Genomic DNA, 57,671 nt, shown 5'->3' with positions numbered 1-57,671 from the left:
AGAACGGCTGGATTTCCTGATGCAGAGTCTGGTGAAGCTTTCGCGCCTGGAAACCGGAATCATAGAAATATGTGAAAAGGACACAAAGATTTTTGAAGTGTTAGGACTAGCGGTTGCGGCAGTGGTACCGGGAGCGGAAGCAAAAGAGATTTCTGTCCATGTGGACTGCCCGGAGACATTGAAACTGTTTTGCGATGCCAAGTGGACACAGGAAGCAATTTTTAATCTTTTAGAGAATGCAGTGAAATATACTCCAAAAGGGGGAAGCATCTATATTTCAGTAATGGAACAGGAGGTTTTTGGAAAAATCAGCATCCGGGATACCGGAAGGGGAATCCCTGCGGAACATCAGGCACAGATTTTTCAAAGGTTTTACCGGGAACCGGAAGTCCATGATGAGGATGGAATCGGGATTGGTCTGTATCTGGCACGAAAGATTGTGACGATGCAGGACGGCTATATGGAAGTGCATTCAGAAAGTGGAAAGGGGGCAGAATTTTGCATTTATCTGCCAATGAAATAAAAGAAGTAGTACGGACAGAGGAGTTAAAGAAATATTATCCGTTGGGAACCCATACGGTAAAGGCCTTAGATGGAGTGAACCTTACCGTAAAAGAGGGAGAATTTGTGGCAATCACCGGAAAGTCCGGAAGCGGGAAAAGTACGCTGCTGCATATGTTAGGAGCATTGGATGTGCCAACATCCGGAGAAGTCTATATTGATGGGAAAAGCCTTGCATCAATGACGAGGGAAGAGCAGGCAGTCTTTCGAAGAAGGAAGGTTGGTGTAGTATTTCAAAGCTATAACCTGATTCCTGATTTGAGTGTGTATGAGAATATTGTGCTGCCCATCGAGCTGGATGGAGGTTATGTGGACAAGGCATATATAGAAGAATTGTTAAGGCAACTGAAAATAGAAGATAAGCGGGATGCACTGCCGGATACGTTATCCGGCGGTCAGCAGCAGAGAACAGCAATTGCCCGGGCATTATCCTATAAGCCGGCTATTCTCTTAGCGGATGAACCCACGGGAAATCTTGATACACAGACCAGCCATGATGTTATGGGATTGTTAAAAACAGTGGCACGAAAATATCAGCAGACTACAATTCTGATTACCCATGACATGGACGTGGCGCAGTTGTCAGACCGGATTGTATACATGGAAGATGGGAAAATCAGGAAGGAACGAAAGCTCTATGCTTAAAAATAATAATCAGGCTGTCATCCGTAAGATGGCAGTCCGTTCCATAAGGAGCAACAGAAAGAAAAACAGCCTGTATCTTGTGGCAATTGTATTGGCGGTGCTGATGCTGTTTACGGTTATGCAGACAGGGGCTTCCTACATGCATATGCAGTATGTCTGGCGGCTGCATTCTGTGGGGGAACTCTATGATGGAATTCTGATGGGTGGAGTTACAAAGGAGCAGGAAGAAACAGTAAAAGCAGATCCTGGTATTGAGGTAGTTGGAATTACAGAATTTATGCTGGGAAACATCGGTGAAAAGAATATTTCTATCATATATGAGGATAAAAATTACCGGGAGAAAATGCATCAGCCCGGCATTCTGCATCAGGAGGGAAGGTATCCTGAGACAGCCGATGAGGTGATGGTTACAAAGACGCTGTTGGAAAAGCGGAAGTTGGAAAATCTTACAATTGGAGATACGCTGCTTTTAAGCTATCAGAAGAAAGATGGAACCCAGGTAGAAAAGCCCATGAAAATTACGGGCATCATAGATGACTATGAAGAAACTGCCAACTGTTTCGTGACGGAAGAGGTGTTTGAACAGGCAGGCTACAGCCAGGCAGACTATGGCTGTGGCATTCTCTACTATCAATATCGCTTCTGGTTTGCATCAGACCGGATAGAGAACCGGCTGAAAGAAGAATTAAATCTGGAACGGAAGCAGAACATTCAGACAACGTGGGACTGTGATAAGGTAAAGGGAATTTTTCTTGGAATGATAGGAATCATTATGTTAACCTGCCTCAGTGCCTATTTACTGATTTACAATATCATGTATTTATCCATAGAAGATAATATCCGCTATTATGGATTGCTTCGTGCTGTTGGAATGACAGAAAGCCAGATGCACCGGCTGTTGTGGCAGAAACAGATTATTCTAAGTGGAATCGGAATTTTAATGGGAATAGTTTTAGGATTTCTGACGTCCTATCTTGTGATTCCCGGAACAATCCGGGTACTGGGACTTCGCTCAGAAAAGATGGCTGTAACGATAAAACCGGAATTTCTGGTGCTGACGATTGCTATTATGGCAGTAACCGTCTATATTGCCAGCCGTAAGCCGGTAAGAGTAGCAGAGCGCATTTCTGTCATGGAGGCACTGGGATATCAGACTTCGAAGGTAGTCTATACCGGAAAGAAAAAACGAACCGGGAAAAATATTATTTACCGTCTGGCATGGCAGCAGCTGTGCCGTATGAAGAAGAAAACAATCCTTGTCATCCTTTCGCTATCAACCAGTCTGACTGTATTTCTATGTGTGGTAACGCTGGCGGGAAGTCAGAGCAAACGGACGGCAGAGTTACAATATATGGATGCTGATATGGAACTGACCAATAAGAGTATGGTGGCTGATACATCAGACTGGAAACAGTCTTTCGATGACACATTTTGTGATAAACTTTCCAAAATAGATGGAGTAAAGGAAATCCACAAATTAGATTACAGTACAATCGTCGTACCCTGGGAGCCGGATTTTTCGGATCAGTGGATGCGTGATTTCTATGACCAGTGGATGTATATAAAATATGACGATGTAAGAGAAGAATATCAGCAGAATCCGGAAGATTTTATGGCGCTGGTGGTTGGAATCGATGAAAAAACATTTCATTATATCAATCAGCAGAACGAAACGGCAATTGATGAAAAATCATTTTTGGAAGGGGAAAGCTGCCTTTTATGCCAGCAATATATGGGATATACCAATGCGGATGTCAAAAATAAGAAAATAAGCTTTTATTTTCCGGGGCAGGAAACAAAGAAATACAGCACATCTGTTGCAGGGCTGCAGAAGGATGACAGCCCATATCGTGGACCCAGCGAGGTAAGTTTATCTGTTGCGGGAATACAGGAGGATGACAGTCCGTATCTTGGCCCGAATGCTATGGGACCGACGATTATAATTTTAGTCAGTGACTCTTTTTTAGAGGATAAGGCAGAGAGCCTGTGGACATACAAGGTATCGGTGATTTATGACGAGGAATACGATAAGGAAACAGAAAAGAAAGTCAAAGAGCTGATACAGGAATCTAAGGATGCAAAAAATATTACCTGGAGCAGCAAGTTAAAGGGTATCAAAGAGCAGAAGCCGGCAGAACAGAAGATGTGGCAGCTAGGAATGGGAATCGCTATAGTTTTGGGATTTATCGGTGTGATGAATTATATTAATACAGAGCTTGGCAGTATATCCGGCAGAAGGCGGGAAATTGCAATATTAGAAAGCATTGGCATGACCGGAAAACAACAGCGCAGGCTGCTTTTGACAGAAGGGATGTATTATGCGGGAATTTCGCTTTTCCTGACGGCAACGGTGGGACTTGGCATTGATGTGCTGTTGTTTCAGCGGATGAATTATCATAAGGTAGCATTTTCCATTCCTGTCATTCCGGTGGTTGTCATGATAGTGACACTGTTTGCACTGTGCATTTTCGTACCGTTGGCAGCAGGCAGATTTATGGAAGGAGATGGCACTCTGGTAGAGCGGATTCGTCATGTGGGAGAATAAAAAATAACTTTCACTGCAACCGTTTCTTCTGTTATTACAATATATAGGTGTAAGGGAAACATCCCAAAACAAATGACGGCGCGGTCTGGGAGAATGGAAACATGAACAAACAATTACTGGAACATTACATTGAGGCATACGGAACGGACATCTATTCTTTTTGTATCCGGATGACACAGAACCGGGAACAGGCAGAAGAACTCTATCAGGATACCTTTCTTGCAATGTGTGAGAAGGAGGACTGGAAGGAAGAGGGAAATGTCAAAAGCTATCTGCTTGGAATTACCATAAAGCTCTGGCAGAACCGGAAGCGGAAATTTGCCTGGCGAAAGCGAATCGCAGCGGAGATTCCCATATCGAAGGAGCAGGGACTGGAAGCATTTTCGGCAGATGAAAATTTAGAGCAGCATATGGTAAGCAAAGAAGAGCAGGAAGCCGTGTGGAAGGCTGTATACAAATTGCCGGAGCAGCTTCGCATCGTGATTCTTCTATATTATATGGAAGATTTCAAGGTGGCTGAGATTGCAGAAAAGCTGTCCCTCTCTATCAGTAATGTGAAAAGTAAACTGATGCGTGCACGTAGATATCTGAAGCAGGAATTGGAGGATTTTATCATATGAAACCAACCTTAGATGATTTATTACACAACTCCCTTATAGCAACTGATATTCCCTCGGAAGAACTCAACGAGAGGATTTTAAACCAGTCAACCCAAAAGGAGGTTGTACCTATGCGGAAGAAAGAAACGAAGAAACCATGGAAAATGGCACAGACAGCAGCGGCTGTGGCACTTCTTGTTTTAGTCACCGGCTGTGGTGTATATGCGGCAGAGCGGATCCTTGCACAAAAACAGATTGCTATTATTGATAATGAAACGGAATTTATGGAAAATGTCACAGAGACAACGATTCATTATGAAGAATTTTCAGGAGAAAATCTTGATTTTGCAGACAGCAAGGTGACCGACCGGACAGAGGAATTTATTCAAACTTCTGATTTCGTTGGAACCGTTACCGAAGGAACCAAGGATGATCTATGGAGCTTGAAGGCAGAAGAAAAGATTGATGGCAAAATAGAGGTGGGTTATGTCTATCCGAAATTAAGCGATGCTTTTAAAGACCAGAATATTGGCATTGACCTTTCTTATATAGAAGCAAATTATCCAACACTCTGGAGTGAAAAAGCCTGTCAGCTTTGCTATGATTCCAGGGATGCAGACACTTTTTCCCGGGGAGCATTCTTTGCCAGTTACCGGAAGGGAGACAGTCAGGCGGTGTCTATCCAGTATGAAGTATCGGATATAACAAATGAGGATGATTATATTTTTAAAGAAGCTTATGACAGCACCGGTACTTATACCACAGCAGATGGTGTGACACTGACCATTACCAGTCAAACAGCAGACAGCGGCTATACGATTACCTATGCCCACATGATTACGGAATATAGTGATTTCGTTCTGACATTGCGGGGAGATTTTTCAGAAGAAGAAAGCCATGTGATTTATGACAGCTTAAATCTTTCTTCTATCTGTGAGACTGGGAAGCAGTAGTGGAAATACCTGTGAAGGCATAATAAAAAACGGTTCAGGATAATTCCTGAACCGTTTTTGTGGTTGGACTGCGGGCAACAGGACTTGAACCTGCACGGTCTCCCACTAGAACCTAAATCTAGCGCGTCTGCCAATTCCGCCATGCCCGCAAGACAAGAACTATAATAATATAAAAATGCAGTTCATGTCAAGTGTAGATTAACCCTGAAGCCCCCGTGCCTGACGGTCCATATCTTCTACTACAATGTCATAGATTTCACCAAGACCTGCGCAGTATTCTAAGACCTTCCAAGGCTCGTTGGTGTGATAATGAATCTTAATCAGTTCTTCATCACCAACTGCCAGAAGGCAGTCTCCTTTGAAATTTTCAGTAAAGTAATCATTAATTGCATCCTCGTTTAGATTTTCCCCTTCAATTAAGAGCTGAGTGTCATATCTGAATTCTAACATCATCGAATCCTCTCTTTCTGTCTATTTCCCTTTTATCAGGAATAAATTTCAAACACAGTATAGCATAACGTGGTAAGAGAAGAAAGTATTTCATAAAGCAGCAGGACTTTGTTGAGACAGATTAACCAAGTAGAAAGTTTTAGATTTCTTTAAGAACTGCCTAAGCAAAGATTAATGTTCTTTAAGAATTCGTAACTGTGATATTCTTGTGATTTTATTGTGCTATAGTTGTCCCTAGAAAAAAGAAAAGAGGGATGATATGGATATTTTAAAGAACATCAGAGAAACTGCCCTGACACATCCGAAGCGGTGTGCAGTGCAAAGCAGAGAACAAAAGCTGACTTATGAGGAGTTAGAAGAATATTCCAACCGGCTTGCAGTATGGATTGCGAAGAACAGCCAGAACCGTAAGCGGCCGGTTATTGTATATGGACATAAGAACCCGTATATGGTGGTATGCTTCCTTGCCTGTGCCAAGGCAGGTAGAAGCTATGTGCCGCAGGATATCTGCATTCCGGTAAGCCGGGTGGATGAGACGGTATTAAGCGTAGAACCGGAACTGACCTTTGTGGTAGAAGGTGTTTATCAGACAGAAATCGGAATGGTAATCGGAAAAGAGAAGATAGAAGAAATCGTAAAACAGGAGACAAACGAGACCGATGTGCTACAGCCTCTGGCCAAAGATGAAGTATGGTATATCATATTTACTTCCGGAAGCACCGGAAAGCCTAAGGGCGTAGAGATTACAAGAGACTGCCTCAGCCATTATCTTGACTGGTCGGTGCAGTTAGGCAGCACCATGGAAGAAAAGGGCGGTGCCCATTTTATGAATCAGGCACCATTTTCTTTTGATTTATCGGTAATGGATTTATATACTTCCCTGGTCTGTGGCGGAACGCTTTATACCATGGATAAGAAGATGCAGAGTGACTATAGTGAGATGTTGGGCTTCTTAGAACAGTCAGAAATAGAAATCTGGGTATCGACACCGTCCTTTGCGGATATGTGTCTGGCAGACCGGAATTTCTGTGGGGAAAAGATCAAAGCCTTAAAACTTTTCTTATTCTGTGGGGAAGTGCTTACTACAGCTACGGTGGAGAAGTTAAAGGAACGTTTCCCGGAGGCAGTCATTATCAATACCTATGGCCCGACAGAATCTACGGTGGCAGTCACAGATGTGACCATAACAGAGAAATTATTGCAGGAGACCATTGCCCGGGGCAAATCCCTTCCGGTAGGCCATGAAAAGCCAGGAACTTATATCGAAATCTGGGATAAAGCCGGAAAAGTGTTGCCGGAAGGAGAACAGGGCGAGATTGTTATTATCGGAGATACGGTAAGCTGTGGTTATTATATGAGAGCAGATTTGACAAAGAAGGCATTTTTCCATTGTATCCTTGATGGAAAAGCTTACCGGGGTTATAAGACCGGAGATGCCGGATATTTAAAAGGCGGGCAGCTTTATTATAATGGAAGAATTGATTTGCAGGTGAAGCTGCATGGATACCGCATTGAAATTGAAGATATTGAGAATAACATGGTAAGACTTCCTCAGATTGACCATGCAGTCGTAGTGCCGAATCTGGAAGAAGGAAAGGTAAAGAGCCTGACGGCATTTGTGACAGGAGCACAGATGGCAGGAAAGAAAGCATCTGAGATTTCAAGACAGGTAAAAAACGGTCTGAAGGAATTCCTTCCGGGTTATATGATCCCAAAGAAAATAAAATATATCGAAACCATGCCAATGAATAACCATGGCAAGGCAGACCGAAAATATCTTGGAGGTCTGGCAGAATGAGTTTTTACAGCGGAGCACCATTCTTTGGCACATTGATTCTGTTATTGCTTTTCGCATTGATTCTTGGCTGTATGGAAAGGAGCCTGCGCTGGTATAACCTTATCGTATCCGGTGTAATGGTTGTCTGCGTGTTAGGCGGAAATCTGACGGCGCTTGCGTATTTTGCAGGATATTTTCTGATTGAGTGGATGCTGGTCAGAGGATATGAATACATAAGAAAGAAATATGGAAGAAAGGCAGCATTTTATCGCAGTTTTGTGCTGCTTTCCATTCTGCCACTTGCATTATGTAAATTATGTGATCTTCCATGGTTAAAGGAGATGAATCTTTTTCAGTTTACCGGAATTTCCTATCTTACGTTCCGGGTGGTGCAGATTATCATTGAACTTTATGATGGCACCATAGAAGAGGTGAAAATCCTTGATTTTTCAGCATTTTTAATCTTTTTTCCAACCTTTAGCTGTGGACCCATTGACCGGAGCAGAAGATTCTTGGAGGATTATCATAATGTGCCGGGAAGAAGAGAATATCTTGAGCGGTTTGGAATTGGTTTACAGAAGCTTGTTTTAGGAGCAGCATATAAATTCGTATTTGCGGATTTCTTCTATCAGATTATGAACCAGTTCATGAACCAGACAGCAGGGAATATGGTTTGTTATGCATACAGCTATGGTTTTTATATGTTTTTTGATTTTGCGGGATACAGTCTGATGGCAGTGGGAACCGGCTATATGCTTGGCATCTGCGTACCGGATAACTTTAAGAAACCGTTTATCAGCCGGGATATGAAAGAATTCTGGGCAAGATGGCATATTTCCCTGTCCGAGTGGTTCCGGGATTTCGTCTTTTCCAGATTTATGATGTTATCCATGCACAAAAAATGGTTTAAAAGCAGATTAAACGGTGCAGCAGCAGGCTTTCTTATCAATATGCTGGTGATGGGTGTGTGGCATGGTCTGACGGTGCATTATATTTTGTACGGACTCTATCATGGCATATTGCTGGCAGTTACGGAAATCTATCAGAAGAAGTCGAAGTTCTATAAGAAATATAAGAAGAAAACCTGGTATGCACTGGCATCATGGGGAATCACATTAAATCTGGTGATGTTTGGTTTCCTGATTTTCTCAGGACATTTTATTACAATTTAGGTTATCCCAACTTATATATAGAAGAAAAATTTTAGATGCAGAATCATTTGCAAAGAAAAATAGAAAGAGAAAAAGGAGATTATAAGATGAAAGAAAAGATTTTGGATATTATTGAAAAAGTATGTGAGGATGACAGCATCCGGGAAGACCTTACGATGAATCTTTTTGAAGAGGATTTACTGGATTCCTTAAGCTTTGTAGCACTTCTGGTGGAACTTGAGGATAACCTTGGTGTTGTAATTTCACCATCGGAAGTAATAAGAGAGGATATGGATACACCGGAGAAAATTATTGCGCTGGTAGAAGCGAAAGCACAGGAGAAGTAAGCATGAAAACGATAAAAGCATTTGCAGTTTCGCTGCTGTTATGCGCACTTACGATAGTGGGACTGCATTTATACAGCGGCAGAGGTTTTTCGGCAGAGGGAAAAGCAGGCACCTGGGTCAGTGATGCAAAATCCCAAAGCGGCAGTACATTAAAGAAGATGGCAGCCGATGAAAATGCATTGCTGATATTCGGCTCTTCGGAGCTGCGGCATGGACAGGGCAGTGGATTCCATGGAGATACGATTTTTGATGGTGCGGATATGGATCCCATTTATGTAGGAAAAGCAGGGTATCAGAGCCTGACCCATGCCATTACGCTGGGCGCGGTGGGCAGTCAGGCAGCCAATAAGAAGGCAGTATTAATCGTTTCGCCCCAGTGGTTTAAAGAAAATGGAGTAAAATCCACGGCGTTTGAAGCTGCTTTTTCAGAAGAAGAATATATTGCATTGCTGGAAAATCCGGATATCAGTCAGGAAACCAAAGATTATATCAATGGCAGACTGCAAAATATCATGGCAGATAATGAAAACATGTCAGAAAGAGTAAAAAAAGCCAGGGAATGGTATCAGCCGAAGGATGATAATACAGCAGAACAACCAGGCTGGCTGGAGCAGAAAAAAGCAGATTTTCATAAGGTACTGTTGGAAGAAAAGAATAATTATAAAGTGATGGCAGAGGCACTGATGGATGGAATCAGCAATCATAGGAGCAGGGAAAGTGGTGCAAAGCTGTCACAGGCTACCTGGGAGCAGCTTCGAAAGGAAGCTGAAACAGAAGGACATAAGCTTTCGGATGGCAACGACTATGGCATGTTTGACAGCGTATATAAAGGAACGTACCAGACGCTGATTGCCAATGGAAAACATAAGAATCCGAAGTACACCTTAGATTCCATGGAATTTTCGGATTTGGAATGTTTTTTGTCAATTTGCAGGGAGGAGGGAATAGAGCCTTTGGTAGTAATCCTTCCCTTTAATGGATACTGGTATGATTATACGGAACTGACGGCAGAAGAGCGGAGTGCATTTTATGAAAAGATAAGATGCATAGCAGAAGATTATGGTGTGCAGTGTGCCGATTTGAGTGGAAATGAATATACAGAGTATTACTTTGAGGATAATTCCCATCCAGCATTGAAAGGACTGGTAGATTTAAATGAAGCGATTTATGAATTTTATCGGAAAGATAAGACAGAATGAGAAGGCAGTATTTCTTGGTAAAGTGATTTTCTTTTACCTGCTGCTGATGATTCTATGGATGCATTTTATGCTGGCAAAGGATTCTGCAGCACCGGCGTTTATTTATGAGCAGTTTTAAACTATACCGGTTTGGAATGCGATATATAACCTGCGGTTATATATTAAAATAAATCAACCTAGTAAAATCAATACGTCTTTAGTACTTTAACGCGGTGAAGGGCATGAAAAACCTAGAAAAATCAAGGAGTAGCAGGGAAAATGAGTATTGCTTTTCAAATTTTCATGTAGTAAGATAAGGCACATGAAACCTAGGAGTTAAAGGAGGAACTATTATGAAGAAAAAAATAGTCAGTGTAATACTGGTCGCAGCGATGGCAGTTGGATGCCTTGCAGGTTGTGGCTCAAAAGAAGCAAAAAATGAAGATGCATTCTATATCGGAGGAATTGGACCGGTTACCGGTGATGCAGCAATTTACGGAACAGCCGTTCAGAACGGTGCACAGATTGCTGTCGATGAGATTAATGAAGCCGGTGGAATTAACGGTCATCAGATTGAATATAATTTCCAGGATGATCAGGGAGACCCTGAAAAAGCAGCAAACGCATACAACACCTTAAAAGACTGGGGTATGCAGGTATTAATGGGAACTGTTACAACAGGTCCTTGTGTATCTGTGGCAGATTTAACTGCAGCAGATAATATGTTCCAGATTACACCATCTGCATCATCTACAGATGTAATCAAGAACGACAATGTATTCCAGGTATGCTTTACAGACCCTGCACAGGGAACAAAATCCGCACAGTATATCGGTGAGAATAACCTTGCCAAGAAAGTGGCAATTATTTACAACAGTTCAGATATCTATTCATCAGGTATCGAAGCAAAATTCGTAGAAGAAGCAGCAAACCAGAACTTTGAGGTAGTTGCAGAAGAAGCATTTACTGCAGATTCCAAGACAGATTTTTCTACACAGTTACAGAAAGCAAAAGATGCAGAAGCAGATTTGGTATTCCTTCCAATCTACTATACAGAAGCATCTATTATCTTAACCCAGGCAGATTCTATGGGATATGCACCGACATTCTTCGGATGCGACGGTATGGACGGAATCTTAGGTGTTAAGAACTTTGATACTTCTTTAGCAGAAGGACTTATGTTATTAACACCGTTTGCAGCAGATTCGAAAGATGAAAAAACTGCAAACTTCGTTTCTAAATATGAAGAGAAATATAAAGATACACCAAACCAGTTTGCAGCTGATGCTTATGATGCAATTTATGCAATCAAAGCAGCATTGGAAGAAGCAAATGCAACACCGGATATGAGTGCTTCTGATATTTGTGATTTATTGAAAGACGCAATTACAAAAGTCAACATTGATGGTGCAACAGGTAGCGGAATGACATGGTCAGCAACTGGTGAAGTAAACAAAGATCCTAAAGCGGTTGTAATTCAGAATGGTGAATACGTAGGAATGTAATGTATTTTATCAGATAAGCCAAAGAGGGGTTGCCAATGGCAGCCCCTTTTATGTATTATAGAGGTATATATTCTAAGAGAAAGCAAGAGGTGTTGTTATGAGATTCATAACGTATTTAATCAACGGTATCAGCCTTGGCAGCATCTATGCAATCATTGCACTGGGTTACACCATGGTGTATGGAATTGCTAAGATGCTGAATTTTGCCCATGGTGATGTTATCATGATTGGCTGCTATGTCGTATTTATGACAATGAGCGGCATGAACATGAACCCGCTTTTGAGCGTAATCCTTGCAGTTGTAGTCTGCACTGTGCTTGGCGTGATAATTGAAAAAGTGGCATATAAGCCTTTGCGTAAGGCATCTCCACTGGCAGTATTGATTACCGCAATTGGTGTCAGCTATTTGTTGCAGAATATTGCATTACTGATATTTGGTGCAGATACCAAATCCTTTAGTTCTGTGGTTCCACTGCAGAATATTAAGATTGGCGGAATTACCATAACCGGTGTTACGGTAGTGGCAGTCCTGGCATGTATTGTTATCATGATTGGTCTGATGATTTTTATTAAAAAGACAAAAGCAGGACAGGCAATGCTGGCAGTATCCGAGGATAAGGATGCAGCACAGCTTATGGGGGTAAATGTTAACGGGACAATTTCACTTACTTTCGCAATTGGTTCCGGACTTGCGGCAATTGCAGGTGTGTTACTGTGTTCAGCATATCCGACACTGACTCCATATACCGGCGCTATGCCTGGTATCAAAGCATTTACTGCAGCTGTATTTGGTGGAATCGGTTCCATTCCGGGAGCATTTATCGGAGGAATCCTTCTTGGTATTATCGAAATCTTAGGAAAAGCTTATATTTCTTCACAGCTTTCCGATGCTATCGTTTTTGCCGTGTTGATTATTGTGTTATTGGTTAAGCCTACCGGTATTCTTGGTAAGCCAATTCATGAGAAAGTGTAGGTGGCAGGAATGAGTAAAATGAATTTAAAAACAATGAAGAAGACAACAAAGAGTAATCTGATTACATATGCTATGGTAATCGTCATTTTTGCCGTAGTACAGATTCTGGTAGCAACCGGAAGCATGTCCAGTCTGATGCAGGGACTTTTGGTACCCCTTTGTACTTATTCTATCGTTGCAATCGGATTGAACCTCTGTGTAGGCTATCTGGGTGAATTAAGTCTTGGTCATGCAGGCTTTATGTGTGTCGGCGCATTTTCCAGTGCTTTCTTTACCAGATGTATGGAAAATTCACCGATGAATCCAACCCTGCGTTTTATCATCGCTTTATTAATCGGAACTGCTGTTGCAGCATTCTTTGGATTCTTAATCGGAATTCCGGTACTTCGTTTAAGAGGTGATTACCTTGCAATCGTAACACTGGCATTTGGAGAGATTATCAAGAATGTCATCAATGTTCTTTATGTAGGCAAAGATGAAAACGGTCTGCATTTTGCAATCAATGACAACAAGGCTCTTAATATGTCGGGAACCGGAGAAATGATTATCGATGGTGCAAAGGGAATCACCGGAACACCAAGACAGTCTACTTTCTTAATCGGTGTTATTTTAATTCTGGTTGCATTGTTTGTAGTATTTAATCTGGTTAATTCCAGAAGCGGCCGTGCTATCATGGCAATCCGTGATAACCGTATTGCAGCAGAATCCGTTGGCATTAATATTACAAAGTTTAAACTGATGGCATTTACTATTTCAGCAGCAATCGCAGGAGCAGGTGGAGTGCTTTATGCACATAACCTTTCCAGCCTGATTGCCCAGCCGGCAAACTTTGGATACAATATGTCCATCATGATTCTGGTATTTGTCGTACTCGGTGGAATGGGAAGCTTCCGTGGTTCCATTATTGCAGCCGTAGTACTGACCATGCTTCCGGAAGTATTGCGTGGACTGCGTGATTACCGTATGCTGATTTACGCAATTGTTCTGATTGCAATGATGCTCTTTAACTGGGCACCGGCAGCAATTACCTGGAGACAGACACATTCTTTGAAGAATTTATTTGCAAAGAAAACGAAGGAGGTACAATAAGATGGCAATGTTAGAAGTAAAGAATCTTGGAATTTCCTTCGGTGGACTCCGGGCGGTAGATGGATTTGAAATGCAGATTGAAAAAGGTCAGTTATACGGACTGATTGGACCGAACGGTGCAGGTAAAACAACCGTATTTAATATGCTTACCGGTGTATACAAACCGGATGATGGAAGCATTGTACTGGATGGAAAAGATATTACCGGAAAGAAAACCATAGATATTAATAAAGCCGGAATTGCAAGAACCTTCCAGAATATCCGCCTTTTTAAAGACCAGTCCGTGCTGGATAATGTAAAAGTCGGACTGCATAATCATCATACTTATTCTACTTTAACCGGAATTCTAAGACTTCCGAAGTATTTTAAAGTAGAAGCAGAGATGAATGAAAAGGCAATGGAGCTGTTAAAGGTATTTGGTCTTGAGGATGAAGCAGATTATCTGGCATCCAATCTTCCGTATGGTAAACAGCGTAAACTGGAGATTGCAAGAGCACTGGCAACTGAACCAAAACTTCTGCTTTTAGATGAGCCGGCAGCCGGCATGAACCCAAATGAAACCAAAGAATTAATGGATACCATCCGCTTTGTAAGGGATGAATTTGATATGACCATTCTTCTGATTGAACATGATATGAAACTGGTATCCGGTATCTGTGAGAAACTGACTGTATTGAACTTCGGCCAGGTACTGGCAAGCGGAAATACCAGTGACGTATTGAATAATCCACAGGTTATCAGGGCATATCTGGGCGAATAGGAGGGATGATAAAATGGCAATGCTTGAAATAAAAGATTTGGAAGTATATTACGGCGTGATTCAGGCAATTAAAGGGATTTCCTTTGATGTCAATGAAGGAGAAGTCATTGCATTAATCGGAGCCAATGGTGCAGGTAAGACAACTACACTGCAGACCATCACCGGAATGCTCAGTGCCAAAAAGGGAAGCATTCTTTTTGAAGGAACAGATATCACCAAGGTTCCGGGACACAAGATTGTATCCATGGGAATGGCACATGTTCCGGAAGGAAGACGTGTATTTGCAGAGCTTTCAGTATATGAAAACTTAAAGCTGGGTGCATATACCAGAAAAGATAAGCAGGAAATTGCAGAGTCTTTAGAGCGTGTATACAAGAGCTTTCCAAGATTAAAGGAACGTAAGAATCAGCTGGCTGGAACCTTAAGTGGTGGCGAACAGCAGATGCTTGCCATGGGCCGGGCGTTGATGAGTAAGCCGAGGATCATCCTTATGGATGAGCCGTCCATGGGATTGTCTCCAATCTTTGTAGAAGAGATTTTTAACATTATCAAAGAAATATCTGCATCCGGTACAACTGTTCTATTGGTAGAACAGAATGCAAAGAAAGCATTATCGATTGCAGACCGTGCATATGTACTGGAAACAGGTAAAATTGTATTGAGCGGTGATGCCAAAGAGCTTATGAATAATGAGTCTATTAAAAAGGCATATTTAGGAGAGTAGGTGTTAAATATGAAACATACGGTAATAACCATTGCAAGAAGTTATGGAAGCGGCGGAAGAACGCTGGGTAAGAAGCTGGCAGAAGAACTTGGAATTCATTGCTATGACCGTGAGTTAATAAGAATGGCTTCTGATGAAAGCGGAATCAATGAGGCATTGTTTGGAGAGGCAGATGAGAAACTGCGTAAGATGCCACTGTTTCGTATTGCGAAGAAAGCATATCATGGGGAAGTGCTTCCACCGGATAGTGATGAGTTTGTATCCAACGACAATCTCTTTAACTATCAGGCGAAAATTATCCGTGAGGTAGCCAAAGAAGAGTCCTGTATTATTATCGGACGTTGTGCGGATTATGTTTTAAAAGATTGTGATTATGTAAAGAGTCTGTTTTTCTACGCACCGCGTAAGGACTGCATTGAACGTGTCATGCAGCAGAATGGTGGAACTAAGAAGGATATTGAAAAGAAGATAGACACCATTGATAAGTATCGCGCAGATTATTACAAATACTATACCGGCAGGGAGTGGAACGATGCCAGAAATTACGATTTCTGTCTGGACACTACATCCTTAAGTTATGAGAAGCTGGTACAGGTTGTAAAAGCATATTTAGAAATCAGTGAGGCAGAGGAGCCTTAGGAACAATATTGTAGCAGAATATGAGAAAGAAGAGGTATCTGATGATTCGGGCATCGGATACCTCTTCTTTCAATGCTTATGCGGGTAGTGGGAAAACGCTGGACTTGTAAAGCATGTTTTCTGTAGTTTTACAGTTTCTTTAAAATTTTATCGATGTCATTTCTGTGGCCTAATATCATCAGATGGTCCGTGTCTTTAAAAATATAATTGGCATCCGGCAGCAGGCTCATGACACCATCTGTTTTAATACCGATGATATTGGCATGATAGCAGGCACGGAAATTTAGATCCTTAATACTCTTTCCAATCCATTCCGGTAATGGCGGAATCTCATAAATGGAGAAGCCACCGCCTAATTCAAAGTAGTCAAAGACCTGGTCGGCAGAGAAACGGACTGCAGTTTTTTCAGCGATATCCCGGTCAGGGTAGATAACTTCGTCAGCACCGTTCCGCAGCAGAAATTTGGCATGAATATCACGGTTTGCTTTGCTGACGACATATCTGGCACCCATTTCCTTAAGCAGGCTTGTAATCTCTAAGCTGCTCTGGAAATTACTTCCGATACAGACAAAGCAGACGTCAAAATTGCCAACACCTAAAGTGGCAAGTACTTTTTCATTGGTGCAGTCGCCAATTTTTGCACTGGTGACAAAAGAGAGAACATCTTCCATTACGGCTTCATTCTCGTCCACAACCATAATCTCATTATCCAGTTTGGATAAGTCTTTGCAAAGGTGAGTGCCAAATCGGCCCAGTCCAATAATTAAAAATGATTTCATAGAATCCTCCTAGTATAATCAAGATATTTGATATTAACCGACATTGATTTTTTCTACCGGCTGCATCACATGCGCAATCCTTTTCTTATCCGTAAATGATAAGGCAAAGGAAAGGCTTCCCAGTCGTCCTAAATACATTAACAGAATTAGAATGATATGACAGCTGGTACTAAGGCTGCTTGTAATACCGGTTGACATTCCGACAGTGTCAAGAGCTGAAAATGCTTCAAAAGCCACATCAATGACTGGATAACCGGAAATAGCAGTAATTGCCAGTGTGGCGCTGAGTGCCAGCGTCAACTGGAACATAAGGACGACGACTGATTTGGTGATAACAGATTCTTCCAGTCTGCGTCCGAAAATATTTGTTCCGGTAGTACGGGTTAAGGTGGAACGTACGGATAACAATAGAACAAATATGGTTGTAACCTTTACACCGCCGGCGGTAGAACCCGGGGCACCACCGATAAACATAAATACAATAGAAAGAAATTTACTGCTTTCGCTTAACGCACCATTATCAACAGCGTTAAAACCGGCAGTTCGTGGGGTAACAGTACAGAAGAAAGAATTCAAAAGCTGTTCTCCGAAACTCATACCGGCAAATAAGCGGTTATGCTCAAAAAGATAAAAGAGCAGCGTGCCGCCAAAGAGGCAGACTGCAGTAGCACTTAAAACCATTTTGGTCTGCAGGGCATAGTGGCGGCAATGCAGCCCGTGTTCCCTAAGGTCATTCCATACAAAGAAACCAATACCACCAATCAGGATCAGGGCACTGATGGTAAGAATTACTACAGGATCATTGTAGAATCTGGTAATGGATGAAAATGGACTGTAACGCCCCATTAAATCGAATCCTGCATTACAAAAAGCTGAAATAGAATGGAAGATACCATAATAGATGGCATGTAAAACATCCATGTCTTTCAGAAAACGCAGTGTAAGAATGAATGCACCTGACATTTCAAAAAGAAATGTGCCTCCGATGACACGGCGGACAAGCCGCACGACACCGCCGATTTCAAGGGTGTTTAAACTTTCTTTAATAAGACCACGCTGCTTCAGCCCGATTTTCTTACGTAACATCAAAGAAACAGTAATGCCAATGGTGATAAAACCAAGACCACCAATCTGAATCAGAACTAATAAAACAAGCTGTCCGAAAATGCTCCAGTGGGTAAAGGTGTCGACCAGAACCAGACCGGTTACACAGGTAGCACTGGTTGAGGTGAAAAGGGCAGTTATAAATGGAGTCCATTCACCATTCCGGCTGGAAACCGGAAGCATCAGAAGTATGGTTCCGATAAAGATGAGCAATAGAAAACCAAGAGCTATCATCTGTGTACCGGACATACGTTTTTCAAATTTCCCAAACATAATAAAATTCCTATTCCTGATTTAAATAATTTTCGATAAATCTTATTTATCTATTATAGTAATTCTACTCCGCTTTGTCCAGAAAAGACAGTCTGACAGCAAGAAAAAATTATAGAATGAGTTGTTGTCTTAGCTGGTTTGTTTGAGTATAATAAAATAATAGGGTAAACTTGAAAAGAAAAAACTTGAAAAGGATAGAAAAAGGTAGGTTTTTATATGGGACTTTTTATTGTATTTATCATTATTATCATATATGTTGCTTTGTCCCAGAGTGTAAAGCAAAGCAATAATCAAAACAGGCGTGGAAATAATCCGGCTATGGGGCGGCCGCCACAGCAGATATATCGTCCACAGATGAACCAGCCGCAGCGTACATATCAGCAGGTGCCAAACCAGCAGCATACATATCAGCAGACCATGAACCAGCCACAACGGGCATATCAGCAGGCACCAGTCCAGCCGCATCCCATGTATCAGCAGGCACCTGATCCGCAGATGAACAGACAGCAGGCACAGCAGCAGTTAAAGAACCGGCTGGCGGAAAAATATCAGTCTGCAGCGGCAGAGGAAATGTCTGCCATGGAAGTAATAGAACCGATGGAATTTACTTATGATATTCCACAAAGTGATAATATGAAGAAAGTGCAGGAGCTGATGGTAACTGGCTTCAGCGGCAATCTGAATTTTGAAAGAGATTTTGTGGCAGAAGGAATTGAAATGTTAAACCGTTTTGAATTACAGTAAAGAGCATAGATAAGTGGAGGATGACAGCAATGGAAGGCAGAAGACCGGCAACCGGGGAGATTTACAGACATTTTAAAGGAAAATTATATCAGATTGTAGCCATAGCAACACACAGCGAAACAAGAGAAGAACTGGTGATTTATCAGGCACTTTACGGAGCTTATAAAGTATATGCAAGACCGCTTGCCATGTTTGTAAGCGAAGTTGATCATGAGAAATATCCGGCAGCAGAGCAGAAATACAGATTTGAAAAAGTAAAACTGCAGGAAGAAGCAACTCCACAGGAAGCGGTAAGGGTTAGTCAGGAGACAACACAGCCGCAGGCAACAGCCCAGCCGCAGGAAACTTCAGAATCCGAAGAGCAGGCGAATCCGTTCCTGCTGCGTTTCTTAGATGCAGATACCTATGAGGAGAAATATAAGATTTTAAATGAGATGGAAAATGATATTACAGACCGTCTGATTAATGATTTTTCCGTAGTATTGGATGTGGTAATTCCGGAAGGAGATTTAACCGGCCGTTATATACAGTTAAAGCAGTGCGTGGCAACCATGTGCCGTTATGAGACTACCCGCCTTAGGTAGGCAGTCCCATACGACTTAAAGTGCTGTTGTGATAATCAGAGGAGAAGGTGACATCTTTCCCAAACCACTTCGGTGGAAGGAAGGATTCAGCTTCTTCTTTTGTTTCAAATTCCACTTCGGCTAATTTCAACGGAGCAAGGTCTCCTTCGAAAATATCAAGCTCAATGGTCAGCCTGCCAGTCAATGGAATCAGATAGCGCTTCTTGGAAATGATAATGCCATCGGCTTTTTGAATCAGATGCCGGTAAGCATCTTCGTTCAGAGGAAGATTATATTCTTCCCGTACCATAAGACCGGAGCCTTTGTAAGTAAGAATATATTTGTCATTGGAGCGGCGCACCCGCACTACAGGATCCGTATTGAGATACCCCTGCTCAATGACTTTGCAGGGATAGTCTTTTAAATCAAAAGGAATCTCATCAATTAAATATTTGCATTCAATTTCCATAATAGCCTCCATATAGTCAGGAAAATAATGATACATTTATTGTAAAATATTTTAAAATCCACTGCAACCATGGAATTGAAAAAGCGCAGTAACCATGCTAACATAAGAGACAGCATAGAAAAATTTCGTGTTAGAAAATTTAATATCAGAAAAAGTAATATCAGAAAAAGTAATATCAGAAGAGAGTAGAAAACAGGAGGAAGATAATATGAAGAAAATCGGAATTTTTATGGCGGATGGCTGTGAAGAGATTGAAGGACTTACCGTAGTGGATGTGGTACGCAGAGCAGGAATTGCGATTGATATGATTTCCATTACCGGAAAGAAAGAAGTGGCAGGAGCCCACGGAATTACGTTTGCAGCAGATGTACTGGCAGAGGAAGCTGATTTTGACAGCTATGATGGAATTGTACTGCCGGGCGGAATGCCTGGAACCTTAAATCTCGGAAAGCATGAAATTGTAAAGAAAGTGATTACATCTTATGCAGCAGATGGCAAACTTACCGCAGCAATCTGTGCTGCACCAAGCGTATTGGGTGAGAATGGAATATTAGAGGGCAAACATGCAGTCAGCTATCCGGGCTTTGAAGAAAAGCTTCTTGGAGCCAGGGTCGGAGCAGAAAAAGTTGCAGTAGATGGCAACATCGTTACCAGCCGGGGCATGGGAACAGCCATTGAATTTGCCATGGCTATTGTAAAGTGGCTGGATCCACAGGCAGATATTGATGCGATGGAAGCAAATATCATGTATTTTAAATAAAAATAACCAGAACTTACCAACATAATTTATTCTCTGGAAGCCATACTAAAAACAGGATAAGCAACCAACAAAAGCTTATCTGAAAATAGATAACAAAGAGAAGAAACTATGGAGGTAGAAACAAATGAGTGGAACAAACAGTTCTAATTCAAGTAACCAGATGGCAGTGCCACAGGCAAAAGAGGCAATGCACCGTTTTAAACAGGAGGTTGCATCTGAAATCGGAGTACCTTTAAAAGAGGGCTACAACGGTGACCTGACATCCAGACAGGCTGGCTCTATCGGTGGAGAAATGGTTAAGAAAATGATCATGAGACAGGAAGAGCAGATGTCTAAATAAGAAGAAAGACAAAAAGCCTTCGGGAAAAGCGCGAAAGTGCATTTCCCGGGGGCTTTTTACATGACTGTCACCAATTGAAATCGGGTTAAAATCTTGTACAGAAAAAAAAGCTAGTAATTTTACAAACGGTGTGTTATAATCTCTAAATGACTGTTAGTAGCTCTAAGTATGCCTATTTTTAGGGAACAGTCGTAAGATAAGAAAATATTTGTACATGTATATTTTATATATAGTTATAAGGAGGAAGAAACAAGAATGAGTGTACAGGTTGAAAATTTAGAGAAAAATATGGTAAAGCTTACAATTGAAGTGGCAGAAGATAAAGTGGCAGAGGCTTTGAAAGCTGCATACAATAAGCAGAAAAACAAAATCAGCATCCCTGGATTCCGTAAAGGAAAAGTTCCAATGGCTATGGTAGAGAAAATGTATGGTCCGGAAATCTTCTATGAAGATGCTGCAAATATCATGATGCAGGAAGCTTATCCGGCAGCAATCGATGAGAGCGGTGTAGATATCGTTTCCCAGCCAACTGTTGATGTGGTTCAGTTAGAAAAAGGAAAACCATTCATCTTCACAGCAGAAGTTGCAAAGAGACCAGAAGTTAAACTTGGCAAATATAATGGTGTAACTGTAACAAAGATTGACACATCCGTATCTGATGAAGAAGTTGCAGAAGCATTAGAGAGAGAAAGAAATAACAATGCAAGAACTGTAACTGTAACAGACAGACCTGTTGCAGAAGGTGATACAGCAGTTATCGACTACGAAGGATTCGTAGACGGTGTCGCATTTGAAGGTGGAAAAGGAGAGAATCATCCATTAGAGATCGGTTCCCATTCCTTCATCGATACATTCGAAGATCAGTTAGTAGGAAAGAACACTGGCGATGAGGTAGAAGTAAACGTTACATTCCCGAAGGAATATCATGCAGAAGACTTAGCTGGAAAACCAGCAGTATTCAAAGTTAAGATTAACGAGATTAAGACAAAAGAACTTCCAGAGTTAAACGATGAGTTCGCATCTGATGTTTCTGAATTCGAAACTTTAGAAGAATACAAAGAGAGCGTGAAGAAGAACTTAGAAGAGACCAAAGAGAACAATGCAAAACGTACCAAAGAGGACGAAGCAATCAAGAAGATTATTGAGAAATCTGAGATGGAAATCCCGGATGCAATGATTGAATCCCAGGTACAGAATATGATTCAGGAATTCGCTCAGAGACTTGCCCAGCAGGGATTAAGCTTTGACCAGTATATGCAGTTTTCCGGAATGACTATGGACAAGATGAAAGAGCAGGTTCGTCCAGAAGCATTAACAAGAATCCAGAGCAGCTTAGTATTAGAACAGATTGCAAAAGAAGAAAACTTCGAGATTACAGAAGATGATGTAAATGCTGAAATCGAGAAGATGGCAAAAGCATACGGAATGGAAGCGGATAAGCTCAAAGAGTATGTAGGCGATGCAGAGAAAGAATCCATGAAACGTGATATTGCAATTGAAAAAGCAGTTCAGTTCATCATGGACAATGTAAAAGAAAGAGCAAAAGCTAAGACTAAAAAAGAAAAAGAAGCAGAAGCAGCAACTAACGCAGAAGCATAAGAGAAGCACGTAAAGAGACAGACTGACTTGGAATCAGGTCGGTCTGTTTTACGCAAACCACTTGAACCAGAGATAAAGTTGCAGCAGAATGTATGGTAGAAATGGAGGTTATCATATGAGTTTAGTACCTTATGTCATTGAACAGACCAGCAGAGGAGAGCGTAGTTACGACATATACTCCAGATTATTAAAGGATAGAATTATTTTCCTTGGTGAAGAGGTAAATGAGACCACAGCCAGTCTGGTAGTGGCACAGCTTTTATTCTTAGAGTCCGAAGATCCGGGAAAAGACATTCAGTTATACATCAATTCTCCGGGTGGAATTGTAACAGGCGGATTGGCAATTTATGATACCATGCAGTATATCAAATGTGATGTATCTACAATTTGTATCGGACTTGCAGCCAGCATGGGTGCATTCCTGTTGTCCGGTGGAACAAAAGGAAAGAGATTTGCATTACCAAATGCAGAGATTATGATACATCAGCCTTCCGGTGGAGCAAAAGGACAGGCAACTGAGATTCAGATTGCAGCAGAGAATATCTTAAAGACCAAGAAACGTTTGAACGAGATTTTAGCTGCAAATACCGGAAAGCCATATGATGTAATTGCCGCAGATACAGAGCGTGACTATTATATGTCCGCAGAAGAGGCAAAGGAGTATGGCCTGATTGACGGTGTAATTACAGCAAGATAAGAGAAATAAGAAAGAGGCTGTCTCTGGGCGGATTATCCGAAGCACATATGCGGAATTCGACTGCGGGCAGCCTTTACCTTTTTTACGAAGGATTTAGAAAAGATAGATGGAAATAATCGAGGTGGAAAGATGGCAGGAAGAAATAGCGAGGACAAAATCAGATGTTCCTTTTGCGGAAAATCACAGGATCAGGTACGCAAGCTGATTGCAGGACCAAACGGTGCATATATCTGTGATGAATGCGTGGACATCTGTGCAGAAATCATAGAGGAGGAATTCGAAGATGAGGAGATTTCCGGAAAAGGAAAGGAAGATTTAGAAGAAATCAACCTGATTAAACCGGAAGAGATGAAGAAATTCTTAGATGAATATGTAATCGGTCAGGACGAAGCCAAAAAAGTCCTTTCTGTAGCCGTATATAATCACTATAAAAGAATTACTTCTGATGTAGATATGAATGATGTGGAATTGCAGAAGAGTAACATTCTGATGTTAGGACCGACCGGTTCCGGTAAGACACTTCTGGCACAGACACTGGCAAGAGTCTTAAATGTACCGTTTGCCATTGCAGATGCCACCACATTAACAGAAGCAGGCTATGTCGGTGAAGACGTAGAGAATATCCTTCTGAAACTGATTCAGGCAGCAGATTACAATATCGAGCGCGCCCAGTGCGGTATTATTTACATCGATGAGATTGATAAGATTACGAAGAAATCTGAAAATGTATCCATTACCAGAGATGTGTCCGGTGAAGGTGTACAGCAGGCATTATTAAAAATCTTAGAGGGAACTGTGGCTTCCGTTCCACCACAGGGTGGAAGAAAGCATCCACAGCAGGAATTAATCCAGATTGATACTACGAATATTTTATTTATCTGTGGTGGAGCATTTGATGGATTAGAGAAGATTATCGAGCAGCGTATGGATCAGAAATCCATCGGCTTTAACGCAGATATTGCAGACCGTACCGAGCGTAATCTGAGCGAAGTCTTAAAGCAGGTACTGCCGGGAGATTTTATTAAATTCGGTCTGATTCCGGAGTTTATCGGACGTGTTCCGGTAAATGTATCCTTAGAGCAGCTGGATAAGGAAGCGTTAATCCGTATCTTAAAGGAGCCGAAGAATTCACTGATTAAGCAGTATAAGAAGCTGTTTGAAATTGACGGCGTAGAGCTGGAATTTGAAGATGATGCAGTAGAAGCAATTGCAGAGAAATCCTTAGCCCGTAAGACCGGTGCCCGTGGACTTCGAGCAATTATGGAAGATACCATGATGGATTTAATGTATCAGATTCCTTCTGATGAGAGTATTGTAAAATGCACCATTACAAAAGAAACGGTAGAAGACAAGAAAGCGGAGATAGAATATCATAACGCATAAATAAGAGGAGAAAAAGATGAGCAGGACAGTAATTCATTTACCGGCAGTTGCACTTCGTGGAATGACCATTCTGCCGGGAATGGTGGCTCATTTTGATATTAGCAGGGACCGTTCCATTCATGCCATAGAAGAGGCGATGGTTGGAGACCAGAAAATATTCCTGATTACACAGCAGGATGCTTCCGTAGAGGAGCCGGCCAGGGATGATTTATATCAGATTGGTGTTATTGCTGAAGTAAAGCAGGTAATAAAGATGCCAAATGAAATCGTGCGTGTTTTGGTAGAAGGATTGGAAAGAGGCGAGTTAGCCTCTTTTCTGTCACAGGAGAAGTATCTGATGGCAGAGGTCATCCTTTTTGATGAAAAAACGGCAGAAGAGGAAGAACTGATGCCGGAAGCGAAGGAAGCAATGCTTCGCTGTATCAGGGAAACCGTACTGAAATATCAAAAAGCCAATGGACATATGAGCAAAGAATTCTTACGTCAGGTAGAAGAACAGCAGGACGTTGGAACTTTGATGCAGCAGGTTGCATACAATCTGCCGCTTTATTATACCCAGAAACAGAAAATCTTAGAGGCAGTAGATCTCACTTCCCAGTATGAGACTTTAATGGCAATTCTGCTGAATGAAGTAGAAGTTATTTCCCTGAAAAATGAATTTCAGGCGAAGGTGAAAGAACGCGTGGATAAGAATCAGAAGGAATATCTTTTGCGGGAACAGATGAAACTGATTCGGGAAGAACTAGGTGAGGATAATACACAGTCAGATGCGGAACACTTTTTAGAGGAAGTAAAGAAACTGAAGGCAGATAAGACGGTTAAAGAGAGAATTAAAAAAGAGATTGAGCGTTTTAAGAATATTGCATCCAGTTCTTCGGAAAGTGCAGTCAGCAGAGGCTATATTGAGACATTACTGGAACTGCCATGGAATAAGGCTTCTAAGGATAATAAAGATTTAGCTAATGCAGAGAAAATTTTAGACGAAGACCACTACGGACTGGAAAAAGTAAAAGAGCGTATGCTGGAATTCTTAGCAGTCCGGAATCTGACTCATAAAGGAGAAAGTCCAATTATCTGTCTGGTGGGACCTCCTGGAACCGGCAAGACAAGCATTGCCCGTTCTGTGGCAAAAGCATTGAATAAAAAGTATGTCAGAATCTGTCTCGGCGGTGTCCGTGATGAAGCAGAGATTCGTGGACACAGAAAGACCTATGTGGGGGCAATGCCGGGCAGAATTATCAATGGTTTAAAGAGTGCTGGAGTAAAGAACCCGCTGATGCTTTTAGATGAGATTGATAAAGTAAGCAGTGATTATAAGGGAGATACATCTTCTGCACTGCTGGAAGTATTGGATAATGAGCAGAACAGCCATTTCAGGGACCACTATGTGGAGCTTCCGGTAGATTTGTCTGAGGTATTGTTTATTGCGACAGCCAATTCCGTACAGACAATACCAAGACCTCTGTTAGACCGTATGGAGCTGATTGAGGTAAGCAGTTATACGGAAAATGAAAAGGCTCACATTGCAAAAGAGCATCTTATAGCAAAGCAGATTGAGAAAAATGGCTTAAAGGAATCAGAGCTTACATTCCAGAATGGTGCAATTGAGCAGCTGATTCGCAGCTATACAAGAGAAGCCGGTGTGCGTAACTTAGAACGCAAAATCGGTGAAATCTGCAGAAAAGCAGCAAGAGAGATTTACGAGGGCAAGAAAAAGAAAGTTACTATAAGCACAAAGAACTTAGAATATTATCTTGGCAAAGAGAAATATACCTTTGATAAGAAGAATGAGAAGGACGAGGTTGGTATTGTCCGGGGACTGGCATGGACCAGTGTCGGTGGTGATACATTAGAAATCGAAGTAAATGTAATGCCGGGAAAAGGTGAATTTAAACTGACAGGACAGCTTGGCGATGTCATGAAAGAGTCTGCGCAGGCTGGAATCAGTTATATCCGTTCTGTCAGTGAGCAGTATCAGATACCGGACGATTTCTTTACCAGACATGATATACATATCCACATTCCGGAAGGAGCCGTACCAAAGGATGGACCGTCCGCCGGTGTTACCATGGCAACCGCAATGCTTTCTGCCATTACCGGGAAAAAGGTGCGTGCTGATGTTGCCATGACAGGAGAGATTACCCTCCGCGGCAGAGTGCTTCCGATTGGTGGATTAAAAGAGAAAACATTAGCAGCGAAAAATGCCGGTATCCGGACAGTCTGTGTGCCGGGAAAAAATGAAAAAGATATCGAGGAACTCTCAGCAGAGATTAAAAAGGATTTAGAAATTGTCTATGCAGATACCATCGAAGATATCTTAAAGGTTGCTTTTGTAAAAGAGTAGTAAAGGAGCAGAAAATGGTTATAAAAGAAGTAAACTTGGAAACGGTGTGTGGTGTTACCAGTAAGCTTCCGGAGAATACATTGCCGGAGGTGGCATTTGCAGGAAAATCCAATGTTGGAAAGTCATCATTAATTAATGCACTGATGAACCGGAAATCCCTTGCAAGAACCTCTGCACAGCCGGGAAAGACACAGACCATTAATTTCTATAATATCAATGATGCCATGTATCTGGTGGATTTGCCGGGGTATGGTTATGCGAAAGTAGCAGAGAGTGAGAAAGCAAAATGGGGTAAAATGATTGAAAATTATCTGCATACCTCAAAGCAGCTGCGCCGGGTATTCCTGTTAATCGATATCAGACATGACCCGTCTGCCAATGATAAACTGATGTATGACTGGATTATCCATCAGGGCTTTGACCCGGTTATCGTGGCAACCAAGCTGGACAAGCTGAAGAGAAGCCAGGTGCCAAAATGTATCAAAGCAGTAAAAGAAGGTCTGAAAGTAAAACCGGGAACGGTAATTGTTCCGTTTTCAGCAGTAACCAAACAGGGCAGAGAAGAAATCTGGCAGATTATGGATGAGGCTGTTGGCTATGAAGAATAAATATGTATTTGTAACGGTTCTTCTGCTGGTACTTTTATTAGCCGGTGCAGGGCTGACACAATTATATGTAAAAGAAGAAACGAAACAGCAGGATAGTGAACTTACGGTAGTAACATCCTTTTATCCGATGTATATTGCAGCAATGAATGTCATCGGAGACACTCCGGGTGTAAATTTGCAGAATCTCAGTGAGCCGCAGACAGGCTGCCTTCACGATTACCAGCTGACTCCGGCAGACATGAAGCTCCTTTCCGGCGCAGATGTGTTTATTGTAAATGGTGGCGGAATCGAATCTTTTTTATCGGATGTGGCAGCAGATTATAAGAATCTTTCCATTGTAAATGCCTGCGAGGGACTTAATCTTTTGTCCGAAGAGGATGAAGGAGAGGAACATGCTCACGGAGATGCCCATGAAGATACAGCAGAGGAGCATATCCACGGAGATACCGAGGATACTCATGAAGATGGACACAATCACGGAGATGTGAATGCCCACGCATGGATGAGCATTGCGTTATATAAGCAGCAGGTGAAAAATATTTTAGAAGGTCTTTGCAGGATAGATCCGAAGCATCAGGATGCCTATGAAAGCAATGCAAAGGAGTACCTGGCAAAGCTTGAGGATTTAGAGAGCGAGCAGCAGTCCTTAAAGGAAGAATTAGCAGGAAAGCATATTGTTATTTTTCATGAAGCTTATGCTTATGTGGCAGAGGACTATGATATGGAGATTTCCTATACCATGGATTTGGATGAGGAGCGTCAGGTCAGTGCCGGTGAAGTGGCAGATGTGATGGGCGTCATTGAAAAGAATGATATATCAGTGGTGCTGGCAGAAGAACTCTATGGCAAAGATATGGGAGATACAGTAGAGCGGGAGACCGATGCGAAAGTATGTTATCTTGATACCTTAACCCGCGGGGAGTATGAAAAGGACAGCTATCTTGATGCAATGAGACAGAATATGGAACTGCTGAAGGAGGCTTTTACAGAATGAGAAAAATAGTAAAACCATGTGGACTGCATTGTATCCGGATTAACCATCTGGGTGTTACCATTGGAGAACAGCAGATATTGTCAGATGTGAATCTGCATATTCATTGTGGAACACTGACAGTATTGATTGGCCGGAACGGAGCAGGAAAATCAACTCTGATCCGGGCTATTTTAAATGACATTCCACACACGGGAAGCATTGAATTTAAGGACAGGGAAAATGGTCATATCCAGAAGCTTAGGATTGGTTATGTACCACAGAATCTAAATATCGAGAAATCCACTCCGGTCAGTGTCTATGATATGATTGCAAGCTATCAGTCCAACCGGCCGGTATTTTTATATAAGAGTAAAAAGCTGTATCAGGAAATCAAAGAAAGCTTAAAAATGTTTGAAGCCGAGCATTTGATTGACAAGCAGGTATGTAATCTTTCCGGTGGGGAATTACAGCGTGTACTTCTTTCCATGGCAGTGATGGATGAACCGAATCTGCTGCTTTTGGATGAGCCGGTGTCTGGTATTGACCAGAATGGTATGGAGTTATTTTACCGGAATATCGAATATCTGAAGGAAAATTTTGACCTGGCAGTTTTACTGATTTCCCATGACCTTGATTATGTAAGAAAATATGCAGACCATGTGGTGCTCATAGATGGCAAAGTGCTGACCCAGGGAACACCGAAGGAAGTCTATGACAGTGATGCTTTTAAACAGGTATTTACAGATATGGAGGTGCGGGGATGATAGAATTTTTTACCGCGTGGTGGTCTTATGGATTTATGCGGAATGCATTTATCGCAATCCTGATTATCACACCATTGTTTGGAATCCTTGGAACCATGATTGTAAATAACAAAATGGCATTTTTCTCAGATGCATTAGGTCATTCTGCATTGACGGGAATTGCTCTTGGCGTTGTGATGGGAGTTGCAGATACGACCTTATCCATGATTATTTTTGCAGTAATTTTTGCATTATTACTAAACTATATCAGCAGTAAAGCATCGGCATCCAGAGATACGATTATCTCCGTTTTTTCTTCAGCGTGTATTGCTGTGGGACTGGCCATCTTATCGAAAGGTGGCAATTTCAGCAAATATTCCAGTCTTTTGGTAGGTGATGTTTTAAGCATTTCTAAAAAGGAAATTATTTATCTGATTCTGATTTTTGCGGCAACACTGATTTTCTGGGGCGTGGCATTTAATAAGTTAAATGCGGTAAGCCTGCACCGGGCGCTGGCAAAGAGCCGGGGAATCCGGGTGAAGCTGATAGAAAATATTTTTGCAATTTTTATTGCATTAATTGTAATGCTTTCCATTAAATGGATTGGAATTTTGATCATCAATGCACTGCTGATTCTTCCGGCAGCAGCAAGCCGGAATATTTCGGTCAACATGCGGGAATATCATTTATTTTCCGTTATCTTTTCCCTGTTTTCGGGATTGCTCGGATTGATGATTTCCTATTTTACCAATGTTGCAACAGGTCCGATGATTGTGATTGTAGCAGCCATCATTTATTTTGCAACTTATGTATACGGAAGGAGAAATGCATGATGAGAACCACGAAAAAAGGAAGAAAAGGCGCACTTTTACTTACCTTTTTTCTGGCAGGAAGTTTACTGCAATCCGCTATGAGAATGAAAGTAAGAGTTACATTATAGATAAAGGGGCATTTCAGATGCCTTATGGTGAGGATACGACGGTGCAGGCACAGCTTGACGACTGGATTGCACAAGAGGATGGAAGTTATCTTGTAACTGCCTCCCTCTTAACCTATAGTGATGCAGAGGGAAGCAGTAACAGAACCTTCCAGTTTATATTAAACGATAATGGATATAAGGATGAACTTCCGGATCCATTATTCTACTATACCATCTCAAACGTCAGTCCGATGGATGATTCTTTTTCGAATCTGACTCAGGAGACGGAAGAAAACTCCCCCGGACAAGAGCCTTCGACCCAAAACGTTTCCGAATAGAATCAATGGCTGCATCCAGTTGCTTTTGCTTATTGGCAGAAGGAAGCTGGGTGCAGCTTTTTTTATTGCCATCTGGGAGCGGACTGCCGGAAGCTGTACTTTCTGTGGAAATCATGGCAGATGCTGATGAATCGGCTGCATAATCAAAAATAGAAAGCTGCACCGGTGCATCTTCAGGAAGCAGACGGCTGGTACGGATGCCAAGGAGCCGGACAGGTTCCTTATTCCAGAGCTGCTGGAAAAGGGAAACGGCAGTTTTATAAAGGGCATCTGTAGTATTTGTGGCTGAGAGGAGACCGCACTGGTGGGAAGTATTCGTAAAATCATGATAGCGGATTTCTACCGTAATACTCTGGGCTAACATTTTTTCTTTCCGGAGGCGCATGGATACAGATTCGGAAAGAGAGAGCAGAACCTTTTTTGCATCTGCTAAGGTGCGGGCGTCCTCCTTTAAAGTGGTGGAATTGCCAATCCCCTTGGCTTCCCGCTTGGTAGAATGCACATGGTCATCTCCGATTCCATTGGCATATTCCCACATCAGTGTGCCGTGGCTTTTGAATTCCTGCCGGAGGTAATCCGGGTCAGTGGCTGCAAGTTCTCCGATAGTACGGATGCCAAGTGCTTTCAACCGGGCAGCACTGGAATGCCCTACCATGTAGAGATCATCCACCGGAAGCGGCCACATTTTTTTTGCAATTTCATCCGGAAAAAGAGTGTGAATCCGATCCGGCTTGGTAAAATCGCTTGCCATCTTCGCCAGAAGCTTATTTGGAGCAATTCCAATATTAACGGTAAAACCAAATCGTGATTTAATATTTGCAGAAATGATTTTGGCTGCTGCAAGAGGAGATTCATACTGGTGGGCAATGGGCGTAAAGTCAAGAAAACATTCATCTATGGAAAGCTGCTCGATATCATCGGTGTAGGTATGTAGCAGTTCCATAAGTGCATGGCTTTTTCTCTGGTACATGGCATGATCCGGCGGAACCAGCATAAGGGTAGGACATTTGCGTAAAGCATTGGCAACCGGTTCGCCGGTGACAATCTTATAGGCTTTGGCGGGCACAGACTTGGCAAGAACCACACCGTGTCTTGTAGCAGAGTCACCGCCAATAATTGCCGGTATAGCGCGGATATCTAAAGTTTCACCATGCTCTAGGCGGTCAACAGCACTCCAGCTTAAAAAAGCAGAATTGACATCAATATGAAAGATAATCCGGTGCATAATGCTCCTCCTTTACCGTATTATGGAATTGCCGGCTGTTTACGGGCTTAATACCTTGGATACCTATATTATAAAAGCTTTCCGGTTGAAAAGAAAGGGCTTTTAGTGTATAGTAAGGTTACAAATAAGGGAAAACGCAGCGAGAATAATGGCAGGTGATTGTTTATGAGATTTAAAAGAATCGATGTGGATACGGTGCGCTGTATTATTTCAGAAGAAGAATTAATGGAAAATGGGCTGGAAGTAGATGATTTTCTGCAGAATGACGGAAGAACAGAATCGTTTCTGCGTAAGATTATTTCCATGGCAGAAGAAGAGGTCGGATATAAAGTACAGGGTGGAAATATTACCATTCAGGTTGCAGTACTGCCGGAGCATACGCTGGCACTTACTTTTTCTGAGAAGCCGGAGCTTGGCATCAGCAATATGTTGGAAAATCTGAAGTCTGCAGTAGAAAGTCTGGTTAAGAATGCTCCTGATATTGAAAAGCTGAAACAGACGTCAAAAGAGCTGGCAAATCAGAATCATACGGATGAAGGCATTGCGGAAATACAACCGGAGCAGTCAGAATCTAAGGCAGAAGAAAGCACAGATAAGAAACAGTCTACCGGTGGCTTTACACTAAAAGACCGGAATTTTTATCAGCTTTGCTTTGCAAGCATGGAACGTGCAATTTGTTATGCCAAGGGCGTCCGTCTGGAACTGCCGATGAAGAGCAGTCTTTATTATCTGACCAGAGAGGATGCTTATTATCTTTTGCTTGAGAAGGGAGAACTTAGTGATAAACAGCTTTGTCGTCTTTTAAGTGCTTCTTTGGAATTTGCAGATGATATTTATGCGCATGGACCGACCCGGGCATATATTATGGAGCATGGAAAATGTATTTTGCCGGAGCAGGCGTTAGAACATTTACAGGAAATTTAGACAGACAGAGGAATTGGAATGGAAGAATATAAAGATAAAGCATCTTTTGAAGAATTTTTTAAGCAGAACTATGTCCCACTGGATTATAAATCCATTCGGAATGAGATGCGGGAGGCAGCCGGAGATGGCTGGAGCCTTTTTACCGATGAATACAAATTTCGTGGAAAGATAGATAAGAAAGATTTTATTGTGCATATGACAGGCGATGCCTACTGCACTTTTGAAGAGATTGTGGAAAATGCAATTGATGAGTTGAACAGCGGAATCCTTGACATTGTGATGGAAATCGGCAATGAGATGGAATTTGACAACGATACAGCAGAAATTTATTTTGATACCATTGAAAAGCAGTTGAAGGAAATGTTAGATGCCCTTTATGATGATGTGCTTAAAGATTTATAAAAGCAGGTAAAATAAACAGTAAAGATAGAAAAGGCCCCGGAAGAACGATTGTATTGAAAATTAGTTCTTCCGGGGTTTCTTATATGCCTTTAATATCAATCGGAGAGTTTGCTCATGGCACGGGATTTTTCAGAGCAGGCATTCTGGGCAGCAATTACGGTGCTGCGGAAGGAGCCTTCCTCTAATTTTGCCACAGCAGCAATGGTAGTTCCGGCCGGGGAGCAGACTGCATCCTTTAATTCACCCGGATGTTTACCGGTCTCTAATACCATTTTAGCTGCACCAAGAACGGACTGGGCAGCAAATTTATAAGCCTGGGCACGCGGCATTCCGTCATTAACGGCTGCGTCAGCCATTGCTTCAATAAACATATAGACGTAAGCCGGTGAGGAACCGCTGACTCCGACTACGGCATCCATAAGACTTTCCGGTACAATTTCTGCTTTACCAAAGCTTTCAAAGAGAGAGACAACCATTTTGTTTTCTTCTTCTGTGATATGCTCATTTGGGGTAATGGCAGACATGGCTTCCTGAACCATAGCCGGTGTATTTGGCATGGTACGAACCAGTTTAATATCTTTGCTGAATAAAGATTCAATCCGTGAAATGGTCTGTCCGGCAGCAATGGCAACTATGATTTTGTCATCGGTAACACTGTCTTTGATTTCTTTGATGACTGTTTCATAAAGATATGGTTTTACAGCAAGAAAAATGATATCGGATTCTACAGCAACAGTCTCATTGTCTAAGGTGGTGCGGATACCATACTGCTCAGAAAGTGTATCCAGTGTGGCCTGGGTTTTCGCACTGGCAATCAGGTGGCTGGCAGGAACCAGACCGGAAGAGATAATTCCGCCAATCATGGCACGACCCATATTACCGCTTCCGATAAAACCAATTTTTTTATCTAACATGATGCATTCTCCTTTTATGAAAGGGGATATCCCAGATGATACTGGAATATCCCCTTTGATATTGTCTAAGTATAAGTTCAATTAGAAATCTGTTAAGTCAGCGGCTCTTCTCTCTAAGAAAGCACTCATGCCTTCTTTTTTATCATGGGTAGAGCAGGTTACGCCAAACAGGTTAGCTTCCATTTCAACAGCATTCTTGATATCCATATCATATCCGTTGTTGATAGCAGCTTTTGCGATAGATACTGCATAGCTTCCTTTAGAGATAATTTTCTCTGCCATAGCTTTTGCGGTTGGCATTAATTCTTCTTTTGCAACAACTTTGTTTACAAGTCCGATGCGGTATGCTTCGTTTGCATCGATGTTATCGCAGGTGAAGATCATTTCTTTTGCACGTCCCATGCCAACAAGACGGGCAAGTCTCTGTGTACCACCGAATCCTGGGATGATTCCAAGACCACACTCAGGCTGTCCGAATACTGCGTTGTCAGAAGCAATACGGATATCACATGCCATAGAAATTTCGCATCCGCCACCTAAAGCGAATCCATTAACAGCAGCAATAGTTACCTGTCTCATATTCATTAATTTAAAGAATGGAACAGAAGCTTTCATACCGAATGCTCTTGCTTCAGCAGCAGAGAAGTTAACCATCTCAGCGATGTCAGCACCAGCAACGAAAGATTTGAATTCGTTACCTTTCTTATCAGCACCACCGGTTAAGATAACGACTTTGATATCGTCTCTTCCTTCGATTTCGGTAAGAACAGTGTTCAGTTCATCCAATGTTTCGGAATTCAATGCGTTTAATGCTGCAGGTCTGGTAATAGTAAGAACTGCAATTTCGTTTTCAACTGTTAAAGTTAAGTTGTTCATGAAATAGGACCCTCCTGATTGATAAATTATTAACAATGTTTCAATACTTATAATGGTATAACTTTTGGGAGGATTTGTCAATAAAAACTGGTATTTTACAGGGATTGTGCTACAATAGGAAAAGACTTGTCATGTGATTACGCAATGGTTTTTGTGAGGAAGCGGATTTTTGGAATTTTAAGTAGCTTTTCTATAAGATTTTTTATTGAAAGCAGAATGTATACAATTCTAAAAATTGCTTTTTTCTTATTGTTGTCTGTTTTACCACCTGCTTTGACCGGATGCCTTTTGTGGTCCGTCTGTTACGGATATCTAAGGCACCTTTAAGCAGCTCTAGGCATTTCTGCTTATAAAGCTGTTTTCCGGCAACCGGCGCATAGTCACATCCGTGCTCCAATGCGCCTTCCTGGCACATCCATGTGCCAGGATTGCCAGTTGACAAAAGAAATGCCAAGAGCTGCTAGCAAGGCACCTAAATGATATCCGTAATCAGGCGAACCGCAGAAGGCATACTGTCAAACATTGGAAAAACAGGCATTATCCCAAGAGAAAAAAGCACTTTTTTAGAATTGTAGCATTCTGATTTCTAAAAAGGCTATAGAAAAGCTGCTTAAAATTCGAAAACCACTGCTTCTAAAAAATAATTGCGTAATTACATGACAGGACTTGTACAAAGAGAGGTCAATGAAAATGAAAGATACAAAATCATACTTATCAAAAATCGTACAGGATATGCCGGATTCCGGAATCAAGGATTTCTTTGATGTGGCAAATACCATGGAAGGTGCACTTTCACTGGGTGTAGGCGAACCGGATTTCCCGACACCGGAGCATGTAAGAGAGGCAGCGATTGCTTCTATAAAAAAGGGGGATACCAAATACACCGATAACCGCGGAACGGTAGAACTGCGTGCAGCGGCAGCGGATTATCTGACAAAATTTGATTTGCATTATGATAAACAGGACGAAATACTGATTACCATGGGAGCCAGCGAAGGAATTGATTTAGCTCTTCGGACACTGGTGAATCCGGGAGAGGAAGTTTTAGTGGCAGAACCTTCCTACGTTTCCTATATTCCATGTATTGAATTATGTGGCGGTGTTCCGGTATCATTAAAATTAAGAGCGGAGAATAAATTCCGTCTGACCAGAGAACAGTTAGAGGAAAAGATAACGGAGAAATCCAAAGTCTTACTGATTTCCTATCCGAACAATCCGACCGGAGCCATTATGGAAAAGGAAGATTTAGAGGCAATCGCAGAAGTGGTAAAGGAACATGATTTGTTCGTGATTACCGATGAAATCTATGCAGAATTAACCTATGGAAAGAAACATGTTTCCATCGCATCCCTTCCGGGCATGTATGAGCGCTGCGTTGTATTAAACGGATTTTCCAAAGCATTTGCCATGACCGGATGGCGTATGGGAATTGCAGCAGGACCAAAGGATGTTATTTTCCATATGAATAAAATACATCAGTTTACAACTATGTCAGCAGGAACCACCAGCCAGTATGCGGCATTGGAAGCATTGACCAGTCCGGTGAGAGATGAAGAGATTGCAGTCATGCGGGAAGAGTATGATGCCAGAAGAACACTGATGGTAGAGGGATTCCGTAAGATGGGATTATCCGTAGCAGAACCGGAAGGTGCATTCTATGTATTTCCGGACATTCGAAAAACAGGACTTACCAGTGAAGAATTCTGTAACCGCCTGTTGCAGGAACAGAAGGTAGCCGTTATCCCGGGAAATGCCTTCGGTACATGCGGAGAAGGCTTTGTACGATGCTCCTATGCATATTCGCAGGATGTCATTCGTGCCTGTCTGGAGAAAATTGCTGAATTCGTAGCACAGTTCTAATAATTGGAAAATTATTATGTGATGCATTTGATTTACGTGAGTAGATGGTATTGTTGATAAGATACCCGGACAGTCCGTTAAGTAAGGATGCCTGATAAAGGCGGTTAGTGGCACTTGGAATTTCGTCCGGCATCCGGCAACGCTGGCACAGGGATGTGCCAGCGAGGTGCATATGAACATGGATGTGAATTTGCACCGGTTGCCAGCGAAGGCTGTATCCCTTCGAAATTCTTAGTGCCACTTATCGGCTTTATGTGGCATCAGAACTTAACGGACTGCCGGGATATGCTCGGTTCAAACTATCGATAGCAACGTACAACCCTGCACCCACGAAACAGAAATAGAATTAGAAAGAGGAACCATGAGAGAACCATTTGACCTGACAACCCTGATAGAACCATTATTAAATTGGTTTAAAGACCATGCCAGAGTGTTGCCCTGGCGCAATGAGCCGACTCCATACCGGGTGTGGGTGTCTGAAATTATGCTGCAGCAGACCAGAGTGGAAGCGGTAAAACCATATTTTGACCGGTTTTTAAAGGAACTGCCGGATGTAGCAGCACTTTCAGAATGCCCGGAGGAGAAGCTTTTGAAACTCTGGGAAGGACTTGGATACTACAACCGGGTGAGAAATATGCAGATTGCAGCACAGACGGTCATGGAGAATTATCATGGAGAGCTTCCGGCAGATTATGAGGCACTGACAAAGTTGAAAGGAATTGGTCATTATACGGCAGGAGCCATCGCATCTATCGCATTTGGCATTCCGGTACCGGCGGTGGATGGAAATGTGCTCCGTGTCATATCCCGGGTAACAGAGGATGATGCGGATATCATGAAAGCATCTGTGCGGACGGCAATGGAGAAGGACTTATTGGAAATTATGCCGGAAAACAGGGCGGGAGCTTTTAACCAGGCACTGATGGAGCTTGGTGCAACGGTATGTCTGCCGAATGGGGCACCTTTATGCGAAGCATGTCCTTGGAAAGAAGTCTGCCGGGCACAAAAGAGCGGACGCTGGAGAGAACTTCCGGTAAAGAGCAAGGCGAAGGCAAGAAGGATAGAGGACAGAACAGTTCTTGTTATAAAGGCAGAGGATAAGGTCCTTTTGCATAAACGGGCCAACAAGGGACTTTTAGCTGGACTCTATGAATTTCCAAATGTGGAAGGGCATCTTAAGGAAGAGGAAGTTATTACCTATCTTAAGAAAATGGGGTTGTCACCGATTCGTTTGAAAAAATTAGAAGACAGCAGGCATATTTTTTCCCATATTGAATGGCATATGACAGGATATGCAGTGCAGATTGATGAGACAGAGCAGGAGTATCAGAATATGCTCTTTGTGGATGTGAAAGAAACGGAAGAACAGTATCCGATTCCGGCAGCATTTTCCAGATACACGGGATATATGAACATTCGTCTTGGAAATGACAGATATAAGGAAGAATAGCAGAAAAGCCATAGAAAAAAGAGGGAGCCGGTGATTTTCACCGGCCTTTCATATGAAAAAGATTTTTTATGGTAAGTGTTAAAAACACTATTTTTTGGGAGGAACCTTGCATCAGCTGCAAGGTCTATGAAAAAATAAAATTATCGCTTTTTTCTTTCTCAGCTTAGTTATAGTATAAAAGCAGAATGTGAAAACAATATGCCCGGATTGTTAGAAGGCTGTAAATAAAATATGAATAAATTGTAAACGAAGTGCCTTAAAGAAATCCTAAGAAAAAATGAATTGGAAAACAAATGACAAATGTGTATAATTGAATGAGGATTACCAAGGGGGAAGGAGAACAGAAATGTACGACAGCATTGTAATCGGAGCCGGAATCGCCGGCAGTGTGGCAGCAAGAAAGCTGGCAGAAGAAGGAAAGCAGAAGGTTCTTTTATTGGAACGGAGAAATCATATTGCAGGAAACTGTTATGACAGACCGGATGACCATGGAATTGTAATACATGAATATGGTCCACATATTTTTCATACAAATAAGGAAGAAGTATATCAGTATCTGTCAAGATTTACAGACTGGTATTTCTTTGGTCATGAGGTAGTAGCAAATGTGCATGGGACACTGATTCCGGTACCATTTAACCTGAATACTTTACATATGGTTTATGGGAAAGAGCAGGCAGACCGGTTAGAGCAGAAGCTGATTGCCGCATACGGAGAGGGAAGCCGGGTTCCGATTATGAAATTACGGGAAAATGAAGATGCAGATATCCGGAAGATTGCGGATTATGTATACGAAAATGTTTTCCTTTATTATACGATGAAGCAGTGGGGGCAGAAACCAGAGGAGATAAGCCCGGAAGTAACAGGACGTGTGCCGGTGCTGATTTCTTATGATAACAGATATTTCCAGGATAAATATCAGGGTATGCCAAAGGAAGGTTATACCGCAATGTTCGAAAAGATGTTAGACCATCCGGATATTGAGGTGAGGACTGGTGTAGATGCCGGAGAGGTACTGAAATTTACAGAGGACGGCATTTATTTTGATGGAAAGAAATTCGAAGGAAATGTCATTTATACCGGAGCACTGGATGAGTTGTTTGCATGCTGTTATGGAAGGCTGCCATATCGTTCACTCCGCTTTGATTTTGAATATTATGACAAACCGGATTATCAGGGACACAGTGTTGTAAATTATACGGTAAGCGAGGATTATACCAGAATTACGGAGTTTAAGTATCTGACCGGGCAGCAGGCAGATGGAACCACGATTGTAAAGGAATATCCATTTGCATACAGTGGAGCAGAAGGAGAGATTCCTTATTATGCCATTTTAAATGAAGAAAATCAGTCATTATATGAAAAATATAAAGCACTGACCGGAAAATATCCGAATATGCATCTTTTGGGAAGACTGGCAGAATACAAATATTATAATATTGATGCCATGACAGAGAAAGCATTAGAACTTACCAAAGAACTTTTAAAATAAAATGTTTCGAAAAACGATTGGAGAAAAAGAATGAAATTATTATCAGTAACCATTCCATGTTACAATTCACAGGATTATATGGAACATTGTATTGAAACACTGCTGACAGGTGGAGAAGATGTGGAGATTTTAATCGTAGATGACGGCTCAAAGGATGCAACAGCAGAGATTGCTGACCGTTATCAGAAGAAATATCCTACTATTATTAAGGCAATCCATCAGGAAAATGGTGGACACGGTGCAGCTGTAAATACCGGTATTGCCAATGCAACCGGACTGTATTTTAAAGTGGTAGACAGTGATGACTGGGTAGATGAAGAGAGCTATCACAAGATTCTTGCTAAATTACGGGAACTTGTGGGCGGAAGTACTACTCTTGATATGTTTATCAGCAATTTCGTATATGAGAAGCAGGGCGCAGAGCATAAAAAAGTAATGAAATATACCAGAATGTTCCCGGAAAATGAAGTCTTTACCTGGTCTGATGTAAGGCATATCAGCAAGGGGCATTATATTCTGATGCATTCTGTTATTTACCGTACCCAGTTATTAAAGGATTGCGGACTTGAGCTGCCAAGACACACCTTCTATGTGGATAATCTTTTTGTATACAATCCGTTGCCATATGTAAAGACCATGTATTATATGAATGTGGATTTCTATCGTTATTTTATCGGAAGGGAAGACCAGTCTGTCAATGAAAAGGTTATGATTGGAAGAATTGATCAGCAGATTAAGGTAAATAAACTGATGATAGAAGAAGTGAATTTGTGGAAAATTGCAAACCCAAAATTAAGAAAATATATGTTTAATTACCTTGAAATTATTACTGTAGTATCAACAGTACTTTGCCTGCGTTCCGAGACAGAAGAAAATCTCATGAAGAAACGGGAACTGTGGTCTTATATCAAAGGTTATGATCTTCGTCTCTTCCATCATTTAAGAAGGGGGATTTTAGGACAGTCCATGAATCTTCCGGGTAAGGGTGGAAGAAAGATTTCCGTTGCAGCATATAAGCTGACCCAGAAGATTGTCGGATTTAACTAAGCTGAAAGAAAAAATGTGAATAAACGAGCGTAGGTTTGTAGAAAAGAAAAACAACAGAGGGCATTATTGCTTATATAAAGAAACCACCTTATGCCGGAAAAAACGGTAAAGGCGGTTTCTTTTTTACGCGAGTAACGAGAAAAATTGCATGCTCGCAAAGAGTGTTTCTCGTAGTTACATATGCTCTTTATTTAAGAGAGCAGTTTTCATTTCATATAATTTGTCGGATAAATCAACGTAGATTTCCTGTGGATTTACGAAACGTTTTGTCTCATCCCAGATGGTATCTTTTTCTCTGGTGCAGTAACGCTGAATATCCATAACACTTGGAGATTCGTAAACACATTCGCCCTTCTGGAAAACCGGAACAAGAAGTTCACGCAGCGTATAGCTTCCGCCAGGAAGAGTTGTTTTCTTCCATGGGGCGTTCGGGTCAAAGAGCTTCATGTCCTTGGATTCATCAAAGACTTCGCCCACCAGACAGATAAGGTCAGCCTTAATCTTACCGGTTTCTTTATCATAAATACGATAAACAGTTTTATTGCCAGGATTTGTAACTTTTTCCACATTTTCGGAAAGCTTAATCTTTGGAATGAATTCACCGGCTTCATTCTGGATAGCAGCCAGCTTGTATACACCGCCGAAAGCAGGATTGTCTTTGGAAGTAATTAAGTTGGTTCCAACACCCCAGGAAGTAATGGTAGCCCCCTGAATCTTTAAGCTTTCAATCAGATACTCATCCAGATCATTGGAAGCGGAGATAACTGCGTCCGGGAATCCGGCATCATCTAACATTTTGCGGACTTTCTTGGAAAGATAAGCAAGGTCGCCACTGTCCATACGGATTCCGTAGTAGGTAAGCGGAATGCCGGCATCTCTCATTTCTTTAAATACCTTGATGGCATTTGGCATACCGGATTTTAAAGTATCATAGGTATCGACAAGAAGGATGCAGGCAGATGGATAAAGCTCTGCATATTTCTTGAAGGCGGTATATTCATCCGGGAAACTCATAATCCAGCTATGGGCGTGGGTTCCAAGTACCGGGACGTCAAACATCTGACCGGCAAGGACGTTGGAAGTACCTTTACAGCCGCCGATAACAGCAGCTCTGGCACCGTAGGTTCCGGAATCAGGACCCTGGGCGCGTCTTAAACCAAATTCCATGACGCCATCGCCCTGGGCAGCGTAGCATACGCGGGCAGCCTTGGTGGCAATCAGGCTCTGGTGGTTGATGATATTTAAGACTGCAGTTTCGATTAACTGGGCTTCCATAATCGGAGCAACCACTTTTACAAGAGGCTCTCTTGGAAAAATCAGAGTTCCTTCCGGAATTGCATAGATATCACCGGAGAATTTAAAGTTACTTAAATAAGTTAAAAAGTCTTCATCAAAGATGGATAAACTTCTTAAATAGGAAATATCCTCTTCGTCAAAATGAAGATTCTTGATATAGTCAATCATCTGGTCTAATCCCGCGCAGACTGCATAACCGCCATCACATGGATTGGTGCGGTAAAAAGCGTCAAAAACAGCCACATCACGGTTGCCGGTTTTAAAGTATCCCTGCATCATTGTCATCTCATAAAGATCAGTCAACAATGTCAAATTTAATGTACTCATATGTGATATTCCTTTCTTTTACATCTGTAAATACAGGTGTCTTGTCAGATGAATTATAGACTTTTACTTACAAAAAAGCAAGTAATGAGTATAAATATGCTTCATTATAACCATTTTTTCCGGATTTGCAAAGTTTATGATAAAATATATGAGAAAAAATTTATAAAAATTTTATAATTTCATTTATTTTTCTTGTAATGGGGGTAGGCATTTGTTACAATAAATGGGAGAAAATATTTTATACTAATGGAGGATGTATTATAATGAGTGAAGAAAATTTCAACACTGAAAATGGAACGAATGAGCAGACATATAGCCAGCCACAGCAGACATATAGCCAGCCACAGCAGACATATAGTCAGCCACAGCAGACATATAGCCAGCCACAGCAGGCATATGAACAGCCACAGCAGACATATAGCCAGCCACAGCAGGCATATGAACAGCCACAGCAGACATATAGCCAGCCACAGCAGGCATATGAACAGCCACAGCAGAATTATGACCAGCAGGCTTATAACCAGAATCAGCAGTATGCACAGCAGAACTATGGTTATGACCAGTCCCAGCAGGGATATGGAACTTATCAGCAGCCACAGCAGCAGGCATATGGAAGCTTCGACCAGACACAGTATGGTTACAACCAGCCGGCTTCATCCGGAAAAGGAATGGCAATTGCATCCATGGTACTGGGAATTGTATCCATCCCGGCAATCTGTTTCTGGATTGTAGGACTTCCTTGTGCAATTGTAGGATTAATCCTTGGCATTCTTTATAATAAGAAAAACGAGCATTCCCCAATGGCAACAGCAGGTATTGTCTGCAGTATTATTACCATTGCACTTCTGGTGCTGGTACTTATCCTGTACATCGTTGGTGCAGTATCATTAAGTTCTTTGGGATATAGCTACTATTATTAAAAAGGAATTGGTGAAGCAGAATGTATCCAGATAACAGGAATCCATATCCGTTGAATCAAAATCAGAATCCGCAGTATGGGAATCCATACCCGCCGAATCAGAACCAGAATCCGCAGTATGGGAATCCATACCCGCCGAATCAGAACCAGAATCCGCAGTATGGGAATCCGTACCCGCCAAATTACAATCAGCGTCCGGCAGATAACCGGAAAGAGGAGCCGGGAAAAGGTTTCGCAGTTGCATCCATGGTGTTGGGGCTGATTTCACTGGTATTATTTTGCACCGGAATCAATATTATAACTGCAATTCTGGCAATTGTTTTTGGAATTATACATCTGGTGAAACAAAAACAGAACCCTGGAATGGCAGTTGCAGGTATTGTAACAGCTGTAGTTGGTATACTTGCATTTGTAACGTACTGGCTTTTGATTATTCATGCAGCAGGCAGAACCAGTGGGCCGGATGAATTCCTAAGACGTTATGAATATCAGTTTGATGGTGAAATGAAAGCACCGGATGACTATCAGGATTTAGAGGATTATCTGCAGCATAATTTTGAGAATTTTTAAGAAGAACATAAGAAGCATTGAATGGAGAATCAAATCTGTTCAGTGCTTTTTGCTTCATTTACCTGGAAATACCGGAAAGTAAAAGGAAAGCACTAACCGTTGAAAAAAATAGTGCTTGACGCACAGATACACAAGTGTAATAATACAATAGTACAATCAAGACGATAACTGAAAGGAGAAGTTATGGAGGAGATTATGAAGGTAAAGGGTCTCAATAAGACCTTTACATTATCCCAGAAACAACAAAAGATTGAGAAAACCAATGAGAAGAAGCGAATTGCAGTGCATGATTTATCATTTACTTCTTATCGGGGAGAGGTGTTTGGACTGCTTGGACCAAACGGAGCCGGAAAGACAACCACACTTCGTATGCTGGCAACACTGATTAAACCGGATTCCGGAGATGCTGTTTTAGATGGCAGCAGTATTGTTAATGCACCGGAAGAAGTACGTGGCAAGATCGGCTTTCTGACCAGTGAACTGAAATTAGAGGGCTTTTTTACACCAAATTATTTATATAATTTCTTTTCGGATTTATACGGAGTAGAGCCGGCTGTCCGGGATGAAAGAAAGAAGAGACTTTTTGACCGCTTCGGCATCACACAGTTTGCAGAAGTGAAAGTAAAGGATATGTCTACCGGTATGAAACAGAAGGTTTCTTTGGTTATTTCCTTAGTCCATGACCCGGAAATCATTATCTTTGATGAACCGACCAACGGACTTGATGTTCTGACAGCCAAAGTAGTAACGGATTTCCTGTTAGAGCTTAAGAAAGAAGGAAAGAGCATCATCGTTTCTACCCACATTTTCAGCCTGATTGAGAAAATCTGTGACAGAGTCGGAATTATCATCAAGGGAGAAATGATTATCTGCGATACATTAGAGGCAGTGAAAAATGGCAAATCATTAGAAGACAGATTCTTTGAAATCTATGAAGAAACGGTAGGTGAAGCAGAATGAGAAACAATCTTATGACAATTATAAAGAAAGAACTTGCCCGCTTCTTCGGGGATAAGAGAATGGTATTTACGACTATTTTAATGCCGGGCTTACTGATTTATATCATGTACAGCTTCATGGGAAGTGGACTGACCTCCAAATTCGAAGCAGATGAGGATTATACTTACCGTATTTATGCAGAAAATATGCCATCCTCGGTTTCAGCCATGATAAAAGGCAGTGACATCAATGTGGAATATTTAGACCGGGATGGTGTCAGCGAAGAGGATATGAAGCAGGCGGTAACCGATAAAGATGCGGAAATGCTGATGGTATTTCCAGAGAATTTTGAAGCGGATGTGCAGGCATATGACAGTATGACAGCAGCTACACCGGCTCCGCAGGTAGCCTTATATTATAATTCTGCAGATACCGAATCCACAGCATGTTACCAGATTATGACTGCAGTATTAGATGGATATGAAGCTTCTATGGCAAACAAGTTTGATGTCAACAGCGGGGACACAGAATATGACCTTGCCAGCAAGGAAGACAGCACCGGACAGATTTTCTCCATGATGCTTCCAATGCTGCTTATGATATTCCTCTTCTCAGGATGTATGGCAATTGCACCGGAATCCATAGCAGGGGAAAAGGAGAGAGGAACTATTGCTACCTTATTGGTAACACCGATGAAACGTGGACAGCTTGCCATGGGTAAAATCATCAGCCTTGGTATTATCGGACTTTTAAGTGGAATTTCCAGTTTTGTGGGTACCATGTTATCCCTTCCAAAATTAATGGGAACAGAATCCAATGCAATGGATGCCAGCGTATACAGCGTCACCGATTATATCCTTTTATTGCTGGTGATTCTTACCACAGTACTGGTACTGGTTGGAGCATTAGCTGTAATTTCAGCATTTGCAAAGACAGTAAAGGAAGCAGGTTCCATGATTATGCCGCTGATGGTTGTGGTAATGGTAATTTCCATTACATCCATGCTTGGAAGCGGGGCACCGAAGGAATTTTACTGGTATCTGATTCCTTTCTATAACAGTGTGCAGGGCATGACCGGAATTTTTGATTTCTCCTACAGCGGAATCAATATTGTGGCATGTCTTGTCAGTAACCTTATTTATACCGGTATTTTATCAACGGTACTGGCGAAAATGTTTGGCAGTGAGAAAATTATGTATTCCTAGAAAAAAATACTAGACAAATAGCTTTTATAGGACTAAAATAATGAAAAAACATAGAACAATAGAAAGCTATAACACCAGGTTATAACATCTATTTGCGACAAATGAATGGAGGATGTTATTATGGAAAAGAAGGACTTAGACTGGTCTAATCTTGGATTCGGTTATGTAAAGACCGATAAGAGATATGTATCAAATTTCAAAAACGGAGCATGGGATGAGGGAGCTTTAACCGATGATGCAGATATTGTATTGAATGAATGCGCAGGTGTATTCCAGTATGCACAGACCGTATTTGAAGGATTGAAAGCATATACAACAGAGGATGGACATATCGTTACTTTCCGACCTGACTTAAATGCAAGCCGTCTTGCAGATTCAGCACGCAGACTGGAAATGCCGGTATTCCCGGAAGAGCGTTTTGTAGATGCAGTACAGAAGGTAGTAGAAGCAAATGCAGCATATGTTCCACCATATGGTTCCGGTGCAACACTTTACATCAGACCATACATGATGGGAACAAATCCTGTAATCGGTGTAAAACCAGCGGATGAATATCAGTTCCGTATGTTCTGTACACCGGTAGGACCATATTTCAAGGGTGGCGCAAAGCCAATTACCATCCGTGTCAGTGACTATGACCGTGCAGCACCTTGCGGAACCGGTAATATCAAAGCTGGTCTGAACTACGCAATGAGTCTTCACGCAATCGTAACTGCACATGCAGACGGATTTGATGAGAATATGTACTTAGATCCTAAGACAAGAACCAAGGTAGAAGAGACAGGTGGAGCAAACTTCATTTTTGTTACCAAGGATAATAAACTGGTTACACCGAAGTCAGATTCTATTCTGCCATCCATTACACGCCGTTCACTGGTATATGTTGCAGAACATTATCTTGGAATGGAAGTAGAACACAGAGAAGTATACTTTGATGAAGTAAAAGACTTTGCAGAGGCAGGACTTTGCGGAACAGCAGCAGTTATTTCCCCAATCGGAAAGATTGTTGACCATGGTAAAGAAATCTTAATCCCAAGTGGAATGGAAGAAATGGGACCTGTAACCAAGAAACTTTATGATACTCTGACCGGAATCCAGATGGGACGTATCGAAGCTCCGGAAGGATGGATTAAGAGAATCCTGTAAGAGACATATTGTAAATGAAACATAAGAAACACGCATTGCGGGTTTCCTACATAAACGGGAGGCGGTATCCGGAAGGATGCCGCCTCGTTTTGTGTTGCTCAGTATTTGTAAGAAGCTGCCAGAAATCTGTAAGAAGCTCCCGGTGGCAGCATCTGTAGATATAGAAAATTTGAAAATAGGAATTGACATTTAAAAATACAGGTTCTATACTTATTAAGAATATGAAAAGACGATGACGAAGAGAGTAGTTTTCCATGGAAAGTCAAAGAGAGCCGGGGCAGGTGGAAACCGGCATGAGTAAATGGAAAATGAAAATCACTTCCAAGTTGCAGTTCGAACAGGCAAAGCTGCGTTAGTAGAAACTGACGGATTTCCCCCGTTATGGGAACGTATATGCGAAGCAGAAAGCTTCAAGTATGTTGTAACAAGGTGGTTAGAAACGACAGGCGCGCGTCCTTATTACAGGACGGCGCCTTTTTTACTTTACAGGAAATTGCTTTCCAGTAAAGTAAAAAACGCTCCGCGAGGATGCACACTGCGGCGTATAAGGTAGATGTCGCAAGCGACCGCCGCAGGCGCGAGAATGTGCCAAGGCACATTCTTTTTTACGCGGCTAGCGAGAAACTGAAATTTTAAGGAGGACTAACATGTACGAAAAAGTTTCCCCAAATCTGAATTTTGTGGACAGAGAAAAGCAGACTGTAGAATTCTGGAAAGAAAATGACATTTTTAAGAAAAGTATGGAGAACCGGAAAGAAGGCGAGACCTATACTTTCTATGATGGACCGCCAACTGCAAATGGTAAGCCACATATCGGTCACGTATTAACCCGTGTTATCAAGGATATGATTCCAAGATACCAGACCATGAAGGGCAAATATGTCCCACGTAAAGCCGGATGGGATACCCATGGACTTCCGGTAGAGCTGGAAGTAGAAAAGCTTTTAGGATTAAACGGAAAAGAGCAGATTGAAGAATATGGTATGGAGCCATTCATCAAGAAATGTAAAGAATCCGTATGGAAATACAAAGGAATGTGGGAAGATTTTTCAGGAACCGTTGGATTCTGGGCTGATATGGATAACCCATATGTAACCTATGATGATAATTTCATTGAATCTGAGTGGTGGGCTCTTAAGAAAATCTGGGATAAGAAGCTGTTATACAAAGGTTTCAAGATTGTTCCTTACTGCCCGAGATGTGGAACTCCGCTTTCTTCTCAGGAAGTAGCACAGGGATATAAGACGGTAAAAGAACGTTCCGCAATCGTAAGATTCAAAGTAATCGGAGAAGATGCATATTTCCTGGCATGGACCACAACTCCATGGACACTACCATCTAACGTTGCACTTTGTGTAAACCCGGACGAGACTTACTGTAAAGTAAAAGCTGCTGACGGATATACTTATTATATGGCAGAAGCACTGTTAGATAAGGTACTTGGCAAATTTGCGGATGAAGAAAATGGCGTAAAAGCATATGAAGTATTGGATACTTTCCCAGGAAAGTCCTTAGAGTACAAGGAATATGAGCCATTATTTGACTGCGCAAAGGAAATCTGTGAGAAACAGCATAAGAAAGGCTACTATGTAACCTGTGATACTTATGTAACCATGACAGATGGTACCGGTATCGTTCACATCGCACCTGCATTTGGTGAAGACGATGCCCAGGTTGGCCGTAGATATGACCTTCCATTTGTCCAGTTAGTAGACGGAAAAGGAGAACTTACCAAAGAGACTCCATATGCCGGTGTATTTGTAAAGAAAGCAGACCCAATGGTATTAAAAGACCTGGAAGAAAAAGGACTACTCTTTGATGCACCAAAATTTGAACATGAATATCCACACTGCTGGCGTTGTGATACTCCGCTGATTTACTATGCAAGAGAATCCTGGTTCATTAAGATGACCGCAGTAAAAGAGGATTTGATCCGCAATAACAATACCGTAAACTGGATTCCGGAATCTATCGGAAAAGGACGTTTCGGTGACTGGCTTGAAAATATTCAGGACTGGGGTATTTCCCGTAACCGTTACTGGGGAACTCCGCTTCCTGTATGGGAGTGCTCCTGTGGACATCAGGAGTGTATCGGAAGCCGTGCAGAATTAGCAGAGCGCAGTGGTAACCCGGATGATGCCAAAGTAGAATTACATCGTCCATACATTGATGCAGTAACCTTCAAGTGCCCGGATTGTGGCGGCGAAATGCATCGTGTACCGGAAGTAATTGACTGCTGGTTTGACTCAGGAGCAATGCCATTTGCACAGCATCATTATCCATTTGAAAATGAAGACCTCTTTAAACAGCAGTTCCCTGCACAGTTTATTTCCGAGGCAGTAGACCAGACCCGTGGATGGTTCTATTCCCTGATGGCAGAGTCTACCTTATTATTTAATAAAGCACCATATGAAAATGTTATCGTATTGGGACATGTACAGGATGAAAATGGACAGAAGATGAGTAAGTCCAAAGGAAATGCCGTTGACCCGTTTGATGCATTAGAGACTTACGGAGCAGATGCAATCCGCTGGTATTTCTACATTAATTCTGCACCATGGCTGCCAAACCGTTTCCATGGAAAGGCAGTACAGGAAGGACAACGTAAATTCCTTGGAACACTTTGGAATACTTATGCATTCTTCGTGTTGTATGCAAATATTGATGAATTTGATGCAACCAAATATACACTGGATTATGAGAAACTTTCCGTTATGGATAAATGGCTTCTCTCCAAACTCAATACACTGATTAAGACCGTAGATAATAATCTGGGTAATTATCGTATTCCGGAAGCTGCAAGAGCACTGGATGAATTTGTAGATGAGATGAGTAACTGGTATGTAAGACGTTGTCGTGAGCGTTTCTGGGCAAAGGGCATGGAGCAGGATAAAATCAATGCATATATGACTCTTTATACTGCACTGGTAACTGTATGCAAGGTAGCAGCGCCGATGATTCCTTTTATGACAGAAGAAATTTACCAGAACCTGGTATGCAGCATCGACAAGAGTGCGCCGGAAAGCATCCATCTTTGCGACTATCCGGTGGCAAACGAGAGCTGGATAGACAGTGAATTAGAGAAAAATATGGACGAAGTATTGAAAATCGTTGTTATGGGCCGTGCCTGCAGAAATACTGCAAACATCAAGAACCGTCAGCCGATTGGAAATATGTTTGTAAAAGCACCATTTGAATTATCCGAATACTTTACAGAGATTATCGAAGATGAGCTGAATGTAAAGAAAGTGACATTTACAGAGGATGTCAGTGCATATACTAGCTATACCTTCAAACCACAGCTTCGTACCGTTGGACCGAAATTCGGTAAATATTTAGGTCAGATTCAGAAAGCGCTTGCAGAATTAGACGGCAACAAGGCAATGGCTGAGCTTAAGAGCACAGGTGCACTGAAACTTGACAGTATAAGCGACGAAGTTGTATTATATGAAGAGGATTTACTTATCACCATGACACAGCAGGAAGGTTATATGACAGAGGGTGATAATGAAGTGACCGTAGTTCTTGATACGAACCTTACTCCGGAACTTTTAGAGGAAGGAATGGTAAGAGAATTAATCAGCAAAATCCAGACAATGCGTAAGGAAGCAGGATTTGAAGTAATGGATAAAATTACTGTTTCATATAAGGCAGAACAGAAGGTAAAAGACATCTTCGCAAAATATGGAGATGAAATTGCAAAAGAAGTTTTAGCTGAGAGCGTTGTGGCTGATACGGTGAACGGATATCAGAAAGAATGGAACATTAATGGTGAAACAGTTGTGCTTGGCGTGGAAAAAAAATAAGCAGAATAAAGATAGGGGAGCGGAGCCGACAGGGGTCTGCTCCCTTTTTGCACAAAAAACACCGGAATCGAAACAAAAGGAGAACATTATGAAAAGCAAAATGTTTGAAAAGGAAACCTTCAAAAAAGAGGTAGTTGAGAACGTAAAACACCTCTATCGTAAGACAATGGATGAAGCAAGCGAGCAGGAAATTTTTCAGGCAGTATCCTACGTTGTAAAAGATGTAATTATTGACCAGTGGCTTGCAACCCAGCAGGAATTTGATAAAGCAGATCCAAAGATTGTATACTATATGTCCATGGAGTTCTTAATGGGCCGTGCATTAGGCAATAACCTGATTAACTTAACGGTATACAATGAAGTGAAAGAAGCTTTAGAGGAAATGGGAATCAACTTAAATGCAGTAGAAGACCAGGAGCCGGATCCGGCACTTGGAAATGGTGGACTGGGAAGACTTGCGGCATGCTTTATGGAATCTTTAGCAACTCTGGGCTATCCGGCATACGGTTGTGGAATCCGTTACCATTATGGAATGTTCCGTCAGAAAATAGAGAATGGTTATCAGGTAGAAGAGCCGGATAACTGGTTACAGAATGGATATCCATTTGAATTAAAACGTCCGGAATACAATTTCGAAGTAAAATTTGGTGGATATGTACGTGCAGAGGCACAGTCAGATGGAAGAACCAGATTCGTACAGGAAGGCTATCAGTCTGTAAAAGCAATTCCATACGATATGCCAATCGTAGGATATAACAATAATGTGGTAAACACTTTGATGATCTGGGATGCAGAGCCAATGGAATGTTTCGAACTGGATTCCTTTGATAAAGGTGATTATCATCGTGCAATCGAACAGCAGAACTTAGCAAAGAACTTAGTAGAGGTTCTTTATCCGAATGATAACCATATCGCAGGAAAAGAGCTTCGTTTAAAACAGCAGTACTTCTTTGTATCTGCCAGCTTGCAGCGTGCTATTGCAAGATTTAAGAAGAATCATCCAGACATCCATATGCTTCCTGAAAAAGCAGTATTCCAGATGAATGATACCCATCCAACCGTAGCAGTTGCAGAGTTAATGCGTATCTTACTGGATGAAGAAGGCTTAGAGTGGGAGGATGCATGGAATATTACAACAAAATGCTGTGCATATACCAACCATACCATCATGGCAGAAGCATTAGAGAAATGGCCAATCGAGATTTTCTCAAGACTGCTTCCTAGAATTTACCAGATTGTAGAAGAAATTAACCGTCGTTTTGTACTGGAAATCCAGCAGAAATATCCTGGAGACAACCATAAGATTGAGAAGATGGCAATTGTATATGATGGTCAGGTTAAAATGGCTCATCTGGCAATCTGTGCAGGATATTCTGTAAATGGTGTAGCGGCACTTCATACAGAAATCCTTAAGAAACAGGAATTAAAAGATTTCTACGAGATGTTCCCGGAGAAATTTAATAATAAGACCAATGGTATTACACAGCGTCGTTTCTTAATGCATGGTGATCCATTGCTTGCAGACTGGGTAACCAAATATGTTGGAAAAGACTGGATTACAGACCTTTCCCGCATCAAGAGATTAGAATTCTATGCAGATGATGAAAAGGTTCAGCAGGAATTTTTAAATATCAAATATAAGAACAAGCTGCGCCTTGCTTCTTATATTGAAGAGCACAATGGTATTGAAGTAAATCCACGTTCTATCTTTGATGTACAGGTAAAACGTCTGCATGAGTACAAACGCCAGCTCTTAAATATTCTTCATGTAATGTATCTTTACAATGAATTAAAAGAGCATCCGGATATGGAATTTATTCCAAGAACTTTCATTTTCGGAGCAAAAGCAGCAGCAGGCTACCGCAATGCAAAACTTACCATCAAATTAATCAACTCTGTTGCAGATGTCATCAACAATGATAAGTCTATCAACGGAAAGATTAAGGTTGTATTTATCGAAGACTACAAGGTATCCAATGCAGAGATTATTTTTGCAGCAGCAGATGTCAGCGAGCAGATTTCTACCGCAAGTAAGGAAGCTTCCGGAACCGGTAATATGAAGTTCATGCTGAATGGAGCGCTTACCATCGGAACCATGGATGGTGCAAACGTTGAGATGGCAGAAGAAGTCGGCAAAGAAAACATGTTTATCTTCGGTATGAGCTCTGACGAAGTGATTGCTCATGAGCAGAAACGCGATTATGACCCAATGCAGATTTTCAACAATGATCAGAATGTCCGTAAAGTTCTGATGCAGTTAATCAACGGATTTTATTCACCAAATGATCCGGAATTGTTCCGTGACCTTTACAACTCACTGCTGAATACACAGTGCACACAGTACGCAGATACTTACTTTATTCTGGCAGACTTCCGTTCTTATGTGGAAGCACAGAAGAAGATTAATGCTGCATATGCAGATGAAAAAGAATGGGCTAGAAAAGCAATCTTAAATATTGCAGCTTCCGGCAAATTCTCATCTGACCGTACAATTCAGGAATATGTGGATGATATCTGGCACCTGAACAAAATCACTGTTACAGTAGATGACAAAGCAGAATAAAATTAAGAAATAAGAGCATAAGCATAAAAACAGAAAGAGGCAGCAGCCCGGCAGGGTTGTTGCCTCTTTCTGCTTTAAGACGTTAGGCATCCGTAAGAAACACCGGTGACAGATTCTGTGAGGTTTAAGCTACTGGGAAAAATTTACTTGTATTCAAAGAACTTATTTGTTACAATCAACACAAAGCATATATTCTGATTTTCGAATGGCGAAAGCCAGTCTAAATTTCTAGTATCAATTCAATGAATTCTATGCTTTTAAATTCTAATTACAATTAATAAACGCATAGTGCATTGAAGAGGCGGAAGTTTAGGAAAATATGAGATATATGCAATCCTGCTTTTCACTGCATTATGGGAAAAGGAGGAAAAATGAGAACTTTAGAAGAACTGAATCTGGTGGATGACTTTTTAGTAAACAGCTTAACCAGTCACAAAATTTATGGGGAACAGTCAGCGAGGTATATTTTGGAATGCATTCTGCATCGACAGATAGGAAAGCTTACGGTAGTGCCGCAGCGTTTCTTTTGCGGAGAGAATACAGAAACCCACGGAATCCGGCTGGATGTATATCTGGATGAAGAGAATGGTGAAATCTTTGATATAGAACCGGACCAGAATGATGGGAAGAACGAGATGGCAGCATTACCAAGAAGAGTCCGGTTTTATCATGCAAAAATTGATGCCGGAAATTTACCATCGGGCGAAACCTATGGAAGTCTTCGGAATGTTGTTGTTATTTTCATTACAACCTATGATCCCTTTGGACTGAATCGTATGGTGTATACAATCAAGAATTGTTGCATCGAGGTGCCGGAGTTAAAGTATGAAGATGGGGCGCAGACCATATTTTTGTATACAAGAGGAAGTGAAGGAAATCCACCGGATGAATTAAAACAGCTACTGCATTACATGGAGCATTCATCCGTAGAGAATGCTTCCACCGAGAAACTGAAAAAGTTACACCGGATGGTAACTGCAGTCAAGCGGGATGGAGAGGTAGGTCTTGCATATATGAAGAGCTTTGAGAGAGAAGAAAGAATTCGGAAACAGGGCGAAGAGGAAGGCAGAAAAGAAGGAAAAAAAGAAGGTCTGGAAGAGGGCGAAATAGTAGGAAAAACGAAGGAAGTTATAAAACTTGGACGCAGATTCGGAAAGTCAGAGGCGGAAATTATTTTATTGCTGCAGGAGGAACTGCATATAGATAAAGATAAGGCAACGGATTTTCTGGAAAAGTATGATAAGTAAGACGATTAGAAAGAATGTGAGAATTACAGCATGAGCAACAAATTGGCGAAGCATCAGAAACAAAAAGAACGATTAACCGGAAAGCAGAAGAAAGTTCTGTTCTGGAGTTGTTTTGCTGCTTTAAGCATAGCTTTTCTGGCGGTTTGGTTAAACGTATTTTTGACGTCGAATGCACTTCACAGGCAAATGGAAGAGATGGTACTAGGAGAAGATTATGATAGAGAAGATGTAGTGATAACGGATAAAAGGAGCGAAGATGCTTCGGCAGATAATGCCATATCTCAAAATTATTTCTTCTATTATCATGGTGGCAAAACGAATGAATATAATAAGCGGATGCAGGTGCCGGAAAGTGTATATACAGAATATGAGGTGGGAGATACCATAACTGCATATACTACAGATCATATAAAATATTCTTATAATAAAGCGGGCATTCTTCCAGATAAAAAATTTAGGAACAATGAATTAATGAAAGTAGCCGGAGTGGTGCTTGGGGCTGCAATAGGTTTCCTGAGTTTGTGGGGCTTATTAAACAGAAAGATAAGTTAAAAACTATGATTTTAGGAGAAATTCAAGATGTTATATATTATGCGGCATGGAAAAACAGAATGGAATGCATTACATAAAATACAGGGAAGAGCGGATATCCCATTGAATGAAGAAGGACGCCTGATGGCGGAAAAAGCATGGGAAGAGTATAAGGATTTGCACATAGATGTGTGTTATTGTTCTCCGTTGATAAGGGCTGTTGAGACAGCACAAATTGTGTTAAAAAACCGGGAAATTCCAATAATAAAAGATGAACGGCTGATGGAAATGAGTTTTGGTGATTATGAGGGAATCGAAAACAGCTTTGCTATTCCGGATTGCCCGATTAATATTTTGTTTCAAAAGCCGGGAGAATATCACGAATCGATAGGTGGAGCAGAAACCTGGGAGGAACTCTTTGCAAGAACCGGAGCATTTTTGAAGGAAGTGATAGACCCGCAGCTACAGGAAGGTAAGGATATCCTGATTGTGGGACATGGTGCGATGAATGCAAGCATTATCTGTCAGGTGAAAGGTATGCCGATTGAGGAGTTTTGGAGTGCGGGACTTGAACAGTGTAAAATTTTGGAAGTGTAAATTGGATAGATGTTGGAATATGATAAGTGAATGGAATGGAAAAACGGAATGACATGAGTAAATTGGAGTGGACAATAAAATTAATTATTATAGTGGCTGGTTCAGTCGTTGCGGCATATGGCATTACGCTGGCGCTGTATGCGGGATTTGGTGGTGCCACCCTTGCGGTATTATGGCAGGGAATTTCAAAAACATTTCATGTAAGCATCGGTATGGCATCCATGATAGTAGCCATAGTTATGATTGTATTTGCGTTTTTCTATGACAGGTCACAGATACATATCGGCACGATACTTTATCAGATTGTATATAGCCTTTGTGTAGATTTGTTTGCAAATGCACATGTGTACAGTACGCATATATGGGTAAATGCACTTATCATGTTATTAGGAATTGTGATTTTTGCCATAGGAACCGGATTTTATGCGGCAGCCTCCCTGGGGCGGGGTTCTTATGAGGCACTGACTTTTTCTCTTGCAGAGAAGAACAACTGGCAGGTAAAAATTGTACGAACGGTACTGGATGTCGTGATGGTTGTGACAGGTGTTATGCTGGGCGGAAAATTTGGCATACGCACCATAGTAACAATCCTCATTTCCGGACCGGTCATCCAGTTTACTGCGGCAAAAACGAAAAAGTTAATTTGTGTTGCTTGTGGCAACGACCGTTCTGATATCTAATAGAGGTATCAAAACAAAGGAGGCACATAGGACTGTCCCACTGTGCATCTTATAATTCAAGAATAACTCCTTTGCCGGCATATGGAGAATGCGAAGAATAAGAAACAGACAGAGTCGGAGAGGGCAGAAGCAGAGAGAGTGGAAGCAGAGGCTGAATTGGAGGAATAGACATGGCAGCTACAATTATTTATTTGGTAATTTCATTATTGGTTTCACTTATTTTTATCATACTTGGAATTATGCAGTATAGGTCTGAAAAACCAGTATCAATAAATACAGGAGAGAAACCACTTCGTAAAGATGAACTGACAAATGTTACGGAATGGAACCATAGACATGGCAGAAATTTTATTATTTTGGGTTGTGTGCTATTTATTACACAAGCTGTTTTTGGATATTTTATTAAAAAGCTGGATGGCGTTGTGGTTCAGGTGGTTATTTATATGATAGTTCTATTTTCTGAAATCGCATGGGTTGAGTTTGAACATAATATGATGAAAAAGAAAATGATAAAAAAGCATTGAAATAACAACTTATAATTTGCAAAAAAAATGAAGGTTCCTGAGGGGCTTTACCACGATAACCGGGAATTGACCGAGCTCTTTGAGTGAGGGATACTTCTTGTCCGAAGGGCAAGAAGGTGGAACTGAGAAGAATTAAAACAATCGGAAGTTATAAAGGAGAAACACTATGGGATTATTTGGTAAAAGCAAAAAAGAGCGAGAAAAAGAGTATATGAACAGATTAGATGTTCCATTATGTTTAAAAGAAGACTTTGAATTGATTATTGATGATGTATTTACAATTATGGGGGTTGGAACAGTTGCCACAGGAAACATATCAGCAGGAATGTGTAGAGAAGGAGAAAATGCGTGTGTTTATAAAACAAATGGAGGTGTATTAGAGACTATAATTACTACCATCGATATACATACAAAAGAACGAAAATCAAATGGTTGTGGATATAAAACAGAGCATGTTGGACTTGGGTTAAGAGGAGTTTCTAAGGAACAATTAGAAAAAGGAGATAGAGTGATTGTAAAGAATGCCAATATGTATGGAATGTAATTACAAATTCCAGTTGTGCGCCCAGCTAAGGGTGTGTAGTCAAGCCGGTGGAATT

The 57,671-nt window shown here is 41.5% G+C and carries 57 protein-coding genes and 1 tRNA gene (1 of these 58 running past the window's edge); 49 read left to right on the top strand and 9 right to left on the bottom strand.

Annotated elements, in window-relative coordinates; all coding sequences use genetic code 11:
* The 5 genes from DWY37_RS14375 to DWY37_RS14355 form a co-directional block, all read left to right on the top strand.
* A protein-coding gene (locus DWY37_RS14375) for a sensor histidine kinase (RefSeq protein WP_022243469.1) crosses the window boundary here: on the top strand, positions 1–523 show its 3' portion. The gene continues 398 nt to the left of window position 1, outside the view; the window shows 523 of its 921 coding nt (coding positions 399–921); the start codon falls outside the window, past its left edge; the stop codon is at positions 521–523.
* Positions 499–1,206, top strand: a complete 708-nt coding sequence (locus DWY37_RS14370) for an ABC transporter ATP-binding protein (protein WP_330408355.1) — start codon at positions 499–501, stop codon at positions 1,204–1,206. Before DWY37_RS14375 ends, DWY37_RS14370 begins: the two co-directional genes overlap by 25 nt.
* Positions 1,199–3,751, top strand: coding sequence for an ABC transporter permease (locus DWY37_RS14365; RefSeq protein WP_158575695.1), 2,553 nt, complete (start codon positions 1,199–1,201; stop codon positions 3,749–3,751). Before DWY37_RS14370 ends, DWY37_RS14365 begins: the two co-directional genes overlap by 8 nt.
* A 101-nt stretch (positions 3,752–3,852) precedes the next feature.
* The gene (locus DWY37_RS14360; protein ID WP_117698520.1) at positions 3,853–4,371 is read left to right on the top strand and encodes an RNA polymerase sigma factor; all 519 of its coding nucleotides are present in this window, start codon (positions 3,853–3,855) and stop codon (positions 4,369–4,371) included.
* 110 nt (positions 4,372–4,481) lie between these two features.
* A complete protein-coding gene (locus tag DWY37_RS14355) occupies positions 4,482–5,303 on the top strand; it encodes a hypothetical protein (RefSeq protein ID WP_117698521.1) in 822 nt (273 codons plus the stop codon).
* 69 nt (positions 5,304–5,372) lie between these two features.
* Here the strand turns inward: DWY37_RS14355 and DWY37_RS14350 are convergent.
* A tRNA-Leu gene (locus DWY37_RS14350) sits at positions 5,373–5,452 on the bottom strand.
* 49 nt (positions 5,453–5,501) lie between these two features.
* The gene (locus DWY37_RS14345) at positions 5,502–5,753 is read right to left on the bottom strand and encodes a kinase to dihydroxyacetone kinase (RefSeq protein WP_117698552.1); all 252 of its coding nucleotides are present in this window, start codon (positions 5,751–5,753) and stop codon (positions 5,502–5,504) included.
* A 259-nt stretch (positions 5,754–6,012) separates the two neighbouring features.
* Here DWY37_RS14345 and dltA point away from each other — a divergent pair, with 259 nt between their 5' ends.
* The 11 genes from dltA (at position 6,013) to DWY37_RS14290 (ending at position 15,896) form a co-directional block, all read left to right on the top strand.
* Positions 6,013–7,551 (top strand): D-alanine--poly(phosphoribitol) ligase subunit DltA, encoded by a 1,539-nt coding sequence (gene dltA, locus DWY37_RS14340; protein ID WP_118173538.1) that lies wholly within the window; start codon positions 6,013–6,015, stop codon positions 7,549–7,551.
* A complete protein-coding gene (dltB, locus tag DWY37_RS14335; protein WP_117698523.1) occupies positions 7,548–8,702 on the top strand; it encodes a D-alanyl-lipoteichoic acid biosynthesis protein DltB in 1,155 nt (384 codons plus the stop codon). Before dltA ends, dltB begins: the two co-directional genes overlap by 4 nt.
* A gap of 86 nt (positions 8,703–8,788) precedes the next feature.
* A complete protein-coding gene (dltC, locus tag DWY37_RS14330) occupies positions 8,789–9,028 on the top strand; it encodes a D-alanine--poly(phosphoribitol) ligase subunit DltC (protein WP_118173564.1) in 240 nt (79 codons plus the stop codon).
* A gap of 2 nt (positions 9,029–9,030) precedes the next feature.
* Entirely contained in the window at positions 9,031–10,227 is a 1,197-nt protein-coding gene (gene dltD, locus DWY37_RS14325) for a D-alanyl-lipoteichoic acid biosynthesis protein DltD (RefSeq protein WP_117698524.1), read from the top strand.
* Entirely contained in the window at positions 10,196–10,345 is a 150-nt protein-coding gene (locus tag DWY37_RS14320) for a teichoic acid D-Ala incorporation-associated protein DltX (protein WP_117698525.1), read from the top strand. Before dltD ends, DWY37_RS14320 begins: the two co-directional genes overlap by 32 nt.
* Before the next feature lie 214 nt (positions 10,346–10,559).
* On the top strand, positions 10,560–11,711 hold the full coding sequence (locus DWY37_RS14315) for an ABC transporter substrate-binding protein (protein WP_117698526.1): 1,152 nt from the start codon (positions 10,560–10,562) through the stop codon (positions 11,709–11,711).
* A gap of 97 nt (positions 11,712–11,808) precedes the next feature.
* A complete protein-coding gene (locus DWY37_RS14310; protein WP_117698527.1) occupies positions 11,809–12,684 on the top strand; it encodes a branched-chain amino acid ABC transporter permease in 876 nt (291 codons plus the stop codon).
* Positions 12,685–12,693: 9 nt separating this feature from the next.
* Positions 12,694–13,773, top strand: a complete 1,080-nt coding sequence (locus DWY37_RS14305) for a branched-chain amino acid ABC transporter permease (protein WP_117698554.1) — start codon at positions 12,694–12,696, stop codon at positions 13,771–13,773.
* Between the two features lies 1 nt (position 13,774).
* Positions 13,775–14,533, top strand: coding sequence for an ABC transporter ATP-binding protein (locus DWY37_RS14300; RefSeq protein ID WP_117698528.1), 759 nt, complete (start codon positions 13,775–13,777; stop codon positions 14,531–14,533).
* A gap of 13 nt (positions 14,534–14,546) precedes the next feature.
* Entirely contained in the window at positions 14,547–15,257 is a 711-nt protein-coding gene (locus DWY37_RS14295; protein ID WP_117698529.1) for an ABC transporter ATP-binding protein, read from the top strand.
* 9 nt (positions 15,258–15,266) lie between these two features.
* Positions 15,267–15,896, top strand: coding sequence for a cytidylate kinase-like family protein (locus DWY37_RS14290; protein WP_117841843.1), 630 nt, complete (start codon positions 15,267–15,269; stop codon positions 15,894–15,896).
* A gap of 128 nt (positions 15,897–16,024) precedes the next feature.
* Here the strand turns inward: DWY37_RS14290 and DWY37_RS14285 are convergent, their stop codons facing one another.
* Together DWY37_RS14285 and DWY37_RS14280 are read right to left on the bottom strand one after the other, a co-directional pair.
* Positions 16,025–16,675: a potassium channel family protein gene (locus DWY37_RS14285; RefSeq protein ID WP_117698530.1), complete on the bottom strand. Its 651-nt coding sequence runs from the start codon at positions 16,673–16,675 to the stop codon at positions 16,025–16,027.
* A 33-nt stretch (positions 16,676–16,708) separates the two neighbouring features.
* Positions 16,709–18,052: a TrkH family potassium uptake protein gene (locus tag DWY37_RS14280; RefSeq protein WP_118173539.1), complete on the bottom strand. Its 1,344-nt coding sequence runs from the start codon at positions 18,050–18,052 to the stop codon at positions 16,709–16,711.
* A gap of 216 nt (positions 18,053–18,268) precedes the next feature.
* Between DWY37_RS14280 and DWY37_RS14275 the strand changes: the two genes are divergently transcribed.
* Positions 18,269–18,796 carry a hypothetical protein gene (locus DWY37_RS14275; protein WP_118173540.1) on the top strand — a complete coding sequence of 176 codons (528 nt, stop codon included), beginning with the start codon at positions 18,269–18,271 and terminating at the stop codon, positions 18,794–18,796.
* Positions 18,797–18,825: 29 nt separating this feature from the next.
* Positions 18,826–19,380 carry a DUF1653 domain-containing protein gene (locus DWY37_RS14270; protein ID WP_118173541.1) on the top strand — a complete coding sequence of 185 codons (555 nt, stop codon included), beginning with the start codon at positions 18,826–18,828 and terminating at the stop codon, positions 19,378–19,380.
* Here the strand turns inward: DWY37_RS14270 and DWY37_RS14265 are convergent.
* Positions 19,373–19,828, bottom strand: coding sequence for a CYTH domain-containing protein (locus DWY37_RS14265; RefSeq protein ID WP_118173542.1), 456 nt, complete (start codon positions 19,826–19,828; stop codon positions 19,373–19,375). The two genes, DWY37_RS14270 and DWY37_RS14265, sit on opposite strands and share 8 nt — an antisense overlap.
* A gap of 208 nt (positions 19,829–20,036) precedes the next feature.
* Here DWY37_RS14265 and DWY37_RS14260 point away from each other — a divergent pair, with 208 nt between their 5' ends.
* The 11 genes from DWY37_RS14260 (at position 20,037) to DWY37_RS15730 (ending at position 30,532) form a co-directional block, all read left to right on the top strand.
* A complete protein-coding gene (locus DWY37_RS14260; RefSeq protein WP_118173543.1) occupies positions 20,037–20,588 on the top strand; it encodes a DJ-1 family glyoxalase III in 552 nt (183 codons plus the stop codon).
* Positions 20,589–20,712: 124 nt separating this feature from the next.
* The gene (locus tag DWY37_RS14255; RefSeq protein WP_022243446.1) at positions 20,713–20,928 is read left to right on the top strand and encodes an alpha/beta-type small acid-soluble spore protein; all 216 of its coding nucleotides are present in this window, start codon (positions 20,713–20,715) and stop codon (positions 20,926–20,928) included.
* 255 nt (positions 20,929–21,183) lie between these two features.
* Positions 21,184–22,527 carry a trigger factor gene (tig, locus tag DWY37_RS14250; RefSeq protein ID WP_118173544.1) on the top strand — a complete coding sequence of 448 codons (1,344 nt, stop codon included), beginning with the start codon at positions 21,184–21,186 and terminating at the stop codon, positions 22,525–22,527.
* A 115-nt stretch (positions 22,528–22,642) separates the two neighbouring features.
* Positions 22,643–23,224: an ATP-dependent Clp endopeptidase proteolytic subunit ClpP gene (clpP, locus tag DWY37_RS14245; RefSeq protein ID WP_022243444.1), complete on the top strand. Its 582-nt coding sequence runs from the start codon at positions 22,643–22,645 to the stop codon at positions 23,222–23,224.
* A gap of 129 nt (positions 23,225–23,353) precedes the next feature.
* Positions 23,354–24,607, top strand: a complete 1,254-nt coding sequence (gene clpX / locus DWY37_RS14240; RefSeq protein WP_022243443.1) for an ATP-dependent Clp protease ATP-binding subunit ClpX — start codon at positions 23,354–23,356, stop codon at positions 24,605–24,607.
* A gap of 16 nt (positions 24,608–24,623) precedes the next feature.
* Entirely contained in the window at positions 24,624–26,951 is a 2,328-nt protein-coding gene (lon, locus tag DWY37_RS14235; protein ID WP_118541657.1) for an endopeptidase La, read from the top strand.
* A gap of 14 nt (positions 26,952–26,965) precedes the next feature.
* Positions 26,966–27,559: a ribosome biogenesis GTP-binding protein YihA/YsxC gene (yihA, locus tag DWY37_RS14230; RefSeq protein ID WP_022243441.1), complete on the top strand. Its 594-nt coding sequence runs from the start codon at positions 26,966–26,968 to the stop codon at positions 27,557–27,559.
* Positions 27,549–28,553 carry a metal ABC transporter substrate-binding protein gene (locus DWY37_RS14225; protein ID WP_118541655.1) on the top strand — a complete coding sequence of 335 codons (1,005 nt, stop codon included), beginning with the start codon at positions 27,549–27,551 and terminating at the stop codon, positions 28,551–28,553. The genes yihA and DWY37_RS14225 overlap by 11 nt, the downstream gene beginning before the upstream one ends.
* Entirely contained in the window at positions 28,550–29,296 is a 747-nt protein-coding gene (locus tag DWY37_RS14220; protein WP_117698539.1) for a metal ABC transporter ATP-binding protein, read from the top strand. The genes DWY37_RS14225 and DWY37_RS14220 overlap by 4 nt, the downstream gene beginning before the upstream one ends.
* Positions 29,293–30,108, top strand: coding sequence for a metal ABC transporter permease (locus DWY37_RS14215; RefSeq protein WP_022243438.1), 816 nt, complete (start codon positions 29,293–29,295; stop codon positions 30,106–30,108). Before DWY37_RS14220 ends, DWY37_RS14215 begins: the two co-directional genes overlap by 4 nt.
* Positions 30,101–30,532 carry a hypothetical protein gene (locus tag DWY37_RS15730; RefSeq protein WP_147403602.1) on the top strand — a complete coding sequence of 144 codons (432 nt, stop codon included), beginning with the start codon at positions 30,101–30,103 and terminating at the stop codon, positions 30,530–30,532. Before DWY37_RS14215 ends, DWY37_RS15730 begins: the two co-directional genes overlap by 8 nt.
* Here the strand turns inward: DWY37_RS15730 and DWY37_RS14210 are convergent.
* Positions 30,438–31,757, bottom strand: a complete 1,320-nt coding sequence (locus DWY37_RS14210; RefSeq protein WP_118541653.1) for a DNA polymerase Y family protein — start codon at positions 31,755–31,757, stop codon at positions 30,438–30,440. The genes DWY37_RS15730 and DWY37_RS14210 overlap by 95 nt on opposite strands.
* A gap of 165 nt (positions 31,758–31,922) precedes the next feature.
* On the opposite strand from DWY37_RS14210, the gene DWY37_RS14205 reads away from it, so the two are divergent.
* Both DWY37_RS14205 and DWY37_RS14200 read left to right on the top strand, forming a co-directional pair.
* Positions 31,923–32,681 carry an adaptor protein MecA gene (locus DWY37_RS14205; protein WP_117698543.1) on the top strand — a complete coding sequence of 253 codons (759 nt, stop codon included), beginning with the start codon at positions 31,923–31,925 and terminating at the stop codon, positions 32,679–32,681.
* Positions 32,682–32,699: 18 nt separating this feature from the next.
* Positions 32,700–33,083, top strand: a complete 384-nt coding sequence (locus DWY37_RS14200) for a hypothetical protein (protein WP_022243433.1) — start codon at positions 32,700–32,702, stop codon at positions 33,081–33,083.
* A gap of 95 nt (positions 33,084–33,178) precedes the next feature.
* On the opposite strand, the gene proC is transcribed toward DWY37_RS14200, so the two are convergent.
* Both proC and DWY37_RS14190 read right to left on the bottom strand, forming a co-directional pair.
* A complete protein-coding gene (proC, locus tag DWY37_RS14195; RefSeq protein ID WP_117841700.1) occupies positions 33,179–33,997 on the bottom strand; it encodes a pyrroline-5-carboxylate reductase in 819 nt (272 codons plus the stop codon).
* An 81-nt stretch (positions 33,998–34,078) separates the two neighbouring features.
* Complete coding sequence (locus DWY37_RS14190) at positions 34,079–34,873, bottom strand: enoyl-CoA hydratase-related protein (protein WP_022243431.1); 795 nt, start codon at positions 34,871–34,873, stop codon at positions 34,079–34,081.
* A 690-nt stretch (positions 34,874–35,563) separates the two neighbouring features.
* Between DWY37_RS14190 and DWY37_RS14180 the strand changes: the two genes are divergently transcribed.
* The 5 genes from DWY37_RS14180 to DWY37_RS14160 all read left to right on the top strand — a co-directional run bounded on the left by DWY37_RS14180 (position 35,564) and on the right by DWY37_RS14160 (position 40,722).
* Complete coding sequence (locus tag DWY37_RS14180; RefSeq protein WP_117698556.1) at positions 35,564–36,733, top strand: pyridoxal phosphate-dependent aminotransferase; 1,170 nt, start codon at positions 35,564–35,566, stop codon at positions 36,731–36,733.
* Between the two features lie 114 nt (positions 36,734–36,847).
* Entirely contained in the window at positions 36,848–37,042 is a 195-nt protein-coding gene (locus DWY37_RS14175) for a hypothetical protein (protein ID WP_117698545.1), read from the top strand.
* Between the two features lie 52 nt (positions 37,043–37,094).
* Complete coding sequence (mutY, locus tag DWY37_RS14170) at positions 37,095–38,183, top strand: A/G-specific adenine glycosylase (RefSeq protein ID WP_118057274.1); 1,089 nt, start codon at positions 37,095–37,097, stop codon at positions 38,181–38,183.
* A gap of 346 nt (positions 38,184–38,529) precedes the next feature.
* Positions 38,530–39,675, top strand: coding sequence for a UDP-galactopyranose mutase (gene glf, locus DWY37_RS14165; protein WP_022243429.1), 1,146 nt, complete (start codon positions 38,530–38,532; stop codon positions 39,673–39,675).
* A 30-nt stretch (positions 39,676–39,705) separates the two neighbouring features.
* Positions 39,706–40,722, top strand: a complete 1,017-nt coding sequence (locus tag DWY37_RS14160; protein ID WP_117698548.1) for a glycosyltransferase family 2 protein — start codon at positions 39,706–39,708, stop codon at positions 40,720–40,722.
* A gap of 174 nt (positions 40,723–40,896) precedes the next feature.
* On the opposite strand, the gene DWY37_RS14155 is transcribed toward DWY37_RS14160, so the two are convergent.
* Positions 40,897–42,345, bottom strand: coding sequence for a nicotinate phosphoribosyltransferase (locus DWY37_RS14155; RefSeq protein WP_117698549.1), 1,449 nt, complete (start codon positions 42,343–42,345; stop codon positions 40,897–40,899).
* Positions 42,346–42,608: 263 nt separating this feature from the next.
* Here DWY37_RS14155 and DWY37_RS16190 point away from each other — a divergent pair, with 263 nt between their 5' ends.
* From DWY37_RS16190 to DWY37_RS14090, 13 genes are all read left to right on the top strand, one after another.
* Positions 42,609–43,265 (top strand): DUF4190 domain-containing protein, encoded by a 657-nt coding sequence (locus tag DWY37_RS16190; RefSeq protein ID WP_243093195.1) that lies wholly within the window; start codon positions 42,609–42,611, stop codon positions 43,263–43,265.
* Between the two features lie 20 nt (positions 43,266–43,285).
* The gene (locus DWY37_RS14145; RefSeq protein WP_117699086.1) at positions 43,286–43,834 is read left to right on the top strand and encodes a DUF4190 domain-containing protein; all 549 of its coding nucleotides are present in this window, start codon (positions 43,286–43,288) and stop codon (positions 43,832–43,834) included.
* Positions 43,835–44,017: 183 nt separating this feature from the next.
* The gene (locus tag DWY37_RS14140) at positions 44,018–44,794 is read left to right on the top strand and encodes an ABC transporter ATP-binding protein (protein ID WP_117699085.1); all 777 of its coding nucleotides are present in this window, start codon (positions 44,018–44,020) and stop codon (positions 44,792–44,794) included.
* Positions 44,791–45,978, top strand: a complete 1,188-nt coding sequence (locus tag DWY37_RS14135; RefSeq protein ID WP_118541647.1) for an ABC transporter permease — start codon at positions 44,791–44,793, stop codon at positions 45,976–45,978. The genes DWY37_RS14140 and DWY37_RS14135 overlap by 4 nt, the downstream gene beginning before the upstream one ends.
* A gap of 120 nt (positions 45,979–46,098) precedes the next feature.
* The gene (locus tag DWY37_RS14130) at positions 46,099–47,124 is read left to right on the top strand and encodes a branched-chain amino acid aminotransferase (RefSeq protein WP_117699083.1); all 1,026 of its coding nucleotides are present in this window, start codon (positions 46,099–46,101) and stop codon (positions 47,122–47,124) included.
* A gap of 647 nt (positions 47,125–47,771) precedes the next feature.
* On the top strand, positions 47,772–50,930 hold the full coding sequence (gene ileS / locus DWY37_RS14125; RefSeq protein ID WP_118541645.1) for an isoleucine--tRNA ligase: 3,159 nt from the start codon (positions 47,772–47,774) through the stop codon (positions 50,928–50,930).
* Between the two features lie 88 nt (positions 50,931–51,018).
* Positions 51,019–53,493: a glycogen/starch/alpha-glucan phosphorylase gene (locus tag DWY37_RS14120; protein WP_118541663.1), complete on the top strand. Its 2,475-nt coding sequence runs from the start codon at positions 51,019–51,021 to the stop codon at positions 53,491–53,493.
* A gap of 371 nt (positions 53,494–53,864) precedes the next feature.
* On the top strand, positions 53,865–54,740 hold the full coding sequence (locus DWY37_RS14115) for an Rpn family recombination-promoting nuclease/putative transposase (protein ID WP_118541643.1): 876 nt from the start codon (positions 53,865–53,867) through the stop codon (positions 54,738–54,740).
* A 30-nt stretch (positions 54,741–54,770) separates the two neighbouring features.
* Complete coding sequence (locus DWY37_RS14110) at positions 54,771–55,292, top strand: hypothetical protein (RefSeq protein ID WP_117699080.1); 522 nt, start codon at positions 54,771–54,773, stop codon at positions 55,290–55,292.
* A 27-nt stretch (positions 55,293–55,319) separates the two neighbouring features.
* Entirely contained in the window at positions 55,320–55,868 is a 549-nt protein-coding gene (locus tag DWY37_RS14105) for a histidine phosphatase family protein (protein ID WP_117699079.1), read from the top strand.
* 35 nt (positions 55,869–55,903) lie between these two features.
* Complete coding sequence (locus DWY37_RS14100) at positions 55,904–56,548, top strand: YczE/YyaS/YitT family protein (protein ID WP_330417625.1); 645 nt, start codon at positions 55,904–55,906, stop codon at positions 56,546–56,548.
* A 170-nt stretch (positions 56,549–56,718) separates the two neighbouring features.
* Complete coding sequence (locus DWY37_RS14095) at positions 56,719–57,072, top strand: hypothetical protein (RefSeq protein WP_022243417.1); 354 nt, start codon at positions 56,719–56,721, stop codon at positions 57,070–57,072.
* A gap of 166 nt (positions 57,073–57,238) precedes the next feature.
* A complete protein-coding gene (locus DWY37_RS14090; RefSeq protein WP_118057280.1) occupies positions 57,239–57,616 on the top strand; it encodes a hypothetical protein in 378 nt (125 codons plus the stop codon).
* Positions 57,617–57,671: the final 55 nt, after the last annotated feature.

Origin of the sequence: Roseburia sp. AF25-13LB, assembly GCF_003478915.1 — a bacterium.
Lineage (GTDB): Bacteria > Bacillota > Clostridia > Lachnospirales > Lachnospiraceae > Roseburia_C > Roseburia_C amylophila.
The sequence above is the reverse complement of the archived record's forward strand: the minus strand, read 5'-3'. Positions and strand labels throughout refer to the sequence as shown.

Excerpts from the sequence above, each read along its gene's own strand:
- DWY37_RS14135 (WP_118541647.1), top strand. The coding sequence starts at position 44,791 with ATGAGAAACAATCTTATGACAATTATAAAGAAAGAACTTGCCCGCTTC.
- DWY37_RS14180 (WP_117698556.1), top strand. The coding sequence starts at position 35,564 with ATGAAAGATACAAAATCATACTTATCAAAAATCGTACAGGATATGCCG.
- tig (WP_118173544.1), top strand. The coding sequence starts at position 21,184 with ATGAGTGTACAGGTTGAAAATTTAGAGAAAAATATGGTAAAGCTTACA.
- DWY37_RS14220 (WP_117698539.1), top strand. The coding sequence starts at position 28,550 with ATGAGAAAAATAGTAAAACCATGTGGACTGCATTGTATCCGGATTAAC.
- DWY37_RS14145 (WP_117699086.1), top strand. The coding sequence starts at position 43,286 with ATGTATCCAGATAACAGGAATCCATATCCGTTGAATCAAAATCAGAAT.
- clpX (WP_022243443.1), top strand. The coding sequence starts at position 23,354 with ATGGCAGGAAGAAATAGCGAGGACAAAATCAGATGTTCCTTTTGCGGA.
- DWY37_RS14095 (WP_022243417.1), top strand. The coding sequence starts at position 56,719 with ATGGCAGCTACAATTATTTATTTGGTAATTTCATTATTGGTTTCACTT.
- DWY37_RS14190 (WP_022243431.1), bottom strand. The coding sequence starts at position 34,873 with ATGAACAACTTAACTTTAACAGTTGAAAACGAAATTGCAGTTCTTACT.
- DWY37_RS14305 (WP_117698554.1), top strand. The coding sequence starts at position 12,694 with ATGAGTAAAATGAATTTAAAAACAATGAAGAAGACAACAAAGAGTAAT.
- DWY37_RS14110 (WP_117699080.1), top strand. The coding sequence starts at position 54,771 with ATGAGCAACAAATTGGCGAAGCATCAGAAACAAAAAGAACGATTAACC.
- DWY37_RS16190 (WP_243093195.1), top strand. The coding sequence starts at position 42,609 with ATGAGTGAAGAAAATTTCAACACTGAAAATGGAACGAATGAGCAGACA.
- dltA (WP_118173538.1), top strand. The coding sequence starts at position 6,013 with ATGGATATTTTAAAGAACATCAGAGAAACTGCCCTGACACATCCGAAG.
- DWY37_RS14265 (WP_118173542.1), bottom strand. The coding sequence starts at position 19,828 with ATGGAAATTGAATGCAAATATTTAATTGATGAGATTCCTTTTGATTTA.
- DWY37_RS14275 (WP_118173540.1), top strand. The coding sequence starts at position 18,269 with ATGGGACTTTTTATTGTATTTATCATTATTATCATATATGTTGCTTTG.
- proC (WP_117841700.1), bottom strand. The coding sequence starts at position 33,997 with ATGTTAGATAAAAAAATTGGTTTTATCGGAAGCGGTAATATGGGTCGT.
- DWY37_RS14160 (WP_117698548.1), top strand. The coding sequence starts at position 39,706 with ATGAAATTATTATCAGTAACCATTCCATGTTACAATTCACAGGATTAT.
- DWY37_RS14355 (WP_117698521.1), top strand. The coding sequence starts at position 4,482 with ATGCGGAAGAAAGAAACGAAGAAACCATGGAAAATGGCACAGACAGCA.
- DWY37_RS14365 (WP_158575695.1), top strand. The coding sequence starts at position 1,199 with ATGCTTAAAAATAATAATCAGGCTGTCATCCGTAAGATGGCAGTCCGT.
- mutY (WP_118057274.1), top strand. The coding sequence starts at position 37,095 with ATGAGAGAACCATTTGACCTGACAACCCTGATAGAACCATTATTAAAT.
- dltC (WP_118173564.1), top strand. The coding sequence starts at position 8,789 with ATGAAAGAAAAGATTTTGGATATTATTGAAAAAGTATGTGAGGATGAC.
- clpP (WP_022243444.1), top strand. The coding sequence starts at position 22,643 with ATGAGTTTAGTACCTTATGTCATTGAACAGACCAGCAGAGGAGAGCGT.
- ileS (WP_118541645.1), top strand. The coding sequence starts at position 47,772 with ATGTACGAAAAAGTTTCCCCAAATCTGAATTTTGTGGACAGAGAAAAG.
- DWY37_RS14090 (WP_118057280.1), top strand. The coding sequence starts at position 57,239 with ATGGGATTATTTGGTAAAAGCAAAAAAGAGCGAGAAAAAGAGTATATG.
- DWY37_RS14205 (WP_117698543.1), top strand. The coding sequence starts at position 31,923 with ATGAGATTTAAAAGAATCGATGTGGATACGGTGCGCTGTATTATTTCA.
- DWY37_RS15730 (WP_147403602.1), top strand. The coding sequence starts at position 30,101 with ATGCATGATGAGAACCACGAAAAAAGGAAGAAAAGGCGCACTTTTACT.
- dltD (WP_117698524.1), top strand. The coding sequence starts at position 9,031 with ATGAAAACGATAAAAGCATTTGCAGTTTCGCTGCTGTTATGCGCACTT.
- dltB (WP_117698523.1), top strand. The coding sequence starts at position 7,548 with ATGAGTTTTTACAGCGGAGCACCATTCTTTGGCACATTGATTCTGTTA.
- DWY37_RS14105 (WP_117699079.1), top strand. The coding sequence starts at position 55,320 with ATGTTATATATTATGCGGCATGGAAAAACAGAATGGAATGCATTACAT.
- DWY37_RS14140 (WP_117699085.1), top strand. The coding sequence starts at position 44,018 with ATGGAGGAGATTATGAAGGTAAAGGGTCTCAATAAGACCTTTACATTA.
- DWY37_RS14255 (WP_022243446.1), top strand. The coding sequence starts at position 20,713 with ATGAGTGGAACAAACAGTTCTAATTCAAGTAACCAGATGGCAGTGCCA.
- lon (WP_118541657.1), top strand. The coding sequence starts at position 24,624 with ATGAGCAGGACAGTAATTCATTTACCGGCAGTTGCACTTCGTGGAATG.
- DWY37_RS14300 (WP_117698528.1), top strand. The coding sequence starts at position 13,775 with ATGGCAATGTTAGAAGTAAAGAATCTTGGAATTTCCTTCGGTGGACTC.
- glf (WP_022243429.1), top strand. The coding sequence starts at position 38,530 with ATGTACGACAGCATTGTAATCGGAGCCGGAATCGCCGGCAGTGTGGCA.
- DWY37_RS14100 (WP_330417625.1), top strand. The coding sequence starts at position 55,904 with ATGGAAAAACGGAATGACATGAGTAAATTGGAGTGGACAATAAAATTA.
- yihA (WP_022243441.1), top strand. The coding sequence starts at position 26,966 with ATGGTTATAAAAGAAGTAAACTTGGAAACGGTGTGTGGTGTTACCAGT.
- DWY37_RS14270 (WP_118173541.1), top strand. The coding sequence starts at position 18,826 with ATGGAAGGCAGAAGACCGGCAACCGGGGAGATTTACAGACATTTTAAA.
- DWY37_RS14215 (WP_022243438.1), top strand. The coding sequence starts at position 29,293 with ATGATAGAATTTTTTACCGCGTGGTGGTCTTATGGATTTATGCGGAAT.
- DWY37_RS14280 (WP_118173539.1), bottom strand. The coding sequence starts at position 18,052 with ATGTTTGGGAAATTTGAAAAACGTATGTCCGGTACACAGATGATAGCT.
- DWY37_RS14295 (WP_117698529.1), top strand. The coding sequence starts at position 14,547 with ATGGCAATGCTTGAAATAAAAGATTTGGAAGTATATTACGGCGTGATT.
- DWY37_RS14225 (WP_118541655.1), top strand. The coding sequence starts at position 27,549 with ATGAAGAATAAATATGTATTTGTAACGGTTCTTCTGCTGGTACTTTTA.
- DWY37_RS14285 (WP_117698530.1), bottom strand. The coding sequence starts at position 16,675 with ATGAAATCATTTTTAATTATTGGACTGGGCCGATTTGGCACTCACCTT.
- DWY37_RS14115 (WP_118541643.1), top strand. The coding sequence starts at position 53,865 with ATGAGAACTTTAGAAGAACTGAATCTGGTGGATGACTTTTTAGTAAAC.
- DWY37_RS14360 (WP_117698520.1), top strand. The coding sequence starts at position 3,853 with ATGAACAAACAATTACTGGAACATTACATTGAGGCATACGGAACGGAC.
- DWY37_RS14120 (WP_118541663.1), top strand. The coding sequence starts at position 51,019 with ATGAAAAGCAAAATGTTTGAAAAGGAAACCTTCAAAAAAGAGGTAGTT.
- DWY37_RS14200 (WP_022243433.1), top strand. The coding sequence starts at position 32,700 with ATGGAAGAATATAAAGATAAAGCATCTTTTGAAGAATTTTTTAAGCAG.
- DWY37_RS14210 (WP_118541653.1), bottom strand. The coding sequence starts at position 31,757 with ATGCACCGGATTATCTTTCATATTGATGTCAATTCTGCTTTTTTAAGC.
- DWY37_RS14345 (WP_117698552.1), bottom strand. The coding sequence starts at position 5,753 with ATGTTAGAATTCAGATATGACACTCAGCTCTTAATTGAAGGGGAAAAT.
- DWY37_RS14320 (WP_117698525.1), top strand. The coding sequence starts at position 10,196 with ATGAATTTTATCGGAAAGATAAGACAGAATGAGAAGGCAGTATTTCTT.
- DWY37_RS14155 (WP_117698549.1), bottom strand. The coding sequence starts at position 42,345 with ATGAGTACATTAAATTTGACATTGTTGACTGATCTTTATGAGATGACA.
- DWY37_RS14310 (WP_117698527.1), top strand. The coding sequence starts at position 11,809 with ATGAGATTCATAACGTATTTAATCAACGGTATCAGCCTTGGCAGCATC.
- DWY37_RS14315 (WP_117698526.1), top strand. The coding sequence starts at position 10,560 with ATGAAGAAAAAAATAGTCAGTGTAATACTGGTCGCAGCGATGGCAGTT.
- DWY37_RS14290 (WP_117841843.1), top strand. The coding sequence starts at position 15,267 with ATGAAACATACGGTAATAACCATTGCAAGAAGTTATGGAAGCGGCGGA.
- DWY37_RS14130 (WP_117699083.1), top strand. The coding sequence starts at position 46,099 with ATGGAAAAGAAGGACTTAGACTGGTCTAATCTTGGATTCGGTTATGTA.
- DWY37_RS14260 (WP_118173543.1), top strand. The coding sequence starts at position 20,037 with ATGAAGAAAATCGGAATTTTTATGGCGGATGGCTGTGAAGAGATTGAA.